The sequence below is a fragment of the Agathobaculum sp. genome, from assembly GCF_022775115.1.
In the GTDB taxonomy this organism is placed as follows: Bacteria; Bacillota; Clostridia; order Oscillospirales; family Butyricicoccaceae; genus Agathobaculum.
The window spans coordinates 1-54,522 of record NZ_JALFLA010000017.1; the positions used below are offsets into that span (position 1 = coordinate 1).

The window sequence follows — 54,522 nt, forward strand, 5'->3', positions numbered from 1 at the left end:
CCCGTCGCCCAGATAGAGGTTGCCTGTGCCGTAGGTCTCGGTAAAATCAATGGAGAACACCTCGGCAAAGGTGTTGAACACCGGCCTTCCCTTGTGGCCGGGCATGTGAAAGCGCGCCGAATCGCCCGTGGCGAGCAATTGTAGCGCGTGAAACAGCGGCGCGTTGGTAAACGGCAGCAGGCGGTTGATCTGCCGGTGGGTCAGCGGAGGACGCTGGCCGGGCAGCTTGCGGCGGGGCATGGCGCACCTCCCTTTGCGTTGCGCGCGGCGCAAAATGCCGCAGCGTTACCTTATTATAGCACGGAAAGCGGCGGAAATGCAAGGTTTCCGCCGCCGGGGAAAAGGTGCGGCTGCTGTCCAGAATGTGCAGTTGCTTGTTTTTACAGGGGAGAATTTTGTTCCCTTTTCCCGTAGTAAAGCGGTGCGGCATATATTATAATGGATATTGCGCTCCCTTTGCTGTGGCGGGGGAGCAGCTTTGCTTGAAAATTGAAAGGCAGGTAACATCACTATGGCAGACAATCGTATCTACAACTTTTCCGCCGGCCCCTCTATGCTGCCGGCGCCCGTGCTCGAGCGCGCCGCCGCCGAAATGCTCAACTACAAGGGCTCAGGCATGTCGGTCATGGAGATGAGTCACCGCTCGAAGGTATATGACGGCATCATCAAGGAAACTGAGGCCGCGCTGCGCCGCGTGCTCTCCATCCCCGACAACTACAAGGTGCTGTTTTTGCAGGGCGGCGCGACGACCCAGTTCGCCGCCATCCCGATGAACCTGATGAAGACCGGCAAGGCCGACTACGCGCTGACCGGCAACTTTGCCAACAACGCCTATAAAGAAGCGAAGAAGTTCGGCGATATCCATCTGGCCTTCTCCTCCAAGGAGAGCGGCTTCGACCGCGTGCCCACCCAGAACGAGCTGGATATCCGCCCCGACGCGGACTACTTCTACATCTGCGCCAACAACACCATCTACGGCACAGAGTACCAGTACGATCCCGAGACCCCGGCGGGCGTGCCGCTGGTGGCCGATATGTCCTCGAACATCCTGTCCAAGCCGGTCGACGTTGCCAAGTACGGCGTGATCTACGCGGGCGCGCAGAAGAACATGGGCCCCGCAGGCGTGACCGTCGTCATCGTGCGGGACGATCTGCTGGGCGGCTACCCGCTGGATAAGTACCCGGTCATGCTGGACTGGAAGACCATGGCGGATAAGGAGTCGATGTACAACACCCCGCCGACCTACGGCATCTACATCCTCGGGCTGGTGCTCGAGTGGGTCGAGGCGCAGGGCGGTGTCGAGGCCATGCAGCGCTTGGCCGAAAAGCGCGCGTCCATGCTGTATGACTATCTGGACGGGCAGGCGTTCTACCAGCCGGTCGCGGAGAAGGCCAGCCGTTCGCACATGAACGTCACCTTCCGCACGGGCAGCGAGGAGCTGGACGCCAAGTTCGCCAAGGAGTCCGCAGCGGCGGGCATGAGCAACCTCAAGGGACACCGCTCGGTCGGCGGTATGCGCGCCTCGATCTACAACGCCATGCCGGTCGAGGGCGTCGAGCACCTGATCGGCTTTATGAAGAAGTTTGCGGCGGAGAACGGCTGACAGGCCGGAATCACGCTTTCATCAGGCGGCCGGGCGGCACAGCCCGCCGCCATGCGCAAAAGGAGGACTCCCCCATGTATAACGTAAAGCTTTATAATAAAATCTCGCCCGTCGGGCTGGAAAAGCTCGACCCTGCCAAGTACGCCTGCTCAGAGGACTTTGACCAGTACGACGCGGTGCTCGTGCGCTCGGCCAAGCTGCACGAGGTGCAGTTTCCCAAGGGGCTCAAGTGCATCGCGCGCGCGGGCGCGGGCGTGAACAACATCCCGGTCGACCGCTGCGCCGAGGAGGGCATCGTGGTGTTCAACACCCCGGGCGCCAACGCCAACGCGGTCAAGGAGCTGGTCATCTGCGCGCTGCTGCTGGCCTCGCGCAAGATCGTGCAGGGCGCGAACTGGGTCAGCTCGCTCGCGGGCACGCCTGATATCGGTCCCGCGGCCGAAAAGGGCAAGGCCACCTATGCCGGGCCGGAGATCGCGGGCAAGCGCCTGGGCGTGATCGGTCTGGGCGCGATCGGCGTCAAGGTGGCCAACGCGGCCGTCGGTCTGGATATGGAGGTCTGGGGCTACGACCCCTTCCTGTCGGTGGACGGCGCGCTGTCGCTCTCCCGCGCGGTCAAGCACGTCACCGAGCTTGACGAGCTGCTGGCGGGCTGCGATTATATCACCATCCATGTGCCGCTCAACAAGGACACCCGGAACACCATCGACGCTGCCGCCATCGCCAAGATGCAGGACGGCGTGCGCGTGGTCAACCTCGCCCGCGGCGAGCTGGTAGACGAGCAGGCCATGGCCGCCGCGCTTGAAAGCGGCAAGGTCGCGGCGTATGTGTCCGATTTTGCGTCGGACTGCATCCTCGCCCAGCCGAACGCCATCACGCTGCCCCACCTTGGCGCTTCCACGCCCGAGAGCGAGGACAACTGCGCCAAAATGGCCGTGTTCGAGATCACAGAGTATCTCGAAAAGGGCACGATCCGCAATTCGGTCAACTTCCCCAACCTCAAGGTGCCGTATGAGGGCGGCCACCGCGTCTGCCTGATCCACAAGAACATCCCGAACATGATCAACGCGATCACGACCGCCGTGCGCTGCAATATCGAGAACATGGGCAACCGCTCCAAGGGCGACTATGCCTATACCATTATCGACACCGCCGAAGCCCCGACCGAGGCCAACCTCGAGGAGCTGCGCGCGATCGAGGGTATGATCTCGGTTCGCGCGATCGAGGGACTGCAATAACACAGCAAAACAGCCGCGAGCGGCGCAGGGACATCGTCCCCGCGCCGCTCGTTTTTGTTGTATACGCCCGTTTTGGTATAGTTCCCGGTTTTACAGCGCGCCCAGCGCCGGCCAGAACCGGCCAAGGAAGTAAAACACAATGGGCAGGAACATGGCCGGCAGCAGATTGCCGACCTTTACCTTTTTATCGAACATCAGGTTGAAGCCGAGCGCGAAGATCAGCACTGAGCCGATGCACGAGATTTGGCTGATGAGCGCGTCGGACAGCCACGGGCGGATCGCGCCGGCCAGCAGCGTGATGCCGCCCTGATAAACCCCGAGCGCCAGCACAGAGAGGTACACCCCCTTGCCGAGCGAGGCGGCGAACACGATGGCGGCCACGCCGTCCAAAATGGCCTTGGCCACCAGAATGGTGGGGTCGCCGTTCAGGCCGTCCTCCAGCGAGCCGACAATGGCCATCGCCCCGACGCAGAACAGCAGCGAGGCGGTGACAAAGCCCTCGACAAACCGGCTGTCCTCCCCGCCCGCAAAGCGCGCCTGACACCATGCGCCGAGACCGGCCAGCCGCCGCTCGATGTCGAGCGCCTCGCCGATAAGCGCGCCCAGCATCATGCACAGCACGAGCAGCATGGTATGCTGCGTGCCGAGCGCGCCGCCCGAAACGGTCACCAGCCCGCTGACCGCGCCGCCGATGCCGATGAAAAACGTGCACAGGCCAAGCGCCTGCGTGATCGTGCGCTCAAACCGCCCAGGCAGGCCGTTTTTGAGCAGCAGGCCGACGGTGGTACCGGCCAAAACCGTGCCGATGTTGACGATGGTCCCCAATCCGACCATGGGAAAACACTCCTTCTGTGTACTATGCTAACGTATTATAGTACAAAAGAGGGGAGAAAGTCAATCCTTGTCCTGTCGGCGGTATTCCTCGACCGCGTACACCGCGCAGACCACCACAGAGGCAGCGCCAAACACCAGCCAGCCCGTCTTCCACATACCAAGGAAAAAGCCGAGCAGCAGGTAGAGGAGCAGTGCCGCCGGGAACGCGACGCAGGCGAATAGCCGGGTCAGGCGGCCGGTTTGCTTGCTTGCCGGGCGTATGCCGAGCAGCTCCTTGTAATAGCCTGCGCGCACGCCGAACAGGGTAAGGATTGCCGCGCCGCCCGCGATCAGCAAAAAGAACAGCACAATCGCAAGGCTTTTGCCCCAAAGCTGCTCGACCAGCGGATAGAACGCGGGTGCCAGCAGGAACAGCGCGATCGCGGCAGCGGCTCCCGCGCCCATTTTGGCCTGAAAGGCGTGGTATTCCTCGGCCAGCGCGGCGGAAACCGGGGGATTCGGCGGGGGTTCGGGCGGCGCGTCCTGCGCCGGCAGGCCAAGCTCAGCGCGCAGCTCGTCCACCGAGCCGACCGAGGCCAGCACATGGCCGGTGGCTTCGGCTTCGCTCTTGCCCTCAGCCAACAGGGCGCTGAATTTGTCCTCCAGTCCGACCAGCAGCTCGCTTTTCAGCCGCAGCACCTCGTCGTTTTGCGGCAGCGTGGCAAACAGCGCTTCAACATAGTTACGGATCGTTTCCATCTGTCATTTCCTCCTTTGCAAACCGGTCGATCACGGTCTTGAGCGCCCGCCACTCACCGCATTTGGCGGCATAGGCGCGGCGGCCGTCGTCCGTGATGGTGTAATAAGTGCGCGGACGGCCTTGCGTTTCGCTGCCCTGATAGGGCGCGATATACCCCTGCTTTTCCAGCCGCCCGAAGGCCGAATACAGCGTCGTCTCCTTGATCGGATACTGGCCGCCGCTGCGGCGCTCGATCTCATGTGAGACGGCATAGCCGTAGCTGTCGCCCTCGGTCAGCAGGCACAGGATGAGCATATCGTTGTAGCCGCGCATCACGTCGCTTCCGAACATGCACTCACCTCGCTTACTCCATCTATCGTAGTAATATCATAGCAGGATTACTACGTCAAGTCAAGTAATTAACACGAAAAAAATCCGCCGCCCGCGGGGCGGCGGCGCGGCGCTACTTGACGCAGTAGGGCGTTTGCCGAAAATGCCCCCCGCCGGTGCGCCGCGCGGGCGCAGGGTAGGCAAGGGCATACAGGTCGTCGGCCAGCGCGTCCCGGCGCAGCGCGGGAGCGAGCGCGGCGGGCAGCCGCTTTTCTGTAACCGGCTTGATGATGACCGGCAGCGCGCAGCGCTGCTTCATGCGGCGCAGCACGGCGCGCCCGCGCGCGCCGACGGCCAGCACCCGCACATACGCGGCGTCGGGCGGTACGGATTGCGGCAGGTCGAGCCAAGCGCGCAGCAGCGCACGGCGCACTCGGGCGAGCGGATAGCGCCGGGTCTGCGCGGCGGCGCAGATGGCGGCAAAGGTAACATTGTCGCGGATGGCGTCCGCAAGGCGGTTTTGCAGGCCATCGCTGCCGCAGTAGCGGGTCAGCTCGTCGGCTGTCAGCCGCCGCAGATGGGCGACAAGCGCCTGATCGACTGCGCCGCGCACGACCGGCGCTGTGCCGTCCTGCATGGCGCGCGCCAGCACCGCATAGGAGGCCGCGGGCATCAGCGGGCGGCATTCCGCAGTTTGCCCGGCGGCAATCAGCCTGCGCAGATAGGAGGCCGAGGGCAGGCCGTCTGTGGGCGCGTCACTGTCGTGCGCGCTGCCCTTGCGCGCCACCGCGACCGGCTCGATGGCGCTGTCCAGCGCGTCCAGCGCGCACAGGTATTCGACCGCGAGCGTGTTGTTTGGCGCGGCCAGCAGCGCGCCGGCCGTGGGGTCGACTGCGCACACAGCCTGCTGCATGGCCGCCGCGTAGGGCAGCCCGGCGGCAAGCCCCCGCCGCAGCGCCCCGGCGGACGCGCCCGCCAGCCGGGCGGCGCGGCGCAGCAGCGGCAGGTCGGCCTGCTCCGCGCCAAAGGAAAGGTGAGTAACGCAGCCGAGCGCTTTGAGCAGCGACACCGCGCCCCGCGCAAAGCCCGCAGCCGACCACAGACAGGCCGAGAGCGGCGTTTCCAGCACAAGGTCGGCGCCGCAGCGGGCCGCAGCCTCGGCGCGGGTATATTTTTCCAGCACAGCCAGATCGCCGCGCTGGACATAATTGCCGCTCATCGCACACACGATGGCGGTGTCTTCCCCCAAAATGCGCCTTGTTTCGGCCAGATGATGCGCGTGTCCCGCGTGAAAGGGGTTGTATTCGGCAACAATGCCGCAGATGTTCATAGGCGCTCCTTAAAGAATACAAATTTACTACACAATGAATTTTTCACTTGTGCAATTAAGGGAAATCGTGTAATATAAAGATACCCATCTATTATATCGGCACTCGCGGCTTTGCGCAAGCCGCTAATATAGGCACGAGGGAGTTTTGAAAATGAAAGTTCTGGTTATCAACGCCGGCAGTTCCTCGCTGAAGTATCAGCTGCTTGATACCGCGGCGAACAACGTCATGGCAAAGGGCCTGTGCGAGCGCATCGGTATTGACGGCGTGCTCACCCACACGGGCAACAAGTCGGAGGAGAAGTATACCATTCACACGCCGATGGGGACCCACTCCGAGGCGATCAAGGCCGTTATCGACATCCTGCTCGACCCCGAAAAGGGCGTCATTTCCTCGATGAGCGAGATCGACGCGGTCGGTCACCGCGTGGTGCACGGCGGCGAGTTCTTCTCGGACAGCTGCATCATCACCGAAAAGGTCATCAAGGCGATTGAGGATTGCGTGCCGCTGGCGCCGCTGCACAACCCGCCCAACCTGATCGGCATCCGCGCCTGTCAGGAGGTCATGGGGCCGAACGTGCCGATGGTGGCTGTGTTCGACACCGCCTTCCATCAGACCATGCCGCAGGCACACTACATGTATGCCATCCCCTACGAGTATTACACCAAATATAAGATCCGCCGCTACGGCTTCCATGGCACCAGCCACAAGTACGTCTCTCAGCAGGCCGCCGAGATGCTCGGCCGTCCGCTCGAAGACCTCAAGCTGATCACCTGCCATCTGGGCAACGGCTCGTCGATCTGCGCGATCAACCGCGGCAAGAGCTACGATACCTCGATGGGCTTCACCCCGCTGGACGGCCTGCCCATGGGCACGCGCGCCGGCAACCTCGACCCCGCGATCATCGAGTTCCTTGCGGAAAACGAGAAGCTCTCGGCCGCGCAGGTCATCACCATTCTCAACAAGAAGTCCGGTATGCTGGGCATTTCGGGCGTATCCTCGGACTTCCGCGACCTGGACACCGCGATCAACGAGGGCAACGCCCGCGCCACGCTGGCCAAGGACATGTTCAACCTGTCGGTCAAGAAGATCATCGGCTCCTACATCGCTGAGATGGGCGGCGTGGACGCGATCATCTTCACCGCCGGCGTGGGCGAGAACGACCGCTCGGTTCGCTGGGACGTGTGCGAGCACATGGAGTATCTCGGCATCAAGATCGACCCGGAGAAGAACAAGTACCGCGGCAAGCAGATGGATATCTCCATCGACTATGCGCGCGTGCGTGTGCTGGTCATCCCCACCAACGAGGAGCTGATGATCGCCAAGGACACCGAGCGTCTGGTAAAGGAAATGGCAAAGTAAGCTAACGGATAACGAAAAACAGGGCGGAGCGGCAAGGCTTTGCCCTGTTTTCCGCGTGGAGGGACTATGGAAGCAATGGATATCCGGCAGGAAAGGAAATACTGCTCCCGCATCGGGTTTGCGCTGGTGCTGGTCACGCTGTGGGCGACGGCGTGGCAGTTTGGGCTGCTGTGGGTGGACGAGCTGCTGCCGTTTCGGATGCGGGACGACGTGTATTACCTGCTCGCGCTGGTCGGGCACTACGCGCTGTCGCTGCCTGTGGCGTATGCGCTGTGCCGCCGTGTGCCGCGCACCGCGTTTGACAGGCAGCCGCTCGGGCTTGGCAGGCTGTGCCGCTGGCTGATTATCGGTCTGGCAGTGCTCATTCTCGGCTCACTGCTCGGCTCGGCGGCGAGCGAGCTGGCCTACCGCCTCGTGGGGCGGCAGACGGTCAGCATGGTCGATGAGATGTTCAAGATGTTCGGGCAGTTTTCGCCGGTGCTCACGCTGCTCATTCCCTGCGTGCTCGGGCCGGTGTGTGAGGAACTGCTCTTTCGCGGCCTGGTCGCGGCGCGGCTGGCGCGGTACGGCGAAAGGCCGGCCGCACTGATCTCGGCGCTGCTCTTCGGCCTGTGGCACGGCAATCTGGAGCAGTTTTTCTATGCGTTCGGCATCGGTCTGCTGCTGGCCTACGCCTATTACCGCACCGGACGGCTGATTACGCCTATCGTGCTGCATATGCTGTATAACTTCTTCGGCTCGGGGCTGCCGTCGCTGCTGCCGCTTATCCCGTGGGTCAGCTTGCTGTATAGCCTGCTTTGGTTGATCGTCGCGGTCGTGGGCGTGACGCTGCTCATCACCGGGCGCCGGACGCGGGTGTGGCTGCACGGCGCATGTCCGCCGTCGATGGGCGTGGTGCTGGGCAACGCCGGCGTGACGCTGTTTATCATCGTCTGTTTGGTACAGCTGACGGTCAATTTTGTGCTGATTTAAGGGGGGGATGACCATGCGTGTCGATCTGCATATGCACACCGATTATTCGATGGACGCGCAAACGCCGCAGTGCACGGCGGACAAGGTACGCGCCTGCATCGCGCAGGGGCTGGATATCATCGGGCTGACCGACCATATGGATTACTTCCGCCGCCGTGAGCCGGCGGAAAACCGGGATGTCGAGGCCTGCCTGCGCGATGCGTGGGCGGCCAAGCGGCAGTTTGCGGACGAGATCGAAGTGCTGGTCGGCATCGAGATCGGCCAGATCCACGTCGATCCGGCGGCGGACGCGCTTGTCCGCACACACGAGCTGGACATGGTCATCGGCTCGCTGCACGCCATGCCCAACGACCTGGATATCTACTTCCACGAGTATGCCCGGCTGGATTGTGACGCATTCCTGCGGGAATACTTTGATGAGCTGCTGGCTATGGTGCAGCACGGCGGCTTTGACGTGCTCGCACATATCGATTATCCGCTGCGCGTCATGCGGCACGGGGACTATGTGCCCTCGTTCGACCAGTATATGGATCGCGTCGAGCAGGTGCTGCGCGCGTGCATCGCGCGCGGCTACGCGCTGGAGCTGAATGCCGCGGGCATCGCGGGGTGGCAGAAAAAGGTCGGCCCGCCGCAGAACATCCTGTATGAATACAAGCGCCTCGGCGGCGAACGTATCTCGATCGGCTCGGACTCGCACGCGCTCGATACGGTCGGCCGGGGGGTGGAGGACTGCGTGAAAAACGCCAAAGAGGCCGGGTTTTCCGCCGTCACCGTGTTCCGCAGCCGCGAACCGGCGCAGGTGCGCCTATGATGACCCGGGAGGGAAGCATATTGGAAAGCAAGCAAGCGGCGGCGCGCGCGCAGCAAACCGTGCAGGCGCATGCCAAGATCAACCTGACGCTCGACGTGACCGGCAGGCGGGAGGACGGCTACCATCTGGTCGAAATGGTCATGCAGTCGGTCGCGCTGCACGATACGGTCACAGTGACGGTGACACGCGGGGAGACGCCTGCGCGCGGCATCGTGCTCACCTGCAGCCGTCCCGACCTGCCGACAGATGCGCGCAATCTGGCCTACCGCGCGGCCGCGCTGTTCTATGAGCAGACGGGCATCGACCCGGAGACGTGCGTGATCGACATAGAAAAGCACATCCCGGTCGCGGCGGGGCTGGCCGGTGGCTCGACCGACGCGGCGGCCGTGCTGCGCGCGCTCAACGCGCTGCACCAGACCGCGCTGACCGACGACGCGCTGTGCGCGCTGGGGCTGCGGCTGGGCGCGGACGTGCCCTATTGCCTGCGCGGCGGCACGATGCTGGCCGAGGGGATCGGCGAACGGTTGTCGCCCCTGCCGCCCATGCCGCATGCATGGGTCGTGCTGTGCAAGCCGCCCTTTGCGGTGTCAACGGCCGAAATCTACCGGCAGATCGACGCGGAGGAGCTTGCGCACCGGCCGGACACGGCGGGCATGATCGCCGCGCTCGGGCAGGGTGATCTGGCGGGCGTGGCGGCGCGCCTGTCCAACGTGATGGAGCAGGTGACCGCGCGGCAGCACAGCGAGATCGGCGAGATCTGCGCCTGCCTGCGCGAAAACGGCGCGGCGGGCGCGCGGATGAGCGGCTCCGGGCCGACAGTGTACGGCCTGTTTGCCGACGAGCGCCGCGCCGCCGCGGCAGCAGAGCTGCTCCGCCGCCGCTTTGCGGACACCTTTTTGACCGAGACTGTATAACCACACCGTCTTCCGGGCATACTGGGAACACCAGATGACGGAAGGCGGTTTTTTACATGAGAAAATGGGACAGAACCTCGCTCGCCGCGCTGCTCACCGCGCTTTGCCTGCTGGTGACGGCGGCGTTTTACCCGCCCGCGCCGCAGGCGGCATGGTGGTGCACGGCGTTTTCGGTCACCTGCCGGGAGATGGCCGCGCCGCAGCAGACGCAGTCCGCAGGCGGGCAGACGGTCGAGTACCGTTGGAAGCTGGCCGAGTGGTGGCGGGCGCGCACGGCAGACTGACGGCAAGAAAGACTTGTTCGTATCCGTCCGCTGTGCTATAATTAAGACAGAATCGCAATAAGTATCAGCGGAGGATTGTGTATGAAGCTCATCAACGAAAAAGGAAAGCTGTTCGGCCTTATCAATATCGTCGATCTGCTTGTGCTCGTGGCGGCGGTCGCGGTCGTCGCCGGCGTGGGCTATAAGCTGTTCGCACCCAAGATCGCCGAGGTGGCCAGCCCGCAGGTCGGGATGACTACGGTCATCCGTGTGCGCGGCGCAACGCCGTTTCTCGTCAGCGAGGTCGAGCGCAACAGTCAGGTCGGCAAAAAGCTGGTCAGCGGCAACGCCTATGTGGACGCGACCATCGAGAGCATGACCATCGAGGACTATGTGCAGCAGGTGACGACAGCTGACGGCCGTATCGTTGACGCGCTCGACAGCACCAAGCGCGATTTAGTGTTCACCATCAAGACGACCGTGCCCAAGGATACGCCCGCGCCCAAGATCGGCACGCAGGAGGTGCGCGCGGGACGCACCTTCATTCTGAAAACCAACGATTTTGAGACGACCGGCAACATTGACTCGGTCGATATCGCGGACGAGTAAGCCGATGAGAGCGGTTTTTGCAAACAGCGCGTTCGTGCGGGCGCTGCTGCAGCTGCGCGCCTGGTATCACATGGGCGCGCTTGCAGGCTTTTTCCGGCAGGTGCGCGAGGCCTATCCCGACTCGGTCTTCAAACGCCTGTGGGACGGCTTTTGCGCCGCGCCGCTCTGCACAGCGGCCAACAGCGGTTATGCGCGCCTGCTGGCCGGGCTGCGCCGCGCGGTCGAGCGGGCGGGCGGCGTGATCGGGCAGAGCGGCGTATACCACCTTTGCCTTGCGGTGTGGCGGCCGGTGAGCGGCTTTCTCGGCGGCGGGGTGGTCGGGCGCGTCATCCGGTTTTTCGGTGTGCGCGGCCTGCTGCTGACCGCGCTGGCGCTCTATCTGCCGCTGGACTATCTGCTGCGCAGCGTGTTACAGCTCGGCTTGCTAGCCTCGGTGTGGGATGAGGGCCTGATGCTGGCCGCGTTTGCCTATGTGCTGTGGCACACGGCCATGCGCCGCGCGCCCATCCAGTCACGCGGCACCCCGGTGGACGGCTATCTGCTGCTGTTCATCGGCGTGGGATTCTTTTTGATGTGCGCGGTCTCGCCCTATCCGTCCATCGCGGTGGACGGCTACCGCGCGGTCGTGCAGTATTTGTTCTGGTTCTTCCTCGTCACAAGGCTGATCGAGGATGACCGCGACTTTGCCATCTTTTACGGCGCGCTGGTCGCCATGGCGGTCATCATCGGCCTGCACGGCATCTATCAGTATATCATCGCCGCTCCGATCCCCGCGGGCTGGGTCTCGCAGACCGAGCAGAGCGTGCGCACGCGCGTCTATTCGATCACCGGCAGCCCCAACATCATGGGCAGCTTGTTGGTATTATTCGCGCCGATGGTGGCGGGCATCGCGTATTACAGCCGCAGAATGTGGGTCAAGGTGCTGGCCGTGTGCGCGACCGGCATGATGTGCCTGTCGTGTATATTCACGTTTTCCAAGGGCGCGTGGGGCGGCTTGGCGGTGGCCGTGCTGGTGTTCGCAGCCTTTCTTGACCGCCGTCTGATCGCGCTGATGGGCGCGGCGGGCGCGGGCGCGCTGCTGGCCATTCCATCCATCGCAAACCGCATCACCTACCTGTTCACCGCGGACTATGTCGAGGCCAGCCAGCGCGCGGGCCGCATGGTGCGGTGGGAGACCGGCCTGAACCTGCTGCACGAGTCCAATCCGTGGCTGGGCTTCGGTCTTGGCCGTTTTGGCGGTGCGGTGGCCATGCAGAACAAGATCATCGAGGAGACCGACGTTTTTGAGTATTTCTATATGGACAATTATTACCTCAAAACGCTGGTCGAGATGGGATACATCGGCCTTATCTTCTTCATTATCCTGTTGCTCGGGCTGGTGCTGTGGTGCCTGCGCGCGATCGGTCGCACCCGGCTGACTGGGGACGACCGCACGCGGGTGCTCGCGGTTTCGATGTTCGCGGGGCTGATGGGCGTGCTGACGCACTGCTATTTTGAAAATATCTTTGAGGTGCCGTATATGATGGCGTACTTCTGGAGCATGGCTGCGGCCGTGCTGTATCTGGGGTATTTCCGTAAAAAACGGCAGACCTGACACGGCGTGATAGGCGCGCTGTGCGTTTGATTGGATGCGTCGCGGCATGGCTGCGGCCGGTGGCTCCGAGCGGCTTAACAGGGGCGCGGCCGCAACCTGTCCTTGGGTAATATTCTATTTTTACTCTGCGCATACTGTTTGCAGAAAGGGGGGTTCTTAATGAACGTCAAGATCGACCGGGACGGCTGCGTTTCCTGCGGACTGTGCGAAATGACCTGCCCTGCGGTATTCCGCATCGCGGATGACGGCCTTGCCGAAGTTCATCACCAGCCCGCCTCTGCCGCCGAAGAATCCGGCGCGCAGCAGGCTGCGGGCGGCTGTCCGGTATCGGTTATCCATACCGATGCGTAGTAGCCTTGTATGGCTGCAAGCAAAAACCCTGTCTCAAGGGACGGGGTTTTTGCTTGCCGTGTTTGCATCAGCGCCGCACATATTTGACCGCGCCGAGCGCGGTCTGCGCGCCGTCGGCCACCGCCTTGGCGACCTGTAGGAGGCCGCCCGTGCAGTCGCCCGCGGCAAAAATGCCGGGCACATTGGTCGCGCCGGTGGCGTCGGTCAGGATGCGCGGGCCGTCGGTCTGCGCGCCGAGCTTGCGCGCAAAGTCCGCGCTGCCCGCCGTGCCGTAGGCAATAAACACCCCATCGACGGGAAGCGCCTCGCCCTCGGTAAATTCGACGCGCTGCACCTTGTCCTCGCCGACGATGGCCGCGAGCGGCCGCCGGTCGACCGCTAGCCCCTCAGGCAGTGTGTCGGGCGCGTCTGCCCCGCCGGTCAGCAGCGTGACAGAGGCGGCCACGGGCAGCAGTGTGCGCGCCTCCTCGAGCGCGTATTCGCCCTCGCCCAGCACCGCGACGGCCTTGCCCCGGTAAAAGAAGGCGTCGCATACCGCGCAGTAGCTGACACCCCGGCCTTCCAATTCCGCCACGCCGGGCAGCAGGGGCACAGCACGCGGCGCACCGGTGGCCAGAATGACCGCGTCAGCCGCGTAAACGCCTGCCGTGGTCTTGACGGTGTAGCCCTTTTCCGCGTATTCGATGCCGGTCACCTCGGCCTGCACGAGCGACGCGCCCAGCCGCTCGGCCTGCGCGCGGCCGCGCGCAAGCAGGTCGGGGCCGGTGAGCGGCTCGGTAAATCCGAAGTAATTCTCGATTTTGTCTGTCTTTTCCAGCGCGCCGCCGTTCCGGTACAGTACGGTGGTCTGCACATTGGAGCGCGCCGCGTAAACCGCGGCGGACAGCCCGGCCGGGCCGCCGCCGATGATAACGATCGAAGGCATAATGATTTCTCCTTATTGTTGATAGATTTCGGCTTCAAATTTATCGTGATACGCCTGCTGCAGCCTGCGCAGCAGCGCGGGCGCTTTGCCGCCGATGGGCGCGCCATCCAGCGCGCAGGCGGGTACGCAGTGCGAGCCGGTGGACAGGATCAGCACCTCGTCGGCCTTTCTCAGCTCGTCCAGCGTAAAGGGCGCGATACGGGTCGGGATGCCCAGCTTTTCGCAGAGCTGCAAGCAGTGCAGGCGGGTGACGCTGGGCAGGATCAGCTCGTCCGCCGGGGGCGTGCAGAACACGCCGTCCCACAGCAGGGCAAGGCCGGAATGCGCGCCCTCGGTCACGCGGCCGTTCCGGTGGTAAACGACCTCCTCACAGCCAGCCTCAGCGGCCTGCTGGAGCGCCATGACGTTGGGGATGAGGTTGAGCGTTTTGATGTTACAGTGCAGAAAGCGCGTATCCTCGAGCGAGAGCAGGCGCATGGGCTTGTCCACCGGGTCGAGCGCCACCGGCTCGACAAAGATCAGCAGGCTGGGCGGCGCGTCCGCGGGAAAGGTGTGGCGGCGGTGGGCGTTGCCGCGCGTCGCCTGCCAATAGAGCATATGGAAGTCCGCGCCGTCCACCTTGCCGCAAAGCTCGCGCAGCAGTGCGGCCAGTGCGCCGCGCTCCATCGGCGGGCTGATGCGCAGCAGCGCCAGACTGCGGTAAAAGCGGTCAAGATGGTCGTCCAGCGCGAAGATCCTGTCGCCGCGCGCAATGGCGGCCTCGTACACACCGTCCCCAAAGTAAAAGCCGCGATCGGTGACCGGCGCGCGCACCTCGTCGATCGCGCCGACCACACCGTTGTAATATGCAATATCCCGCATGGGATGGATCCCCCTTCGATTCTTTGTCTGTGTATCCAGTATAACGGTTTCGTGCGGGGTTTGCAAGGGCGGGCGGATGTGCTATAATAAAGCATACCGCGTCCACGGGCGCGGCTTGCGGCCGAGCGGGACAAGCGCATGGCCGCCGCTTTGGCGATAAAGGAGTTGATTTTCATGAAAACCTTGCTGCACGTCTGCTGCGCGCCGTGCTCGATCGTCTGCATCGACACGCTGCGGCAGGAGGGCATAGAGCCGGTGGGGTATTGGTATAACCCGAATATCCATCCGATGAAGGAATATAAGATGCGCAAAAACACCATGGTCGAGTACGCAAAGAGCATCGGCATGAAGCTCGAGGTGAACAATGAATACGGGCTGCGCCTCTTTATCGAGGGCGTTTACCCGGATTTTGACCGCCGCTGCGGCTTTTGCTACGCGCTGCGCTTTGACGAGACTGCGCGCTACGCGGCCGAGCACGGCTATGACTGCTTCACCTCGACACTGTTTGTCAGCCCCTATCAAAATCAGGGGTTGATGCGCGAGACGGCCGAGCGCGCCGCCGCCAAATACGGTGTGCAGTACCTGCACCGTGATTTTTCGCCCCGCTTCCACGAGGGACAGGACAAGGCGCGCGAGCTGGGGCTGTATATGCAAAACTACTGCGGCTGCGTATTCTCGGAGGAGGACCGCTACCGAAAAAGACCCAAAAAGAAAAAGGCAGAGGCGGGCGCGTAGCGCGCAGACAGCCTGCGAAAAAGGATTTACAGTTAGAATGCGGGAGACCTGAGCTACGGCGGTTTCACCAATTGCCGCAGCGGGCAGAGAGATATGGTAATATGACAGAAAAGCAAATCGGAATCTGAAATAGGGAGGGAAAATAACAGATGAAACGTGTCATAAAAATAGTTACAATAGGAATTTGTGTAGGGTTTGTTCTGGTAATTTTCCAAAAGAGCTTTCGGATTGACGAGACTGCTTTTATGCGCGGTTATTGGATTGCTGCCCCGGCCATCATAATTGGGGCTGTGTTGATCAATGTATTTTATAACTTAGTCTATCTAAATAAGATGCGAAAAATCGCAAAGCTGTTGCGTGAGCAAAAGCCGCAGGAATACATCGACGGAATAGAAGCTTTACTCAAAACCGCGAAAGGGAAAAATTTACGAAATATTCTGACGTTGAATCTGGCTGCTGGATATGTCGAGATAAAACAATTTGACATGGCAATAACTATGCTGGAAGGATTATCTGCTAAGCATCTGAAAGGTTCTGCTGTAAATGCAGCTCATCGTCTCAATCTCTGCATCAGCTATTTTGAAACCGGACAGCATGAAAAGGCAATGGCGCTATACGATGGGAGTCAAACGCTTTTTAAGAAATACAGGGATGGAAACATTTATGGCGCCAATATAGCGCTGCTTGATATATTGGCAGCGATAGGGAATAAACAATACGAGCGGGCAGAAAAATTACTTGATTCGGCAAATAAAACATATGATGATGCCCGGTTTCAAAAAGCATTTCACGAAGTTGCCCATACCTTGAATGAAATTAAGGATAGCCAGCATGAGTAACAACTTCCGGTTTATTTTGCACTTGAACAGGCCTCGCCGGTTCAAGGCAAGGCCGGTTCTGTTATTTTAATGAAGGAAAATTGAAATACCCAAAACCAACACATTAAGTTAAAACGGATTTACAGAATGTTCACTTGCCAAACAGAATTTTTTTTGTTAGAATAGGAAAGGTTATTTGTCAAGATGCCGAGATTCTTTGTCACCGAGCGGCCGGAAAACGGCCGCATCACCCTGCGCGGGCAAAACGCGCACCACGCGGGGCGCGTGCTGCGGCTGCGCCCGGGCGAGCGCGTCACCCTGTGCGACGGCGCGGGGGAGGATTATGACTGTGTGGTCGAAACGGTGGAAAAGGACGCGGTCGCCTGCCGCGTGACGGCCATCCATCCGTCGGAGACCGAGCCAAAGCAGCGGCTGACGCTTTTTATGGCGCTGCCCAAGGGGGACAAGATGGAGCTGATCGTGCAAAAGGCGGTCGAGCTGGGGGTGCGCGATATCGTACCCTTTCTGTCTAAAAACTGCGTCTCCCGTCCGGATAAGACCGCGCAGAAGGTCGCGCGCTGGCAGCGTATCGCCGAGGAGGCGGCCAGCCAGTGCGGACGGGGCTGGCTGCCGCGCGTGCAGCCGGTCATACCGGCCGGGGAGGCCATCACGCGCGCGGCGCAAAGCGAGACTGCGCTGTTCTTTTATGAAAACGAAACGCAGACCGGGCTGCGGGCTGCGCTGTCGCGCGGCGTGGGCAGTACGGTCGCGCTGGTGATCGGCCCGGAGGGTGGCTTTGCCCCTGAGGAGGCCGCAGCCGCAAAGCAGGCCGGGCTGACGAGCGTGTCGCTCGGCCGACGCATCCTGCGGTGTGAAACGGCGCCGATCGCGGCGCTTGCCGCCGTTCTGTATGCGGGCGGCAATATGTAAGATAAAAAGGGAGTGGGCCAAATTGGCGAAGAGCAATGTAAGCAAAAAGCCAATCAGCGAGGAGGAATATACGACCAATAAGGTGCTGACCGTGTTCAGCGTTTGTCTGCTCGGCGTGTTGGTGCTGATGTTTGTGCAGCGGCAGCTGGATTACGCATCGACTTGGCGCACCGGCATGATGACCGTGCGCGCGCTGCTCGGCCTTGGTATTGTGGGCGTGCTTTGGGGCTTGTGGCTGCTCGTGTCCGAGCGCACGGGCAAGCGCACAGCCGCACGGCGTATCGTGTGCGGCCGCCATGTGCTGATTGTCAGCATCGTGCTGATCGCCTGCATGACGGCTGTCTATTATCTTGGCACGCAGCCGATCAAGGGGCTGTATGTGGTGCTGCCCGCGCTGGCGGTATACTATCTGGTCTACCACTCCTATGCGCCGGAGTTTTTCCTCATCGCGGTGGATGCGGGCGTGGCCGCCGGCCTGATATGGGTGGCGCACCGCGCGGCCCTGTCCGCCAGCTACGGCTCGATGGCTTACGCGGCGCTGGGTGCGGCGGTGGTGCTGGCAATCGCGCAGATCGCCTGTGTGTATGGGCTGCGCGGCAAAAAGGGCGTATTGCAGCGGAGCGGCAAGACGGTCGACCTGCACTTGAGCCGCAACGCCTATCGGATGCTGACCGTCACGCCTGTGGTGATGGCCGTGTTGGTCGCGGTGGCCGTGCTCATGCCGACGGCCGCCCTCGCGGCGATGGGCATTGCGGCGGCATATCTGTTCATCACGGCGGTGTATTACACGGTAAAGCTGATGTAAAGGCCGTTTTACCGGCATAACCAGCGGACGGCATCCCCGTCCGCTTTGCTTTTGGGGGAAAGGAGGAAGCCCTGTGCGGCGACCGGGCAAGCTGCTTGCAATGCTGCTGATCGTATGCGCCACCGTGCTCATGGCGGCCTATCCGTGGCTGACCGCCGTGCAGGTGCAAAGCCCGTTTGCGGCGGCCGCGCTGCTCGAGCGTGACCTGCGCGGGCAGAACAAGGGTGTGCTGTTCCGCAGCGCGCAGATCGACCTGCAAGCGGTGTACAGCGCGCTCGAGGCGCGCTACCCCTACGCCTTTTCGCTGCACGCTTCGTCCCGTGCGGGCGGCACGACTTTGGTGCGCGCCGAGCTGTCCCGTCCCGCGCGGCAGCGGCAGGCGCGGGAGTACGCGGCCGTGCTCGCAGCCGAGACCGTTTCCGGCGGCATGACTGACGCGCAAAAGCTGCGCGCGCTGCACGACGCGCTGGTGCGGCTGTGCGCCTATGACAGCCGAACGGCCGCCAGTGCCGCGCCCGACGGCGCGACCGCACCCTTTGCCGCGGACGGCGCGCTGCTCGACCACAGGGCCGTATGCGCGGGCTATGGCCGTGCCTTTGGTATGCTGTGCGAAGCCGTCGGACTGCGCACGGTCTACATCGCCTCGGAGGAGATGAACCACGGCTGGAATGCGGTGCGGCTGGACGGGCAGACCTATTACATCGACTGCACTTTTGACGATCCCGTGCCCGACCGGGGCGAATATGTGTCCGACCGGTATTTTCTGCTGACTGCTGAGCAATTGTCCGCCACACATCTGTGGGATAAAGCATTTTACGAACAGGCGCTTGACAGCCTATACGCGGAAAAATAACGGGGATAAAAATGAAAAAGGCGCTTGACAACCGAAGAAAATCGTATTATAATATTTATCGTCGCCAGCGAACGGGCGACAGAGGGAAAGTATATGGCGGTATAGCTTAGTTGGCTAGAGCGTCCGGTTCATACCCGGAAGGTCATTGGTTCAAGTCCAATTACCGCTACCATTTCCCCCTTGGCCCGTTGGTCAAGCGGTCAAGACACCGCCCTTTCACGGCGGTAACGGGGGTTCGATTCCCCCACGGGTCACCATACGGAAGTTTAGCTCAGCTGGGAGAGCATCTGCCTTACAAGCAGAGGGTCAGCGGTTCGAGCCCGTTAACTTCCACCAACAATTATCCCGCAGAGACAGATGTTTCTGCGGGATAATTTATTTTTCAGCGCGGCAGATGCCCTTAACGCGGCTCAGAAGGTCTGCGCCAGCGCGCGGGCGCGCGTCTCGGCCTCGGTCATCAGGGCGTCCACATCCGCGCCGGCGATGTCCAGTCCCTCGGCCACCACTGTGTCCAGCTGCGTGATGCCGAGCAGGCGCATGATCGAGCCGAGAAAGGCTGAGGCGTGATCGTCCGCGCGGGCAGGGCCGGCCGAGTAAATGCCGCCGCGCGTCGAAAAGAATACGGCGCGCCCGGCGCGGCAGTAGCCTTCGGGTCGTCCGTCAGCCGCGTAGCCAAAGGTCAGCCCGGTGACACAGATGTGCTCCAGATAGGCGTGCAGCGCAGCGGGAAAGGTCCCTTCCCAAAAGGGTGCGGCAAACACAACGAGGTCGGCCGCGCGAAACTGGCGCGCAAGCGCAAAGCAGGGCTGCTGCCAGTCACCCATGGCTGCGTCACGCGCGGCCAGCGTGTCGCCAAACAGCGGGGCCGGGCGCAGGATGTTGAGGTCGACTGTGTCAACACGCGCCTGAGGGCAGCGGGTACGCAGCGCGTCCAGAAAGGCGGTGGCAAGACGGCGGGTGCGCGAGACCGTGCCGCGTACACAGCCGTCCACAAAAAGAATCTGCATGAAAAACACTCCTTTGAATGATTTTGGAAGAAACGATGGCTTACACGAGCAATTCGATGCGCTTGATACCCGGAGGCTATTATACCACAGCGGTGAGCATTTATTGCGTCAAAGCGCTTGTCCATGTGCCGCTGGTGATATAATTATAAAATAATTGGTATAATGGCCGTCTCGCGGCTATTGTACCACAATGGAAGACGGTTGTGAAGCAAAAGCATTGGCTTGGTGCCATGGTTATAGTTTGTATCATAGCCGTCTTGTGGTTTATGATAGCAGCGAGCGCCATATCTCGCCGCGCAATCGCACGAGGGACTTCGGATACTATGTTCTGCTATCCTTCATCTTTTTTATTCACTTGTCCAATATATGTTGCAATCCTGCACAAAAAAGAAAAAGTCAGACGTAGAATCGCTTTACAAACCGCGACAACTGTGTTATACTATAAACCGTACCCGCGCCCGTAGCTCAGTTGGATAGAGCGTCAGACTCCGACTCTGAAGGCCGCCGGTTCGAATCCAGTCGGGCGTACCAAGCCGGAGCAAGTGATAGTACACTTGCTTCGGCTTTTTTGCATAAAAAAGCGCCTGTTTCATAATGGATAAAATGCGCAACAGAATAATTGCGCAAATCAAAAGCTGAAAAGCTTTTTTCCGCATTCGCCCCACCTCCCTCCGCGCGAGACGAACGGGAGACAAGTGAGCTTGACCGCCAATATGTAACAGCGTCCACAGGTATTATACCATCGCGCGACGCAGTGCGTCAAATTTTGCCGCCCTTCGGGGCGGCTTCTGCTTTGTCCAGCCTGCCGTGCACCGGCCGTCGTTTTCACCCGATACCCGGCCGCCGCATAGCATGGATTGACCGCGCATCTACCCGGTGCGCGCCGTCAAATCCATAAGTGAGGGCTGAGACCATGGAGGATACAAAATTTTTCGCGCTGACCGACCTGCCCGAAGGCGGACAGGCGCGTGTACACGCGCTGCACCTCTCCGGCGGGATGCGGCGGCGCCTGCAAGACCTCGGGCTGGTGACCGGCACGCGCGTGACCTGCTTGCAGCGCGCCGCTGCGGGTGACCCGACCGCCTACCTGATTCGGGGCGCGGTGATCGCGCTGCGCGCGGATGACGCGGCACAGGTCGAGCTGGGGGTGCTTGCATGACGCGCACGACCCGCACGCCGGTAGCCGCGCTGGCGGGCAATCCCAACGTGGGCAAATCGACCGTGTTTAACGCGCTGACCGGCAGCCGCCAGCACACAGGCAACTGGGCGGGCAAGACTGTCGCGGATGCCCACGGCACGCTGCGGTGCGGTGACCGGCAGCTGACGCTGGTTGACCTGCCGGGTACTTATTCACTGCGCGCCCGCTCACAGGAGGAGGCCGCCGCGCGCGATTTTCTGCAATCGGGCGAAGCCGATGTGACTGTGCTTGTCGCGGACGCGACCTGCCTTGAGCGCAACCTGATTCTTGTGCTGCAGGTGCTTGAGGTGACGCCCAACGTCGTTCTATGTCTGAATCTGATGGACGAAGCGCGCAAAAAGCACATCCAGATCGACGTAAATGCGCTCAAAGCCGAGCTTGGCATCCCGGTCATTCCCTGCGCCGCGCGCCGGGGGGATGGCCTGCCGCAGCTGACCCGTGCGGTGTGCCGCGCCGCCGACACAGGCGCGCCGACACAGGTCGCGTCCATCCGCTATCCCGCCGTGCTGGAGCAGGCCGCTGCGCAAAGCCCGCTGCCCCGTGCTGCCGCGTTGGACGCGCTGCGCCGTACCCCGCCCGAGGGCATGACCGCCGAGCAGGTGGACGATATGCTGACCGCCTCCGCCGCGCTGCGCGCCGAGGAGATCGCGATGACCTGTGTGCGCACGGGCGAGGATGCGTGCCGCCGCGATCGCCTGCTTGACCGTGTGCTGCTCAGCCGCCGTTTCGGCCTGCCGCTCATGCTTTTGCTGCTCGCGCTGGTGTTTTACATCACGCTCTTTGGCGCAAACGTGCCAAGCCAGTGGCTCAGTGGGCATTTGCTCGGCCTGACCGCGCCGCTTGCCGCGCGGCTGAGTGCGCTCGGCCTGCCGCAGCCGCTCGTTTCGCTTGTGGCCGACGGCATATGGCGCGTGACGGCCACGGTCGTTTCGGTCATGCTGCCGCCGATGGCCATTTTCTTCCCGCTGTTTACGCTGCTCGAGGACGCGGGCTACCTGCCGCGTGTGGCGTTTCAGCTAGACCACGCCTTCCACCGTGCGCACGCCTGCGGTAAACAAAGCCTTTCGATGTGTATGGGATTTGGGTGTAACGCCTGCGGTGTGACCGGCTGCCGCATCATTGACTCGCCGCGTGAGCGGTTGATCGCTATGCTGACCAACTCGTTTGCGCCGTGCAATGGCCGGTTTCCGCTGCTGATTTTTCTGTGCGCGGTGTTTTTCGCGGGCAGCGCGGCGGGCGGTGCGCTGCTGCTGACCGCCGTGATCGCGGGCAGCGTGGCGCTGACGCTTGCGGCCTCGCGGCTGCTGTCGGCCACGGTGCTGCGGGGTGTGCCGTCCTCGTTCACGCTGGAGCTGCCGCCCTACCGTGCGCCGCAGGTCGGCCGGGTGATCGTGCGCAGCGTGTTCGACCGGACGTTGTTCGTGCTCGGCCGCGCGGTCGCGGTGGCCGCACCCGCGGGTGCGTTGATTTGGCTGCTGGCCAATGTCAGCGTGGGCGGTACGCCGGTCTTTCAGCATTTGACCGCGCTGCTCGACCCTTTTGGTCGGCTGATCGGGCTGGACGGTGTCATCCTGCTGGCGTTTGTGCTCGGCTTTCCGGCAAACGAGCTGGTCATGCCGCTTATCGTCATGGGTTATCTGTCTACAGGCACGTTGGCCGAGGTGAGCGACCTCTTTTCCTTTCGCGCGCTGCTGGTGCAGAACGGCTGGACGGGGGTGACCGCGCTGTGCACCCTGCTGTTCACGGTGGCGCACTGGCCATGCTCGACCACCTGCCTGACCATCTGGAAGGAGAGCCGCAGCGTCAAATGGACACTTGCGGCGGTGGCGCTGCCGGCGGCCTTTGGGCTTGCGCTGTGCTTTGCGGTGAGCACGGTGTGCCGGCTTGTGGGCATAGCATGAAGAAAGCCCGTCTGCGTAAGCAGGCGGGCTTTTGGCTTTGTCTCAGTCCCGAAATTCAAGCAGCTTGTACGGCTCGACCTCGAGCGCGTCGGCGATAGAAAACAGCATGTCAAGCGTTGCACCAACTGTTGCATTTTCAATTTTTGCAATCGTTGAGCGGTCAGCATCAATTGCTTCCGCCAGACTTTCTTGCGTAAATCGCCTATCCTTGCGATAGTACGCCACATTCAGTCCGAATTTCCTATATTTATCCGAATATTTGAAATCCACTTCGACCACCTCACGAATAGTGTATCCGTGAAGTTTGCATATCAGAATGTATTCATAATATCTATTTGTGTATTGACAGCATATGATTCAAGATTTACAATTTACATATGGTAATTTTCAATATATAAAAGAGGAGTGACATTCACAATGAACCGCAAACTGGACGAGTTGGGACGAATCGTTATCCCCGCCGATATCCGCGACGCGCTCGGCCTTGTACCCGGGCAGGCACTGACTGTTGGCCTTGACCTTGCACACAAATGCATTACCCTGATTCCGCAGGGCGCGTACTGCCGGCTGTGCGGCTCCGGCGAAGGGCTGCGGCATGTCAACGGCAAGGCCATCTGCGAAAAATGCCTGCAAATCGCGCTGGCGGACATCTGACAGCTTCCGCTTTTTTGTACTGTCCGCGCAAAACAGAACAGGCGAGAAACCCCGTGCCATTTGGGTTGTCTCGCCTGTTTTTCTGTTTATGCGTGCGATGATGCGGCCGGTCTTTTTGCCGCATATTCTGACTATACATGCGAAATAACCGCCCCATCGACTAAAATGAAGCGGTTATTTCTTTCAATCGTTATTGAGTTCAGTTATCTGACGGCGGCCCCCGCCTACATTTGACCGGGCTGTCATCTGATTTCCGCTCTTTTCTCCCGGCGCACCGGCCTATATTACTTGGTGGCCTGCTCCAAAGATTTTGCTACAGCGGACTTGATTCCTTCGGATGTAATCGTCGCACCGGAAACGGCGTCCACCTCATAGGACTGCGCCTCTACGATTTTGTCCGGAAGCTGCGCGATGGCAACGCCGCCCTTATCCATGTCTTCCTGATTGTCTCCGACGGTGACGCTGGCGATATTGCCGTCCTGAATAACGACCGTTACCTCAAAATCGCCATTCTTGCCCGTTGCTGTTTCCGTATAGGTGCCGTCAGTCCAGCCCGTGGCTTCGCCGGCTGCGGAATCGGTTTTACCGTCCGCACCGGAAGCGCCGCATCCGGCCAGAGCCAACAGGCAGCAAGCTGCACATGTAGACGCAAAAATTCGTTTCTTCATTTTTCTCTCCTCCGTTTGACCCGGTTCAGCCGCCCCTGTTGGATCGTCCCAGCTGTTCAAGCCACATATGGATTGCAGCTCTGAGGGGATATCCACGCGGATGCAGCTTTCACATAGTTTTTTCGTTCGCGCTTGGGGGTGGACACGCCGTCAGCATCCGCCATGGCGATTGATGCACACCTTCCCGATCTTTGCGCTTTTTTGCGATTTTACAGAAGTATTATAAACCGCGGCACATCGGCTGTCAAGAACTACCTTTTTGGTCTGATATACGGCGCTGTGGATGACAGTACCGATTGGACAAGCGAAAAGGATGCCGGGTACAGTCTCGTTGGTCAAAGCACAGCGGTGGGGCGGCGGCTGTGGGCGACAAAGGCGCTCCAATCGCCCCCGCGCAGGTGCGCCTGCACGGAAAAGCCGTTTTGCTCGAGCGCGGCACGCACCTCGTCCGCGCGTTCGTTGAGAATGCCCGAGCAGATCAGCGTGCCGCCCGGCACGAGCTTTTCGGCAAACAGCGCGGCCATGCCGATGATGACATCGGCCACAATGTTGGCCACGATGACGTCATACCCGCCGCCGATCTCGCGGGCGAGCGCCGGGCTGCGCTGCGCATCGCCGCACAGGCTGCGGCCGATCACAACGCCGTTTTTCGCCGCGTTTTCCTGCGCGGTTTGCAGGCAGTTTTGGTCGATATCGACCACCGCCTCGACCTGCGCGCCCAGCATGGCCGCCGCGATCGCCAGAATGCCCGAGCCGGTGCCCATGTCAAGCAGGCGCTCGCCGCCGCGCACGGTATCCTCAAGCGCGGCGATGCAAAGCTGGGTGGTGTCGTGGCTGCCTGTGCCAAAGCTTGAGGCCGGGTCGATTTCGAGTATCCGCCGCCCCTGTGCGTCCTCAACCGTCTCCCACGAGGGCTTGATGAGAAACGTCCGCCCGACCGGAAAGGGCTTGAAGTACTGCTTCCAGCCCCACTCCCAGTCCTGCTGGCGGGTGGTCGCGGTGTCGGTCGCAAGGCGGCCCCAGCGTCCATCCGTGTCCTGCGCGCGCAGCTCGTCCAGCGCCGCGCGGATGGCCGCAAGCTGCGCCGCGCCCGCCTCGTCGTCGGACAGGTAGATCTTCAGGCAGGTTTCCTGCGCGCGCTTTTCGCGCACCAGATCTTCATCCACATAGTCCCAGTATATCTCGGTATCCTTGAGAAATTCCTCAAAATCCGCAGCGTCCTCCAGCACATAGCCCTCTACGCCGTTCTCCTCCAGCGCCGCCGCGACCGGCTCGATGCCCGCGGTGGTCGTGTAGATCGTGATCTCTTTCCAGTCCAAAATGGTGCTCCTTCCTTGCGCCGCAGGATGCGGCTTTTCATGCATCAAAGGCGGATAAGGCCGTACTTCTGTTCCAGATAGTGCAGCACGTCCTCGGGCTGCTCCCATGTGCCGTCATACAGCGCAAGGCCGGGATAAATCCTCAGCCCCTGCTCGAGCAGCTCGGCCGATTCGGCGCACAGGCAGAGCGGACGCGAGAGCATATAGCGGTGCTCCTCAAGCGCGATCACGTCGTCCTCGGTCTCCAGCACCAGCTTGAGCGCGCCCGCCTCGTCCTCCGCGTCGATCAGTGCCTCGCCCAGCCGGGGGCCGCACTCGATCTCGTCGGACATGTCGATGGTCGGGTCGATGAAGTGCGCGTGCCGCCCATCGGGCGCGAGGATGAAATCGTCGTGGTCGCGCGGCACAGTGCGCGAAGCGCTGTGCGCGTCGACCGCTTCGAGCAGGCGTGCCTCATCGTCATGCTCGACCGGCAGGAAGAATTCGGTGTTGTACAGCGTCGTCTGCGCGCGCAGCCAAGCTGAATGCACCGACACGCCCAGCGAAATGCGCGCGTAAGGCGCGGCCAGATCGAGCGCCGCGGTCAGCGCGGCGGGGTCGTGCGCGGTCAGGATGACAGTGGACACGCCGATGCGCTGCAATACGCCCACAGCCGCGCGCACCTCGGTGCCGTCGGCCAGATGCCCCTCGTCGTCCTCTATGCCCAGCTCGGCGATCACCGTGCGGCCGGACAGGTCTCCCAGCGCGAGCGCGGCGGCGCGCAGCGCGGCAAAGGTCTGCGCGCCGCGCAGGCAGTAAAACGCGGCGGCATCGTGCAGCAGGCTGCGAAACGCGGCCTTGCAAAGGCCGATATAGTGCACGGTCGCGGGGCGGGGGCAGCTTTCTTCGTCAGGCAGGGGCGGGCAGGTCAGCGTCAGGCCGACCGGCAGCGGCTCGAGCTGCGCTGCCCATGCTGCGCAGGCTGCGCCGTCAGGCGCGATGGCCGCCGCGAAGCGCGCAGGCCGCGCAAAGCAGAGCGGCAGCGCGGCCGCGTCGGTCAGGATGATCTGCGGTTTGCCGTCCGGGTCGGCCGGCGGATATAACGGTAGCTCCAAGGTACGTTCCTCCCAGAAAAGATCGGTATGGGGCGGTCGTCATTTGGCTCGCCAGCTGCCGTCGGGCAGGCTGACATACTGCTGCGGCTTTGCCGCGGCCAGACGGCAGATCTCGTGCGCGGTGTAAAGCTGCTCGTCGAGCAGCAGGGTCTGGCCGTCGAGCGTGCGCATGGCCCCGTCCAGCGCCGACAGCATGGCGGGCGAGGCGTACAGATCGGCGGGCAGGGCATAGCTGGCGCGGAAGGCGCTGACCGCGTCGAGCACCTGTCCGTCAAACACCTCGGTCGCGCCCGGCAGCAGGCCGAGCAGCGCAAGGCGCTCGGTCATGGCGTAAACCGCGTCCGACCGGTCGCCGAAGCGCAGCGCTTTGCCGGTGTCCAGCGGCGTGAGCGCCGCGCGGTCGATCGTCACCTGCCGATTTTCAAGCAGGATGTCGGGCGTTAGTCCCGCGCCCTCATACGCACCGGTGCGGGGCAGCTCCATCTCCAGCGTGGTGATGATGAGCTTGTCGCCGTTTATCAGCTCAAGGTGGAACTGACCCTGTCCCTTGCCGTAGGTCTGTGTGCCGAGCAGCGTGGCCGAGCCGGTGTCCCGCAGGCTGCCGGCGAGCAGCTCGGCGGCCGAGGCCGTCCCGCCGTCCACCAGCACGACCACCTTGTTCAGCGGCAGGCCGCCGCCCGATGAGTAGGTGGTCTGCGCGCCGCCCATATCCGCTCGGTAGCGGATCGAGGCGAGGGGCGTATCCTTCGCCTGCACGATGGCGTCGGCCATCTGGAAGGCCACGTCGATCAGGCCGCCGCCGTTGCCGCGCAGATCGAGCACGAGCGCGCGGGTGTTCTTCTCATCCAGCCCTTCCCAGAGCTCGGAAAAGGCCTTCCAGTCGTTTTCCGAGCCCATGGCGGCGACCTTGATGTACTCCACGCCGTCCGACAGTGTCCGCCCGGACACATACACCTGGTTGATCTGGCGGCGCACACAGCTGACCTCGATATCGCGCCCCTGCCGGCGCAGGGTGAGCGTCACCCGCGTCCCCTCCTTGCCGCGCAGCAGCTCGGCGATCTGCGCGATGTTCATAGCGGTCGTGTCCTTGCCGTTCACGGCGATGATCAGGTCGCCGGTGCGGATGCCGGCCTCGTCCGCCGCGGAGTAGCGGACAACGTCTCCCACCCGCGCGCCCGCGGCGGTCTGCTCCAGCGCAACGCCGATGCCGACGTAGCCCTCCAGCTGGGAAAAGCCCTGCGAGTATTCCTCGGCCGACAGGTACATCGAATGCGTGTCCAGCAGCGAAAGGATATCGTTTACGACCTCGTACAGCTCCTCCGGGTGCTTTTGCAGGTATTTGTTGATGTAGTTTTGCAGCACATAGGGGTCGTCCTCGGCCTTTAGGCCGAACATGTCGATCAGCGCCCACACGCTGTCAAACCACGTCTCGCTCTCGCCGTCCTTAGTGACCGCGCCCGCGGGCGTGACCAGCAGCGCGGCGGAGAGCGCCAGCGCAGCCAGCCTTCTTGCTAGTTTTTTCATGCTATTCTCCATTTATCAGCGGTAAAACATGTTTTGTGCGCGGGATGCGGCGTTTACATGGTCTCCGGCGCGTCCACGCCGATCAGTCCCAGCGTGTTGGCGATGGTCTGCCGCGCGGCAATGCACAGCGCAAGGCGCGCCGCGCACAGCGCCGGGTCGTCGCACTTGATGCGGCAGGCGTTGTAGAAGTGGTGGAACTGCTGCGCGAGCGCGACGGCGTACTTGTTCAGGCGCGAGGGGTCGCGGCCTGCGGCGGCCTGCGCGATCTCCTCGGGCAGCAGCGCGAGCTGCTTGATGAGCCTGCGCTCGTCCGCGCCGGTCAGCACGGACAGGTCGACGGTTAACAGGTCAGGCATGGCCACGCCGTCCTGCACACAGTTTTTGATGACCGAGCAGATGCGTGCATGGGCATACTGCACATAATACAGCGGGTTGTCCGAATCCTGCCGGATGGCAAGGTCGAGGTCGAACTCCATCTGGGTCTCGGCCGCGCGGGAGTTGAAGAAGAAGCGCGCCGCGTCGACCGGGATCTCGTCGAGCAGGTCGGTCAGCGTCAGGCTCTTGCCGGTGCGCTTGGACATGCGCACGACCTCGCCGCCCTGCATCATGCGCACCAGCTGCATCAGCACGATCTCCAGCCGGTGCGAGCCGTCCAGTCCGAGCGCGTCGAGCGCGCATTGCAGGCGCTTGACATGGCCGTGGTGGTCGGCGCCCCAGATGTTGATGACGCGGTCGAAGCCGCGCTCGGCAAATTTGTTGCGGTGATAGGCGATGTCGGCCGCGAAGTAGGTGTAAAATCCGTTGGCGCGGCGCAGCACATCGTCCTTGTCGCAGCCGAAGGCCGTGCTGCGCAGCCAGAGCGCGCCGTCCTCGGTCTCGTAGGTCGCACCCTTTTCGGTCAGCAGGTCGATGGTTTCCTTGACATAGCCGGAATCGTGCAGCGTGCTCTCGCGGAACCACACGTCGTAGTCGATCTTGTAGCGCTTCAGGTCGCGCTCCATGCGCGCAATGTTGGCCGGCAGGCCGTAGCCCGCGATGACGGCAAAGCGCTCCTCGGGGGTCTTGTCCAGCAGGCTGTCGCCGTATTGCTCGACCAGCTCGTGCGCGAGCGCGCGGATATCGTCGCCCTGGTACCAAGAGGGGTCGAAGTCGATCGCGTCCTCACCGCGCACCTGCTGGATATACCGTCCCTCTACCGAGTGGGCAAATTTATCCACCTGATTGCCCGCGTCGTTGATATAAAACTCGCGCGTCACATCGTTGCCCGCCCACGCGAGCACCTCGGCCAGACAGTCGCCCAGCACACCGCCGCGCGCGTTGCCCATGTGCATCGGCCCGGTGGGGTTGGCCGAGACGAATTCGACCATGACCTTTTCCGGCTTGGCCGTCTGGGTGCGGCCATAGTCCGCGCCCAGCTGGCCGATAGCGCGCACGGCTTTTTCGTACCAGCTCTGCCCGAGCGTGAAATTCAGAAAGCCCGGCCCCGCGATCTCGACCGTGTCAAAGCAGCTGCCCGACAGGTCAAGGCTGTCCACAAGCACCTCAGCGATGCGGCGGGGCGCCATGCGCAGCGGTTTGGCGCACTGCATGGCGAAGGTGCAGGCCCAGTCGCCGTTGGCGGCGTCCTTGGGCGTTTCCACGGTAACGGGCGGGATGTCGCCCGCGGGCAGCGCGCCCGCGGCGGACGCCTTGCGGTAAGCTGCCTCGACGACCCGGGTCGCCTCGGCGCGCGCGAATTCATATGCGTTCATTGTTTGTCAAAACCTCCGGTTTATTTTGCGCGGCGGGCGGATAACGTCCCGTCCGCATCTCTGTTTTACTGCGGCAGTGCGGCCACACACATCTCAAAATGGTGCTGTCCCATAAGCGAGCCTTCGACCTCGACCGTGTAGTCGATCACGAGGTTGCCGCCCATCTCGCCGATCGTGTTGCGAATGTGCGAGGTATGTGTGGCGATGGTCATTTCGGTGCCGACTGCGGTCTGATACAGGCCGACGTGCCGCTCATCCTCGGCAAACAGCATATGCGAGGGGTAAGCGCCCGTGCGGATGAGCGTGACCCGCTTGCCGTCAAGCTTGACAGTCGTGCGTGTGCCCTCCAGCCCGGTCAGCTCGGTTTCATCGTAAGCGATGTAGTATTTTCCGGCGCGCTCATACAGCGTGGCCGCCGTGACCAGGTCGATCTGCTCCTCCTCGCAGCCTGAGAAGTGCTGCGTCGAGGTGATCGCCAGCCAAACGTCTTTTTTCATATCCATACTCCGATTTTATCTATATTATATAGAAAAAGGGCGCTCAATAGGCCGAAATGTCGATCAGGCCGGCTTCGCCGTGCACATCCTCCTGCAAAAACAGGCCGGCAAGCTGGGCGAAGCCCTGCGGATCGTCCGAGACGAAGTACTGTGTCCCGCCCGCGCCGACCTGCGCCGGCTCGACCGCGCGGCGCACCGCGTTGGCGGCCTCCGCGCCCGAGTCGACCAGCGTCACGCCCGCGCCCATAAAGTCCGCGATCACGTCGTGCAGCAGCGGATAGTGCGTGCAGCCGAGGATGAGCGTGTCCACCCCGGCGTCCCGCATGGGCTGCAAATACTCGCGCACGACCGTTTCGATCACGATATCGCCCCGGTGTACGCGCCCGTTCTCGACCAGCGGCACGAACAGCGGGCAGGCCGCGGTGTACACGGTCAGCGCCGGGTCGGCCGCGCGCAGCCGGTGCTCGTAGATGCCGCTGCGCACGGTCGCGGCCGTGCCGATCACGCCGATGCGTCCCTCCCGCGTCACGCAGCGCGCCTTGTCGCACGAGGGCTCGACCGTGCCGAAGATGGGCAGGTCGAACTCGTGGCGCACGGTGTCCAGCGCGGCGGCCGAGGCCGTGTTGCACGCGACCACAATGGCCTTGAGGTCATAGCCGAGCAGAAAGCGGATGTCCTGCCGGGCGTATTTGATGATCGTGTCCCGTCCCCGGGTGCCGTAGGGCACGCGGCCGGTGTCCCCGAAATAGATGATGCTCTCCTGCGGCATGGTCTCATGCAGGCGGCGCACGCAGGTCAGCCCGCCAAGGCCGGAGTCGAACACGCCGATCGCGCGGTTATCCATTGTGCGCCTCCAGCGCCAGTTCGATCAGGCGGTCGAGCAGCGCCGGATAGTGCATACCCGCGTGGTCGAACAGCTTGGGATACATGCTGATCGAGGTAAAGCCCGGTATCGAATTGAGCTCGTTGAACACGACCGCGCCGTCCGCGCGGCGCACGAAAAAGTCCACGCGGGACAGGCCGCGGCAGCCGAGCGCGGCATAAACGCGCAGCGCGTTTTGCCGCACGGTCTCGCGCTGCTCGTCAGTGATGCGGGCGGGGATGTACAGCTTGGAGCTTGCGTCGTGATACTTGGCGTCAAAGGTGTAGAACGCCTGCGTCGGCGCGATCTCACCGACCGGTGAGGCGACCGGCGCTTGGTTGCCGAGCACGGCACACTCGACCTCCTGCCCGTCGACATACTCCTCAACCAGCACCTTGTAGTCATACCGGAAGGCGGCGGACAGTCCCTCGGCCAGCGCCGCGCGGTCGCCCGCCTTGGCAACGCCTACCGACGAGCCCTGCGAGCAGGGCTTGACGAACACCGGATACGAACCGATCGCGTCAGCCGCCGCGCGCACCACCCCTTCGGGGTCACGCGCAAAATCGTGCCGCAGAGCGAGGTAATAGCGCGCCTGCCGCACGCCCGCCTGCTCTACCAGCACCTTGGTGATGGATTTGTCCATCGAGTTGGCGCTGGCCGCCACGCCGCAGCCGACATAAGGGATGCCCGCCAGCTCGAGCAGGCCCTGCACCGCGCCGTCCTCGCCGCCCTCGCCGTGCAGCACAGGGAAAACGCAGTCCAGCCGGACAGCCTCACCCGCGCCGCCGTGCAGCACCATGCCGTGCGTCGCACGGTCGGGCGAGAGGATGGCCGGTATCAGCGAGGGCTGGCTCGCCCACGAGCCGTCCTCGACCCGGTCGGGGTCGTGGTGCGGGTAATACCGCCACGCGCCCTCCTTGGTGATGCCGACCGCGTGGATATCATATTTGTCCGAATCGAGATTGCGCAGAATGGACGCCGCGGACAGGCACGAGACCTCGTGCTCGCTCGACACGCCGCCAAACAATACCGCTAACTTCATGCCTTGGGATACGCTCCTTCTCTCTGCTGTCAGATTGACATTGATATACAGTCTATATTATACGCCCTTTGCGCTGTGAATACAATGCGAAAACGCGGTTTTCCGCGCGCCGTTTTCACAAAATTTACAGCGGGCAACACCGCATCCTTGCATAAGCGGCGCTTCGCGCGGGCGCGGCTGTCTGCTGAAAAATTTCTTGAAATAGCAGTTGACAGATTATATTATATATAATATAATATTGACACACAAACAAAATGCTTGCCCGGCCGTGTCCGGGCGCAACTGTACGGAGGTGGTTTCATGTCATACCCGATTGCCTCCTCCCTGCTTGACGGCGTTGTGCTGGCCGTGGTCGAGCGGGAGAGCACTTACGGCTACCGCATCACACAGGATGTGCAGCAGGTGCTGGATATATCCGAATCGACCCTGTATCCCGTTTTGCGCCGCTTGCAAAAGGACGGCTGCCTGACGACCTACGATGAAAACTTTGCCGGGCGCAACCGCCGCTATTACCGCATCACCGAGCATGGACGCGCGCGGCTGCGCCAGCACCGGATCGACTGGCAAAACTACCGCAACGGCATCGACACGATCTTTTTTGGAGGATGAAGCGATGAGCAGAAACGAATACATGGCCGCGCTGCGCGCCGCGTTGGCCGTGCTGCCGGAGGAGGAGCGCGCGGGCGCCCTGCGCTATTATGAGGAGTATTTCGACGACGCGGGGCCGGAAAACGAGCAGCGGGTCATCGACGAGCTGGGCGACCCCGCGCGGGTGGCCGCGCAGATACTGGCCGACTATCGCGAGCTGACCGCCGTGCCGCCGCCGCAGCAGCAGGATGTACCCGGTAAGCGCGGCGGCAAGGGCATGAGTCCGTGGGCGCTGCTGGCCATCGTGCTGCTGGCGCTCGTGTTCGGTGCGCCGCTCATCGTGACGCTGGTGGGCGTGCTCCTCGCCGTGGTTGCGATTGCGGCGGCGCTGCTGATCGTTGCCGCTGTGCTGCCGCTCAGCCTGCTGCTCGGCGGCGGGGCGCTGGTGGTTTTCTCCTGCTTTCTGTGGCTGCACCCGGCAAATGCGCTGGTCACGCTGGGCACGGGGCTGATGTGTATGGCGGCCGGCGCGCTGCTGGGGCTGCTGTTTATCAAGCTGTGCGTGCTGTTTGTGCCGCCGGTGTTCCGCGGCTTGGTGGCCGCGCTGCGCTGGCCGTTTGACAAGCTGAGAGGAAGGAGCGTGACGCAATGAAGAAACTGGTGATTGCTTGCCTGCTCGTCGGGCTGGTGGGCTGCGCGCTGAAGATTGGCGGCGCGGCTATGGGCGGCGAGCTGTACAGCGTATACTACGACGGCAGGCTGCACTCGGCGCGCGAGGCCGCGAAAGACGCGGCGGATTATCTGCGCGGCGCGGCGCGCGAGCTGCCTGACCGGACGGAGGACTTTTTCGACGGATGGGCGGACGATTACACCGTGCGCCGCCGCGATGCGGTCGACGACGCGCTTTACCGCACCGCAAACAACCTCCCCTCGGTATCGGTCGACTGGATCGATGGGCTGGATCTCCGCCTGACCGGCGGCACGTTCCGAATCGAAGGCGGCGGCGATTTTGATGTCTCCGACCCGTCCGCGATCACGCGGAGCGAGTATGCGGACGGCGAATGGCGGCTTCGCCTGTCTTCCGCTGGGGACGAGCCGGTCGTTATCACGCTGCCGGTCAAGGATGTGCGCTATGATGAGATATTCATCTCCGCGCATGACTGCGGTTTGACGGTCGACGCGGCGCTCGAAGCCGAAGAATTCGCGCTGGCGCTGGTCGGCGCCACGGCCGACATCAGCAGCGTCGGCTCGCCGGATATCGACCTGAATGTCAGCGACGGGACGCTGCTCGCCTCGCTTACCGGCCGCGCCGAGGATTTTCATGTGGAAGCAAAGACGAGCGGCGGCGCGATTCTGTTCAACGGCGAGGTGCTCGCGGGCGGCACATCGGGCATTCTGCACGCCGAGCGCGGCACCGGTGAGCTGCCGTATGAGCTGGACTTGAAGGCCGAGTCGGCTTCCATCACGATCACCGCCAACTGAAACACCACTTGACGCGGCGCGCAAAACAACGTATGATAAAGAAAAAGGAGACTTTACTATGAATGGCAAAAAGCTCTACCGCAGCGAGTCCAACCGGATGCTGTGCGGCGTTTGCGCCGGCATCGCGGACTATTTCAATATCGACCCGACGCTCGTGCGTCTCGCTTGGGTCTTTCTGTGCTGCCTTGGCTTTTCCGGCGTGGTTGCCTATATCATCGCCGCGATCATCATTCCGACGCAGAGCGCCGTCCAGTAAATCCCGTAAATGAGAGGATGTGCCCCACATGGCTGAAAACGAGCGGATTGACGATGCCTCCCTCCCGGCGGAGGAGGACGCCGCCCTGCCCGCCGCGCAGGATGAACCCGTCGGGGAGGAGGATATCGACCCGGCCGACGTGCAGATCTTCGGCCTGCCGCGCCGGTGCTTTCATGGCGCGGCGATCGGCTTTGCCGGCGGCTATATTCTCAACGGCTTGATCGGTCTGGCCGGTCTGCCCGTGCCCAGCGCGACTGTGTGCGGCTTGGCGTGCGCCCTTGTGGGCTATGGCATCGCCCGGCATTTTGATAAAAAGCGCATTGCCGCAAAGCAGCAGACGAACGAAGACAGCTGAAACCGAAACGCCGGCCGGGAAAACGCTCCGGTCGGCTGTTTTGTTGTCTGCCAAACCGCTTAGGGGGATCGAATGACTGCCTATACCTATCTGCTGCGCTGCGCGGACGGCACGCTTTACTGCGGCTGGACCAATGACCTTGCCGCGCGCCTTGCCGCGCACAACAGCGGTAAGGGAGCGAAATATACGCGCGCCCGCCGTCCGGTGCGGCTGGTGTACAGCGAGCCGCACCCAACGCGGGGCGAGGCCATGCGCCGTGAGGCTGCGATCAAGCGCCTGTCGCGCGCGGAAAAGGAAGCGCTGCTGGCCGCGCAGGAGGCGCGCTGCCCGGTTCCATGACCGCGCAAAAGAGGATTGAGTATCTTTTGATAAAAAATTTCAAAAAAATTTTTTGAGCGGCTTTGCCCGGCGGTGTGCGTTCGGCGTGCGCCGCCGCGCAAGGCCGCGTTTGTATTAACGCCGCAATGCGCATGGCTTAGACTGATATCGAACAAAACACCATGTAATTGTCGTGAAAAAATAATGACATATTTACATCAATATGCACAAAATTGACGGCTGACAGCCAGTTCGGTACTTATGCCGCTGCGGGCGCGCGACGCCTCGCGCAAGTCGCCAAGGGACTTGACAGATATTGTATTTCAGAATAAAATAAGGAAAAAGCATAAAAGCGTTCCGCTTTTACATTGCTTGGGACATTTATAGAAGCGCGTTTCATTCTCTGCTGCGGCACGGGTGAACTGTGCTTTTATATTTTTCACCGGGTATACCGGTGGGCAAGGGGCAAAATAACAGGCGAAGGAGGTAATATATGGATAACTATCAATGGAATGATGCATATTCCTTGGGTGTGGAAGTGATCGACGCAGGACATAAAAGGCTGCTTTCGGTCTGTCAGAGGGTGATAAAGATGCTGGAAGGCGGTGACTATGAGATGCACCGCTACGCCTGCATCGAGGCCGTCAAGTTTTTCAAAAGCCACCTGATCACGCACTGCGCCGAGGAAGAAGAATATATGCGCTCGATCGACTACGAGCACTACGAGTGGCATAAGGAGCTGCACGATCGGGCGACCCATAAGCTCATACCCTCAGTGGAGAAGGATCTGATCGAGTCCGACTATGATGAGGAGTCCATCCGGCGGTTCGTCGGCATCGGGCTGGGCTGGTTTACCGCACACCTTGGCGATGATCTGGCGATCGTGGGCAGAGGCGTGGACAGAAGCCGGGTGCTCAGCGAGCGGGGCGTGGTCGCAAAGCTGGCTGAGGGCGTCAGCGAAGTGATGAAGGGTGTTTTCCAGATGCCGGCCGAGCTGGTCAACGACCAGTATGAGGGCGAGGATTTCGGGGACGCGCTTTACTATGACATCGGCTACAAATCAATCATGGACGAGGGATATGTCCGCCTGATCGTTTCGCTGGAAAAACGGCTGGTGCTGCAAGGCACGGGTGTGCTGCTGTCCACCAGCTTTCAGGAGATAGATACCATGGTGCTTTCGGCGACCAAGGAGCTGTCCAACATGATGTTCCAGCATATGCGCGGGTATTTTCCCAGCGAAAGCGCGCGGTATCAATTTGCCGGCGACCAGCTGCTCACAGCGGAGCAGGTACGCTTGCGGCTGGCCAAAAAGGCACCGGACTACGGCCTGCTGTTCAAAACGCCAATGGGCTTTTTTGCCATCTGTTTGGATATGGGAGAGGCCAAAATAAAATAAGCCGCCGGGGGAACAAACTGCGCGTTTGGCATCCCCCGCGGCTTTTTGCCGTTCTGTGGGCGGTTTTTGTATCATAAAAGGGGGAGAGGGAATGAGAGTTTTAGTGGTGGAGGACGCGCGGGACATGAACCGCCTGATCGTCAAAACGCTGACCCGCGCCGGGTACAGCGTCGACGGCTGCTATAACGGTGAAGAGGCGCTCGACTGCCTCTTGGGCGCGGCGTATGACGCGATCATACTCGATGTGATGATGCCGAGGATGGACGGCTATGAGCTGCTGCGCCGCCTGCGCGAGCAGGGGGTGGATACGCCGGTGCTGTTCCTGACCGCGCGCGACACGGTGGCCGACCGCGTCAAGGGGCTTGACCTCGGCGCGGACGACTACCTGATAAAGCCGTTCGATTTTGACGAGCTGCTCGCCCGCATCCGCGCCATGACGCGCAAGCACACCGGCCTGCGGAGCAACCTGCTGACGCTGGGCGACCTGACGGTTGACACGCAGCGGCACACGGCCGCGCGCGCCGGGCAGGAGATCGCGCTTCTGCCCAAGGAGTTTGCCATTTTGGAGTATATGATGCGCAATCAGGGCATCGTACTTTCACGCGAGCAGCTGGAAAACCAGATATGGAACTATGAATACGCGGGCAGCTCGAATAATATCGATGTGTACATCAGCAAGCTGCGCAAAAAGATAGACGGCGGCCACGACACACGGCTGCTGCACACCATTCGCGGCGTGGGCTGGGTGCTCCGCGCCGAGGACGAAAAGGGGACGACATGAGAAAATGCTCGGTCAAGACTAAGATCACCATATGGATCACGCTGCTGATGTTCATTCTGTCTGCGCTGCTGATCGCGTTTACGCTGGCCATCGGCAACGCGGTCATCCTGCGCACGTCCAGAGAGCAGCTTATCCGCACGCTGCGCTCGTCCGCCGCGCAGGTGCGCTTGCAGGACGGCCGGGTGAACACCGACGAGGGCTTTCAGTTTTACCGCAGCGGCGTTTCCACGCTCGTGTACAGCAGCAAGGAATCGCTGCTGGCCGGGCAGCTGCCGGTCTCCTTTGCCGGGGTGGAGGGCTTTGAAAAAGGCGTTATCCGCACGGCAAAGGGCGAGCAGGCCGAGTATCTGGTGCTCGACCTCTGGGTGGCCAGCGGCTGGGAGGATGGCGTGTGGCTGCGCGGCCTGCTCGAAGTGCCGGACAGCCGCCAGATCGCGTACAGCTTTTTGCAGGTGGCGGCGGTCGCGCTGCCGGTCTTTCTCCTACTGGCCGCGCTCGGCGGCTACCGGATCGTCCGGCGGGCGTTCCGGCCGCTGGACGCGATCAACGCTACGGCCTCAGCCATCAGCGAGGCCAAGGACCTGTCGCGGCGCATCGGCCTGCCGCCGGGACGGGATGAATTTTCCTCTCTGGCGCAGGTGTTTGACCAGCTGTTCGCCCGGCTCGAGCATTCGTTCGAGGCCGAAAAGCAGTTCACGGCCGACGCTTCGCACGAGCTGCGCACGCCGGTATCCATTATCAAGGGCGCCTGCGAATACGCGGAAAAATACGATGAAACGCCTGAGGAGCGGCAGGAGACCATTGCGATGATCGCGCGGCAGGCGGACAAGATGTCCAGCCTGATCGACCAGCTTTTGCGCATGACCCGGCTCGATCAGGGCACCGAATCGGCGCGGATGGAGACGGTCGACCTCAGCGCGCTGGTCGAGGAGCTGCTGCGCGAGCAGCGCCGTCCGCCCGAGCGGCTGAGCGCCGCGGTGCAGCCCGGGGTGACGGTGTGCGGTGACGCCGCGCTGCTCGCCCGGCTGGCCGGCAATCTGGTGGACAACGCCTTCAAATACGGTAAGCCCGACGGACATGTATGGGTTTCGGTTGCGGCAGACGGCGAGGAGGCGCAGCTTTGCGTGCGGGATGACGGGATCGGCATCTCGCGCGAGCAGCAGGACAAGATCTGGCAGCGGTTTTATCAGGTCGACCCCGCCCGCAGCGGCGAAACGCAGGGCGCGGGACTGGGCCTTTCCATGGTGCGGCAGATCGCGCAGCTGCACGGCGGCCATATGACGCTCGAGAGCGTGCCGGGCATCGGCAGCTCGTTTGTGCTGCACCTGCCGCTGGCGGAAAAGGGCGGCGCGGACGCGGCAGCAGTGGGCGAATGACCGCGCCGGAAGGCCAAAAATTTTTTTTGGCAATTTCATGTAAATTTCATATTTGGCCGGTATAGTATTCTCAGAAAGCAAAAGACCAATGGCAAGAGAGGAGTGCATACCAATGAAAAAACATTCCGTGATTGGCGCGCTCGCGCTGACCGCCCTGCTGCTCAGCGGCTGCGCGCAGGGGGATGCGAAGATGGAGTATATTGGCGCGGATGCCGCAAAGCTGCTGGCGGCCTCGAGCGCGGGGCTGTCCACCGGGCAGATCACCTTTACCAATACCGATCTGGATACGCGCAACGGCGTGGAGTATTACCGGGTGGCCTTTACGGCGGACGGCGAAAGCTACGAATATGACATCGACGCGACCACCGGCGTCATCATCGACAGTAAGCTACCGGCCGTCACGGCCAAAAGCGCCCAGCCCGCGCAGGACAGTCTGGTGACTGACGCGGACAGCTTCGGCGCCACCCAGCCCGCGCAGAACAACGCCGCGCAGCCTGCACAGAACAACGCCGCGCAGTCCCCCAACGCGGTGACCGGCGCGACTGTGCCCGCGAATGCGGCTGCTGCGGCGCAGAACAGCGGGCAGGCGGTGATAAGCGAGGCCGACGCCAAGGCCAAGGCGCTGGCGCACGCCGGGCTGAGCACCTCGCAGGTCACCTTCGTCAAGAGCTATCTGGACTGGGACGACGGCCGTCAGGTTTACGAGGTCGAGTTCTACACCGCCGATTACAAGGAGTATGACTACGAGATCGACGCGTACAGCGGCAAGGTGCTGAGCTACGATTATGATGCCGAGTATTACACCCCGCCGGCTAAGACCGGCAGCAGCACAGGCTCAATCACGGCGGATGCCGCCAAGGATCTGGCGTTGGCGCAGGTGCCCGGCGCGACCCGCGCGAATATCCGCGAGTTCAAGACCGACTACGACGACGGACGGCTCGAGTATGAGGGCAAGATCTACTACGGTAATATGGAATATGAGTTCACGATCGACGGATACAGCGGCTCGATACGCGAGTGGGATGTCGAGTCGATCTATGATTAAAAGGATTAAAAGGGAGGAAATGTAGTCATGAAAACCAAAACACTGAAAGCAAAGTCACGTCTGGGCGTTCTGCTGCTCGCCTTCGTGCTGATCGCCGGCCTGTTCATGGTCGGCGCGGCGGCGGCGGACGTCACCACCTTCACCGCGCAGCTGCGGCCGAACGTCACCATTCTGGTGGACGGCACGGCGCGCACCTTCTACAACGCACAGGGGCAGGAGGCGCACGCCATCTATGCCGACGGCACCCATTATCTGCCGCTGCGCGCCATCGGTGAGCTGATGGGCAAAAATGTCAACTGGGATCAGACCACGCTGACCGTCTCGCTCTCCGGCACGAGAACGACGGGCGCGGTGCAGGGCACGCCCGACACCACCACGCAGACGCAGTCCGTCTCGGTGCAGAGCCGCCCGGACTTCACGATCATGGTTGACGGCGTTAAGAAGACCTTTGCCGACGCGCAGGGCAGAACGGTCTATCCGCTGCTGTATAACGGCACCACCTACCTGCCCGTGCGCGCGGTGGGCGAGCTGATGGGCAAGACGGTCAGCTGGAACGAGCAGACGGCCACGATCACGCTGGCGGCTTCGACCGGCAATCTGGTGACCGACGCGGACAGCTTCGGCCAGAACACCAACACGACCGCACCCACCACGCCCGTCACCCCGCCGCAGGCGATCACCGGCGCGACGCAGCAGGCCGGCACGCAGACCGGTGCGAAGATCAGCGTGGAGACTGCCAAGAGCAAGGCGCTGGCTCATGCCGGGCTTGCGGCCGATCAGGTCACCTTTGTGCAGCAGAAGCTCGATTGGGACGATGGCCGTCTGGTGTATGAGATCGAGTTCTACACCGCCGATTACAAGGAGTACGACTACGAGATCGACGCGACGACCGGCGCGGTGATCAGCTATGACTACGACGCCGAGTACTATGCGCGTCCCACGACCCCGACGAACACCAACGGCAGCTATATCGGCGTGGAAAAGGCCAAGAGCATCGCGCTTGGCAACGCGGGCCTGACCGCGAACAAGGTATCCCGCCTGCGCTGCTGGCTCGAGCGCGACGATGGCCGCTGGCAGTACAACGTCGAGTTCTACTACAACACGATGGAGTACGAGTATGAGATCGACGCCTATACCGGCACGATCCTGTCCCGCGATGTGGATTCCATTTACGACTAAATGCAAAAGCGGGAGCGGACAAACACCGCTCCCCTTTTTATCCATGATGAGGTGAGAAGCGAATGAAAAAAGAGGTTACGGTACAGGTCGATGTGCTCGCCCTGCTCGCCGGGGTGCTGCGCACGCTGTCCTTCGTGCTGCTGGCCGGCGCGGTGCTGGTGACGGTGGCGCTGGCCGCGTTTGCGCTGCGTATGCCCGGCCCCGGCGGCCTGTTCTATCTGCTGGACGAGATGGACGATGAGCTGCTGGGCGCGTTCCTGCTCTGGGGCGGCTTTGCGCTCAGCGGCACGGCCGCGCGGGTGCTGCGCGGGCAGGTCGCGCGGGCGTGGCAGGCGGCTGAGCAGACGGGCGGGCAAACGCCCCGGCTGCCCGGCTGAGACGCATGATATCTGTCAAACGAAGACCGGCGGGAGGGTTGTCCTCCCGCCGGTTTTGCCATGTGCGCCGGTGTTTTTCGGTTGACAAGGCGCGCGCCCCGCGCGTACAATGGGTGATATACCGCAAACGGAGAAAGGGGGCGGCGAAATGGCAAGGTCGCACGCGCACGGCGCATATGCGATCGACCGGTTGACGCACGACTCGGGCATGGGCGGCTGGAACCCGGCGTTCAAGGCCGTGCTGGCGCTCGGTACGCTGGTCATCTGCCTTGCGGCCGACTGCATGGCTGTGTCGCTGGCCGTGATCGTGTCGCTGGCCGCGCTACAGCGGGTCAAGGGCGGCTTGCCGCTGGGGACATATCTCGGCCTGCTGCGCGTGCCGCTGGTGTTTCTGCTGCTCGGCTGTCTGGCGGTCGCGTTTGACCTGTCGCGCGCGCCCGCGGGCGACTGGTATGTGGGTCTGCGCTGGTTTTATGTGTGTACGACGGCGGGGCAGCTGGCCGCAGCGGCCGCGCTGCTGCTCAAGGCGCTCGGCGCGGTCAGCGCCATGTATCTGCTCGCGCTGACGACCACAGCCAGCGAGCTGACCGGCGTGCTGCGGCGCGCTCACCTGCCGCCGCTGCTGTGTGAGCTGATGTATCTGATCTACCGTTTTATCTTCGTGCTGCTCGATACGCACGAGCGGATGCACACGGCGGCGGACGCGCGTTTGGGCTGGCGCGATTTCCGCACTGCCTGCCGCTCGTTCGGCGGGGTGGCGGGCAATCTGCTGGTTTTGGCGCTGCGCAAATCGCGCGTGTATGACGACGCGATGGACGCGCGCGGCTACGACGGCACACTGTGTTTTTTGGAGGAGGACAAGCCGCTGCGGCGCGTGCAGCTTGTGTGGACGGCAGTGTTCTGGGCGGCGCTCCTCCTGCTGCGGCTGGTCGCGAGACAGAAGGGAGCGTGATGGCGGTGGACACACCGGTTTTGCAGGCGCGCGGCCTGTGTTTTTCTTATGACGGGCGAACGAACGCGCTCGACAGCGTGTCGCTCGATATCCGCGCAGGCGAGCGGCTGGCCGTGCTGGGACAGAACGGGGCGGGCAAATCGACGCTGTTTTTGTGTCTCAACGGTGTGCTCGCGCCCACGGCGGGCGAGGTGCTGCTGCACGGCCAGCCGATGCGCGGCAAGCGGCGGCGGGCGCTGTGCGCGCAGGTCGGCATCGTGTTCCAGCAGGCGGACGATCAGATCATCGCCTCGACGGTCGCGGGCGAGGTATCCTTCGGGCCGATGAACCTGCGCCTGCCGCGGGATGAGGTGGTGCGCCGGGTCGACCGGGCGCTGGACTGCATGGAGCTGCAGCCGCTGCGGAGCAGGCCGCCGCACGAGCTGTCGGGCGGGGAAAAAAAGCGCGTGACCATCGCGGACATCCTTGCGATGGAGAGCGAGGTCATTTTGTTCGATGAGCCGGGCGCGTCTCTCGATCCGGCGGGCGAGGCGCGGCTGGAGGGCGTGCTGGAGCGCCTGTCCGGCGCGGGCAAGACGCTGGTCATCGCAACGCATGATATGGGTTTTGCCTTCCGCTGGGCGACGCGCGCGGTCGTCTTCAGCGGCGGCCGCCTGATCGCCGACGGCACCCCCGAGGAGGTGTTCCGAAACGAGGCGGCGCTTGCGGCGGCGCACCTGAAAAAGCCCGCCATGCTCGAGGTGTTCGAGCTGCTGCGCGCGCGCGGCCTTGTGCCGGCGGACGCGCCCTGCCCGAAAACGCCGGCGGCGCTCGAACGGCTATTAAAGTGAGCGAAAAAACGCGGCACATGCTTGACAGCACCTGCCGCCATGCTATAATGGAATTACTTCTTCCGGCCAAACAGCCGGATACGATGGGGTGCCTGCCAATTCTCCGGCAGGATAATAGGGAAAGAGGTGCAAGTCCTCTGCGGTCCCGCCGCTGTAAGGGAAGAGTCCGCCGCCAGACGATGGTCACTGGAGCGAAAGCCTCCGGGAAGATCGGCAAACGGATGATGATGCCCAAGCCAGAATACCTGCCCCCTCGGATGGAAGTGCAACCGGCTACGAGTGATGGCCGGCGTGTGTCGCGCGGCTTTCCGCCCGAAAAGGGGGGAGGCGGCGGTGTACGCCGGGTTCGGTGCGTGGGTAAGCACTGGGACAGGGCGTTTTTTTATGCCCCTTGGCGGGCATGATGGAAAGGAGAAAACAATATGACAGGCAAACAAAAAAGACTGGTGCGTCTGACCGCGTGTGCGGCGCTTTGCTGCGGTATGCTGCCGATGGCGGGCGCGATGCACATCATGGAGGGTTATTTGCCGCCCGCAATGTGCATTGCTTGGGGCGCGGTCGCGCTGCCCTTTCTTGCGGCGGGCTATTTTTCGCTGAAAAAGCGGGTCGCAGCCGACCGCCGCGCGCTCACACTTGCCGCGATGGCGGGCGCGTTTATATTCGTGATATCATCGCTCAAGATACCGTCGGTGACCGGCTCGTGCTCGCACATGACCGGCACGGGGCTGGGCGCCATCCTGTTTGGGCCGAGCGCGGTGTCCGTTCTCGGCATCATCGTGCTGCTGTTTCAGGCCATCCTGCTGGCGCACGGCGGCCTGACCAGCCTTGGCGCGAACACCTTTTCGATGGCGGTGGCCGGGCCTTTCGTCAGCTACGGGATATACAAGCTGTGCGGCAGGCTGCGGATCAATAAAATGGTGGCGGTGTTCCTCGCCGCGTCGCTGGGCGACCTGTTTACCTATGGCGTGACCAGCCTGCAGCTGGCGCTGGCCTATCCGTCGGCCACGGGCGGCGTGGCCGGCTCGGTGGTCGAGTTTCTCGGCGTGTTCGCGCCGACCCAGCTGCCGCTGGCCGTGCTGGAGGGTATTCTGACCGTTATCACGATGATCGCATTGGAATCCTATGCGCGGCCGGAGCTGCGCGCCGTTGGCTTTGGGGAGGCGTGAGACATGACCAAAAAGAACAAAAAAACGATTGCGCTGCTGGTCGTGCTGTGTGTCGTGCTGATTGCCGCGCCGGTGCTCGCGCTGCGCGGCGCGGAGTTTGGCGGCTCGGACGACGCGGGCAGCGACAAGGTGGCCGAGATCACCGGCACGGCATATGAGCCGTGGTTTACGCCTGTGTTCGAGCAGTTGCTCGGCGGCGAGCTGCCGGGTGAGCTGGAAAGCTTGATTTTCTGCGTGCAGACCGGCATCGGCGTGGGTGTGCTCGCGTTTTTCCTTGGCCGCTTTGTCGAGCGCGCAAAGTGGACAGGCGATAAGGCAAAGACGGAATAACCGGGCGAAGCGGGGCGGGGCTGGCGGCTCGCCCTGCTTTGTTTGCGAAAGGGGGCAAAACGGTGGAACAGAGGGTGTACGCGGGCGCGCTGCGGCGCGGCTGGACGACAGGCTCGTGCGCGGCGGCGGCCGCGCAGGCGGCGGCGCAGCTGCTGCTCACCGGCAAAGCGCCCGAGGCCGTGCGCCTGCACACGCCGGGTGGGGTGACCTTCACGCTGCCGGTTGAGCGGGCGCGGCTGGGGGACGGCGCAGCCATCTGTGCTGTGCGCAAGGACGCAGGCGACGACCCCGATGTGACAAACGGCGTGTGCATCCTCGCCCATGTGAAAAAGGCGGCGGCAGGCGTCGCCATCGAGGGCGGGCGCGGCGTCGGCCGCGTCACCCGTCCCGGGCTGTCCGTGCCGGTGGGGCAGGCGGCGATCAACCCCGCGCCGCGCGCGCAGATCACCGAGGCCGTGCGCCGCGCCGCCGCGCAGGCGAGGTATGCGGGCGGCTTTGCCGTCACGATCGAGGCCGAAAACGGCGCAGAGCTTGCAAAACAGACGTATAATGCGCATCTGGGCGTGATGGGCGGCATTTCGATCCTCGGCACGAGCGGCATCGTCGAGCCGATGAGCGAAAAGGCGCTGATCGACACCGTCCGGCTCGAGCTGGACAGCCTGTATGCGCAGGGGCAGCGCGCGCTGCTGCTCTGTCCGGGCAATTACGGCGCGGATTTTGCGCGGGATACGCTCGGGCTTGCGCTCGAGCGCGCGGTCAAATGCTCGAATTTTATCGGAGAAGCGCTCGACCACGCGGTATGGCGCGGCTTTGCGCGCATTTTGCTGGTTGGCCACGCGGGCAAGCTGGTCAAGCTCGCGGCGGGCGTGATGAACACGCACTCGTCCGCGGCGGACGGGCGGCAGGAGATATTCACCGCGCATGCGGCGCTCTGCGGCGCGCGGCGGCAGGCGCTGGAAGCGCTGATGGAAGCCGTCTCGGTTGACGCGATGGTCGAAATTTTAGAGCACGAAAACCTGCGCGGGCCGGTCTGCGCGCGTATCGGCGCGGCGGTCGAAAAGCGCCTCGCGCGGCGCATGAGTGGCCGGACGCGGGCCGAGTTTATCATGTTTACCAACCAATACGGCGTGCTCGCGCAGTCGGCCGGAGCGGCCGCGCTGTGCAGTGAACTGGGGGAGAGAAAATGACAAAAGGGATACTGTATGGTGTGGGCGTCGGTCCAGGGGACGCCGAGCTGATGACGGTCAAGGCGCGGCGCGTTATCCGCGAGAGCGATGTGATCGCTGTGCCGCGGGCGGACATGGGCGAGCAGACCGCGCTTGCCATTGCGGCGGACTGTGTGGGAGACAAGCCGGTGCTCCGGTGCGATATGCCGATGACGCGCGATAAGGCCGCGCGCGACACGGCGCATGACCGCGCGGCGGATGAGATCTGCGCACTGCTGGACGCGGGAAAGCGCGTGGCCTTCTTGACGCTGGGCGACCCGACCATCTACGCGACCTACTGGTATGTGCACAAGCGCGTGGCCGCGCGCGGCTACCCGACCGAGATCGTGCCCGGTGTGCCGTCTTTTTGCGCGGCGGCGGCCAGAACAGGCCGCGCGCTGTGCATGGACGGCGAGCCGTTGCATATTATCCCGGCCTCGCACGGCGCGGCCGCGCGCGGGCTGGCCCTGCCGGGCGGCAAGGTGCTGATGAAGGCGGGCAAGGGCATTCTGGACGTGCGCGACGCGCTGGCCGCGCAGGGGCAGCTGGCAAACGCCGTGCTGGTCGAGCGCTGCGGCATGGAGGGTGAGCGGATCGTGACCGATTTGGCGCAGCTGGGCGACCCGACGGGGTATTTTTCCATCATCCTCGTGCGGGCGGAAGGCAATACCGATTAAAGCGCGCCCGCAGCGGGGCGGGCGTTCAGGCTACTTGTGAACAAGGAGGCAGGCTATGATCTATTTTGTCGGCGCGGGCTCGGGCGCGCCCGATCTCATCACCGTGCGCGGGGCGCGGCTGCTCGGGCAGGCGGACGTGATCGTCTACGCAGGCTCGCTGGTCAATCCCGCGCTGCTGGACTATAAAAAAGAGGGCTGCGCTGTGTATGACAGCGCGAAAATGACGCTTGAGCAGGTCATCGCTGTCATGGCGCCTGCGGCAAAGGCGGGCAAAACGGTCGTGCGCCTGCACACGGGCGACCCGTGTGTATACGGCGCGCACCGCGAGCAGATGGACGAGCTGGACAGGCTGGGGTTGGCGTATGAGGTCTGTCCGGGCGTGTCCTCGTTTTGCGGCGCGGCGGCCGCGCTGCGCGCGGAATACACGCTGCCGGGCGTCAGTCAGACGGTCATCCTGACCCGTATGGAGGGCAGAACGCCTGTGCCTGAGCGGGAGCAAATCGAAGCGCTGGCCGCGCACGGCGCGACCATGGTGCTGTTCCTGTCCGCCGGTATGCTGGATAAGCTGGCCGCGCGGCTGATCGCGGGCGGCTACGCGCCCGACACGCCCGCCGCCATCGTCTACAAGGCGACATGGCCGGATGAAAAGGTCGTCCGCACGACGGTCGCGGAGTTGGCCGAGGCCGCCGCGCGCGAGGGTATCACTAAAACCGCGCTCATCACGGTCGGCGGCTTTTTGGGGGATGCATATGAGCGCAGCCGGTTGTATGACCCGTCGTTTTCCACGGGCTTGCGTGAGGCCAGCCGATGATACACGCCAAAATCGTCTCCTTTACCGATAGGGGCGCGAACACCGCCGCGCGCGCGGCGGCGGTGCTGGCGGACGCGCATGTAGAGCGCTACGCCCGCACGGTCGACCTGTCGCTCCGGTATACGTCGCTCTCGCGCTTTGCGCAGCAGGCCATGGTCGACTGCGACCTCATCGTGTTCGTCGGCGCGGCGGGCATCGCGGTGCGCGCGGTCGCGCCCTATCTTGCGGGCAAGGCGTTTGACCCGGCGGTCGTCGTGATAGACGAGGCGGGCAGATTTGTCATCTCGCTGCTGTCCGGCCATCTGGGCGGCGCGAATGCGCTCACGCAGCGGCTGGCGGACGGCCTTGGCGCCGAGGCCGTCATCACGACCGCGACCGACGGGCGCGGCGTGTTCGCAGCCGATACATGGGCGGCGGCGCACGGTTGCACGGTCGCCGATCCGGACAAGATAAAGCACGTGTCGGGCGCGCTGCTGCGCGGGGAGATGGTCGGTCTGCGTTCGGCCTTTCCGGTGGACGGGCGCTTGCCCGCGCGGCTCGATCTTAACGCCCCGGCGGAGAGCGGCATCTGCATCGGCTACGACACGGCGGCGCAGCCCTTTGCACACACACTGCATCTGGTGCCGCGTATCGTGCATCTCGGCCTTGGCTGCCGTAAGGGTACGCCGGTCGAGCGCATAGAAGCGGCGGTGCGCGCCGTGCTGCGGCAGGCGGGGGTGCCGGTGCAGGCGCTGTGCGCGGCTGCGTCGATCGACGTAAAGCGGGACGAGCCGGGATTGCTGCTGTTCTGCGCGCGGCACGGGCTGCCGTTTGACACCTTTTCGGCCGCGCGGCTGGCTGAGGCGGGCGAGGGCTTTACGTCCTCCGGCTTTGTGCAGCAAACGGTCGGCGTGGACAATGTGTGCGAGCGGGCGGCGGTCGTGTCCGCAGGCGGCGGACGGTTGCTCTGCCGCAAAACGGCCATGGACGGCGTGACCGCCGCGCTGGCCGAAGCGCCTTGGCGCGTGCGGTTTGACGAATAGCCGCGCAAAAACGATTTTGGGAGGAGCATGATGGTGGAGCTGTGGATGGCGGGCGTGGATTTCGTGCACGCGCCGCTCGATATGCGCGAGCGGGTGTCCTTTGTGCGCGGACAGGTGCAGGCGCTGCTGCCGCGCATCGCGGGTGCGCCCGGGGTGCTGGCCTGTGTGCTGCTGGCGACCTGCAACCGCACCGAGCTGTATGTGCACGGCGCGCCGGATGCGGAAATAGACGCGCTCGGCCTGCTGGCGCGGGCGGCGGGCTTTGACGCGGACACCTACCGCCCGCTGAGCGTGACGCGCGGCGGCGAGCAGGCGGTACGCCATCTGATGGCCGTGTCCGCCGGGCTGCAATCGCAGATCTTCGGGGACGAGCAGATCGTCACACAGGTGCGCGACGCGCTCTGCCTTGCGCGGGCGGCGGGCACGACCGACGCTGTGCTGGACACACTGTTTCGCCGCGCGGTGACGGCGGGCAAGCGGGTGCGCGCGGAAACGCGGCTGGTGGGCGTGCCGTCCTCGGCGGCTGCGGTCGCTGCGCGCCGGGCGGAGGCGTTTTTCGGCTCGCTCGAGGGCAGGCGCGCGGCCGTCATCGGCAACGGAGAGATGGGGCGGCTGGCCGCGGCCGCGCTGCGGGCCCGGGGTGCGGCGGTGACCGTCACCCTGCGTACCTACCGCCACGGTGAGACGGTTGTGCCCGCGGGCTGTGCGACCTGGCCGTATGAAAAGCGCTACGGGCTGCTCGACGGCGCCGACCTTGCTGTTTCGGCCACGACCAGCCCGCACTGTACGGTGACGGCGGCGGGGGTGTCCGCGCTTTTGCGTCCGCCCGCGCTGCTGATTGACCTTGCCATGCCGCGCGATATCGAGCAGGCAGTCGCAGACGATGGCCGTGTGACCGTGTGGAATCTGGACGATCTGGGCGACCTTGGCGAGCCGGGGGCGGACGAGCGCGCGGCTGCGCTGCGCATCCTTGACGAGGAGCAGGCCGCCTTTGCCGCGTGGTACGCCTACCGGCAGTCGCTGCCGGTGATCGGGCAGCTCAAGGACACGGCGCTCGACCGGCTGCGCTTTGACCACGCCTACGGTGGGCTGTATGAGGACGGCGATCTGGACGGCATGGCCGCGCTCGCGGTCAACAAAACGGTCGACCTGCTGCTGGGCGGCATGAAGGAGGTGGTCAGCCCGGCGCGGCTGGCGGCCTGTTTGGAGCATATAAAAAGGGGGAGCGGAAAATGAAGCTGTACTGTATCGGCATCGGGCCGGGCGGCGCGGAGGAGATGACGCAGCGGGCGGTGCGCGCACTCGCGCAATGCGACTGCGTCGCGGGCTACGGCCTGTATCTCACGCTCATCGACGAGCTGCTGGCGGGCAAGGAGCGCATCTGCACCGGCATGACGCGCGAGGTCGAGCGCTGCACGGCGGCGCGGGACGCGGCGCTTGCGGGCAAGCGGGTGGCGGTCGTTTCCTCGGGCGACGCGGGCGTGTACGGCATGGCCGGGCTGCTGCTCGAGCTGTGCGCGGACTATCCTGAACTGGAAGTCGAGGTCGTTCCGGGCGTGACGGCGGCCTGCGCGGGCGGCGCGGCGCTCGGCTCGCCGCTGACGTGTGACTTTGCCTGCGTGTCGCTCTCCGACCTGCTCACACCGTGGGCGGTGATCGAAAAGCGCCTGCGCGCAGCGGCGGCAGGCGGCTTCTGCATCGCGCTGTACAACCCGGCGAGCAAAAAGCGCACTGACCACCTGCGGCGGGCGTGTGACATCGTGCTCGAGACCCGCGCATCCGAAACCGTGTGCGGGCTGGTGCGCAGCGTTGGCCGGGCGGGCGAGGAGAGCACGCTGACCACGCTCGCCGCGCTGCGGGACACCCCGGTCGATATGCTGACGACCGTGTTCATCGGCAACGAGGACACCCGCGTCATCGGCGGGCGCATGGTCACGCCGCGGGGGTACCGGGGCGTATGAGGCTTGTCATCTTCTCCGGCACGAGCGAGGGACACGCGCTCTGCCGTTTTCTGTCTGCGCGCGGCGCGCGGGCGGCGGTGTATGTGGCGACTGCGTATGGACAGCAGGTGCTTGAGCCGATGGAAGGCATCAGCGTGCACACCGGGCGGCTGGACACCGGCGAGATGGCCGCCGCACTGGACGCGGATACATTGGTGATTGACGCAACGCATCCCTACGCCGCCGTGGTGAGCGGAAACCTGCGCGCGGCCTGCGGGCAGACAGGCGCAGCCTATGAGCGGCTCATCCGCCCCGCGCTGGACGCGGACGGCGTGCAGACCGTGCCGGACACGGCGGCGGCCGTCGCATGGCTGAACGCAAATGGGCAAAGCGCGCTGCTGACCACGGGCAGCAAGGAGCTTGCCGCCTACACGGCGGTCGAGCGCTATCAGGAGCGGCTGTTCCCGCGCGTGCTGCCGTCGGCTGAGGTGCTGCGCACCTGCGAGCAGCTCGGCTTTCCGGGCGCGCACATCATCGCCATGCAGGGGCCGTTTTCGCACGAGCTGAACGCCGCGCTGCTGCGGCAGACCGGTGCGCGGGTGCTGGTAACAAAGGACACCGGCGCATCGGGCGGCTTTGCCGAAAAGCTGTCCGCCGCGCGCGAAGTGGGCGTGGCGGTGCTGTGCATCGCTCGGCCGCGCGCCGAGCAGGGCAAAACGCTGGGCGAAATGCAGGACTATCTGACCGACACGCTCGGCTTGCACGAGCCTGCGCGCGCGCCGCTGCGGTTTCCGCTGTTTGTCTCGCTTGTGGGCAAGCGGTGCGTGGTGTTCGGCGCGGGCAAGATCGCGGCGCGGCGCGCCGGGGTGCTGCGGCGCTTTGGCGCGGCGGTGCGCGTGATCGCACCGGAGAGCCGGTCGGATCTTTCACCGGACGAGTGCCGCGGCTACGAGAAAAGCGATCTGACCGGGGCTTTTCTGGCGGTCGCGGCGACCGACGACCACGCGGTCAACCGCCGCATCAGCGAGGACTGCGCGGCGCAGGGCATCCCCTGCTCGGTGGCCGACTGCGCGGCGCGCTCGAGCTTCTTTTTCCCCGCCGTGTGCGAGGGAAGGGGGCTTGTCGCGGGCGTGGTGTCGGACGGCAGGGAACACACGGCCGCGGCAGCGGCGGCAAAGCGCATCCGCGCGGCATTGGAGGAATTGGATGGAGCCGATTAGAATAGGCAGCAGGGACAGCCGCCTTGCGGTCGCACAGGCCGAGGAGGTCATGCGTGCGCTGGGCAGCTGCGCGCTCATCACGATGAAAACGACGGGCGACAAGGTGCTCGACCGGACGCTCGACCGCGCGGGCGGCAAAGGTTTGTTCGTCAAGGAGCTTGACCGGGCGCTGGCTGAGCGCCGCGTCGACCTGACCGTGCACAGCTTAAAGGATGTACCGGTCGAGCAGCCGGACGGCCTGCCGCTCATCGCCTACACCCGGCGGGCGGACGCGCGCGACGCGCTCGTGCTGCCCGAAAGCGGCGTGTGGGATAAAACAAAGCCGATCGGCAGCGCCTCCGCCAGACGGCGGGTGCAGCTGGCGGCGCTGTTTCCGGAAGTCGCGGTAAAGCCGGTGCGCGGCAACGTGCAGACGCGGCTGGCAAAGCTCGAAGCGGGCGAGTACGGCGCGCTCGTGCTGGCGGCGGCGGGGCTGCACCGGCTCGGGCTGCAAGACCGCATCAGCCGGTATTTTTCACCGGATGAACTGCTCCCGGCGGCGGGACAGGGCATTTTGGCTGTGCAGGGGCGCGCGGGTGAGCTGGAGGACGCTGCAAAGCTGCTTGATGATGCGGACGCGCGCGACTGCGCGCTGGCCGAGCGCGGCTTTGTGCGGGCGCTGGGCGGCGGCTGCTTTGCGCCGGTCGCGGCCTATGCCGAGGTGCAGGGCGCGTATCTGCATCTGCGCGGCCTGTACGCGACCGAGGACGAGCAGACGGTGGTGCGCGGCGCGCTGACCGGCGCGCGGCGCGACGCGGCGGCGCTGGGACATACCTTGGCGCTGACGCTGCGGCGGCAAGCGGAGGGCGAGGCATGATAGGCACGGTAACATTGGTCGGCGCGGGGCCGGGGGGACGCGAACTGCTGACGCTTGCGGGCGCCGCGGCCATTCGGCAGGCTGACGCGGTCGTGTACGACCGGCTGGTGGATGGGGATATCCTGTGCCTGCTCCCGCCGGGGGCGGTGCGTGTCGACGCGGGCAAGCAGGCGGGCAATCACCCCATGCCGCAGGACGAGATCAACGCGACACTGGTGCGGCTGGCTAAGCAGGGCAAGAACACCGTGCGGCTCAAGGGCGGGGACTGCTACCTCTTTGGCCGGGGCGGGGAGGAATGCGAGCATCTGCGGGCAAACGGCGTACCGTTCCGCGTGATTCCGGGCGTGACGAGCGCGCTGGCCGCGCCCGCCTTCGCGGGCATCCCGGTCACCCACCGGGACTATTGCTCGTCCGTGCATTTCATCACGGCGCATGCGCGGGCGGGACAGACACCGTCTATCGACTACGCCGCGCTGGTGCGGCTGGACGGAACGTTGGTCTTTCTGATGGGGCTGGGGGCGCTCGAACAGGTGACGCAGGGCCTGCTGGACGCGGGCATCGACCCCGCAATGCCCGCCGCCGTGATCGAAAACGGCGCGCGCGGCAGCCAGCGCAAGGTGGTGGACACGGTGCGCGGACTCGCGGCGCAGGTGCGCGCGGCCGGGCTTGGCAGTCCCGCGCTGATCGTGGTCGGTCGGGTGTGCGGCCTGAGCGACGCGCTCGATTGGTTCACCCCGCTGCCGCTGCACGGCAAAACGGTGGTTGTAACGCGCCCGCGCGAGCGGGCGGGTACGCTCAGCGCGCGGCTGCGGACGCTTGGTGCGAACGTGGTCGAAGCGCCGTGCATCGAGACCGTCGAAAATGAGGATACCGCGCTGCTGCGCGCGGCGCTCGGTCATTCTTATGACTGGGCGGTGTTCACCAGCCCGGCGGGCGTACACGCGGCAGTACACGCGCTCGGCCGCTTGGGGCGTGACCTGCGCGCGCTCTACGGCATGAAGCTTGCCGCCATCGGGCGGGGCACAGCTGATGCACTCGCGGCCTACGGCCTGACCGCCGACCTCGTGCCCGCACAGTATGACGGGGCACATCTGGCCGACGCGCTTGTTGAGCAACTGCCGCCCGACGGTGCGGTGCTGCTGCTGCGCGCGCGGCAGGGTACAAGGGTTTTGCCCGAAAAGCTGCTGGCGGCCGGAATGGTCGTGGCCGACGTGCCGCTGTACGACACGGTGTACCGCTGCGACCGGGCGGATGAGCTGCGCGCTCTGCTTGCGCGGCGCGCGGTCGACTGCGTCACCTTTACCAGTGCGTCGACGGTCGAGGGCTTTGTCCGCGCGGCCGGGGACGCGCCCTTGGACGGCTTTACTGCTCTGTGTATCGGTGCGCAGACCGAAAAAGCCGCGAAAGATCATCTCATGCACACCATTACCGCGAAAAACGCGACCATAGACGCGATGCTCGCGCGATTATTGGAGGAATACGGCAATGTTTAACGATACCATCCGTCCGCGCAGGCTGCGCACCTCGCCCGTGCTGCGCCAAATGGTGCGCGAGACACGCCTTTCGCCCGAAAGCTTGATTTGGCCGGTCTTTGTGGCTGAGGGCGAGGGCATTTACCAGGAGATCCCCTCGCTGCCCGGCCAGTATCACTATTCGCCCGACCAGCTTTACCGCATGGTCGAGCGCGCGCGGGCGCACGGTGTGTCCCGCGTGCTGCTGTTCGGCCTGCCGAAAGACAAGGACGAGCTCGGCTCGGGCGCGTGGGCGGCGGACGGTATCGTCCAGCAGGGCATCCGCAAGATAAAAGCGCTAGCCCCCACGATGTATGTGATAACCGACGTGTGCATGTGCGAATACACGGCGCACGGCCACTGCGGCATCCTGTGCGGCCACGCGGTGGACAACGACCAGACGGTCGCGCGGCTGGCGCAGATCGCGGTATCGCACGCGCGGGCTGGCGCGGATATGGTTGCCCCGTCCGATATGATG

General features: G+C 63.6%; 60 protein-coding genes, 4 tRNA genes, 1 pseudogene and 1 riboswitch (1 of these 66 only partly in view). Of the genes and pseudogenes, 48 read left to right on the plus strand and 17 right to left on the minus strand.

Annotation, left to right across the window (positions count from 1 at the left end; translation table 11 throughout):
- Positions 1-240, minus strand: a pseudogene (locus MR935_RS02195) (hypothetical protein); the annotation flags it as partial.
- Between the two features lie 271 nt (positions 241-511).
- Between MR935_RS02195 and serC the strand changes: the two are divergent.
- Positions 512-1,603 carry a 3-phosphoserine/phosphohydroxythreonine transaminase gene (gene serC / locus MR935_RS02200; protein ID WP_290570647.1) on the plus strand — a complete coding sequence of 364 codons (1,092 nt, stop codon included), beginning with the start codon at positions 512-514 and terminating at the stop codon, positions 1,601-1,603.
- Positions 1,604-1,677: 74 nt separating this feature from the next.
- A complete protein-coding gene (locus MR935_RS02205; RefSeq protein WP_290570649.1) occupies positions 1,678-2,841 on the plus strand; it encodes a phosphoglycerate dehydrogenase in 1,164 nt (387 codons plus the stop codon).
- A gap of 90 nt (positions 2,842-2,931) precedes the next feature.
- Here MR935_RS02205 and MR935_RS02210 read toward each other — a convergent pair whose 3' ends face one another.
- From MR935_RS02210 to MR935_RS02225, 4 genes are all read right to left on the minus strand, one after another.
- Positions 2,932-3,675 carry a DUF554 domain-containing protein gene (locus MR935_RS02210; RefSeq protein WP_290570651.1) on the minus strand — a complete coding sequence of 248 codons (744 nt, stop codon included), beginning with the start codon at positions 3,673-3,675 and terminating at the stop codon, positions 2,932-2,934.
- Positions 3,676-3,735: 60 nt separating this feature from the next.
- Positions 3,736-4,413 (minus strand): permease prefix domain 1-containing protein, encoded by a 678-nt coding sequence (locus MR935_RS02215; protein ID WP_290570652.1) that lies wholly within the window; start codon positions 4,411-4,413, stop codon positions 3,736-3,738.
- Positions 4,397-4,744 carry a PadR family transcriptional regulator gene (locus tag MR935_RS02220; protein ID WP_290570654.1) on the minus strand — a complete coding sequence of 116 codons (348 nt, stop codon included), beginning with the start codon at positions 4,742-4,744 and terminating at the stop codon, positions 4,397-4,399. The genes MR935_RS02215 and MR935_RS02220 overlap by 17 nt, the downstream gene beginning before the upstream one ends.
- Positions 4,745-4,856: 112 nt before the next feature.
- Complete coding sequence (locus MR935_RS02225) at positions 4,857-6,053, minus strand: tRNA(Met) cytidine acetate ligase (RefSeq protein ID WP_290570655.1); 1,197 nt, start codon at positions 6,051-6,053, stop codon at positions 4,857-4,859.
- A gap of 151 nt (positions 6,054-6,204) precedes the next feature.
- Here MR935_RS02225 and MR935_RS02230 point away from each other — a divergent pair, with 151 nt between their 5' ends.
- From MR935_RS02230 to MR935_RS02265, 8 genes are all read left to right on the plus strand, one after another.
- The gene (locus MR935_RS02230; protein ID WP_290570657.1) at positions 6,205-7,413 is read left to right on the plus strand and encodes an acetate/propionate family kinase; all 1,209 of its coding nucleotides are present in this window, start codon (positions 6,205-6,207) and stop codon (positions 7,411-7,413) included.
- A 66-nt stretch (positions 7,414-7,479) separates the two neighbouring features.
- Positions 7,480-8,385, plus strand: coding sequence for a CPBP family intramembrane glutamic endopeptidase (locus MR935_RS02235; protein ID WP_290570658.1), 906 nt, complete (start codon positions 7,480-7,482; stop codon positions 8,383-8,385).
- Positions 8,386-8,398: 13 nt separating this feature from the next.
- Complete coding sequence (locus MR935_RS02240; protein WP_290570660.1) at positions 8,399-9,196, plus strand: histidinol-phosphatase HisJ family protein; 798 nt, start codon at positions 8,399-8,401, stop codon at positions 9,194-9,196.
- A gap of 20 nt (positions 9,197-9,216) precedes the next feature.
- Positions 9,217-10,110 carry a 4-(cytidine 5'-diphospho)-2-C-methyl-D-erythritol kinase gene (gene ispE, locus MR935_RS02245; RefSeq protein ID WP_290570661.1) on the plus strand — a complete coding sequence of 298 codons (894 nt, stop codon included), beginning with the start codon at positions 9,217-9,219 and terminating at the stop codon, positions 10,108-10,110.
- 56 nt (positions 10,111-10,166) lie between these two features.
- Complete coding sequence (locus MR935_RS02250; RefSeq protein ID WP_290570662.1) at positions 10,167-10,394, plus strand: hypothetical protein; 228 nt, start codon at positions 10,167-10,169, stop codon at positions 10,392-10,394.
- An 81-nt stretch (positions 10,395-10,475) separates the two neighbouring features.
- On the plus strand, positions 10,476-10,982 hold the full coding sequence (locus MR935_RS02255; RefSeq protein WP_290570663.1) for a DUF4330 domain-containing protein: 507 nt from the start codon (positions 10,476-10,478) through the stop codon (positions 10,980-10,982).
- 4 nt (positions 10,983-10,986) lie between these two features.
- Positions 10,987-12,576, plus strand: coding sequence for an O-antigen ligase family protein (locus tag MR935_RS02260; RefSeq protein ID WP_290570665.1), 1,590 nt, complete (start codon positions 10,987-10,989; stop codon positions 12,574-12,576).
- A 159-nt stretch (positions 12,577-12,735) separates the two neighbouring features.
- Entirely contained in the window at positions 12,736-12,927 is a 192-nt protein-coding gene (locus MR935_RS02265; RefSeq protein ID WP_290570666.1) for a ferredoxin, read from the plus strand.
- A 67-nt stretch (positions 12,928-12,994) separates the two neighbouring features.
- Here MR935_RS02265 and MR935_RS02270 read toward each other — a convergent pair whose 3' ends face one another.
- Positions 12,995-13,852 carry an NAD(P)/FAD-dependent oxidoreductase gene (locus MR935_RS02270; RefSeq protein ID WP_290570667.1) on the minus strand — a complete coding sequence of 286 codons (858 nt, stop codon included), beginning with the start codon at positions 13,850-13,852 and terminating at the stop codon, positions 12,995-12,997.
- Between the two features lie 12 nt (positions 13,853-13,864).
- Positions 13,865-14,713, minus strand: a complete 849-nt coding sequence (locus MR935_RS02275) for an aminotransferase class IV (protein WP_290570669.1) — start codon at positions 14,711-14,713, stop codon at positions 13,865-13,867.
- Between the two features lie 174 nt (positions 14,714-14,887).
- Here MR935_RS02275 and MR935_RS02280 point away from each other — a divergent pair, with 174 nt between their 5' ends.
- The 8 genes from MR935_RS02280 to MR935_RS02315 all read left to right on the plus strand — a co-directional run bounded on the left by MR935_RS02280 (position 14,888) and on the right by MR935_RS02315 (position 19,190).
- On the plus strand, positions 14,888-15,448 hold the full coding sequence (locus tag MR935_RS02280) for an epoxyqueuosine reductase QueH (protein ID WP_290570670.1): 561 nt from the start codon (positions 14,888-14,890) through the stop codon (positions 15,446-15,448).
- A gap of 149 nt (positions 15,449-15,597) precedes the next feature.
- Positions 15,598-16,287: a tetratricopeptide repeat protein gene (locus MR935_RS02285; RefSeq protein WP_290570672.1), complete on the plus strand. Its 690-nt coding sequence runs from the start codon at positions 15,598-15,600 to the stop codon at positions 16,285-16,287.
- Between the two features lie 183 nt (positions 16,288-16,470).
- On the plus strand, positions 16,471-17,196 hold the full coding sequence (locus MR935_RS02290) for a 16S rRNA (uracil(1498)-N(3))-methyltransferase (RefSeq protein ID WP_290570674.1): 726 nt from the start codon (positions 16,471-16,473) through the stop codon (positions 17,194-17,196).
- Positions 17,197-17,218: 22 nt separating this feature from the next.
- Complete coding sequence (locus MR935_RS02295) at positions 17,219-18,001, plus strand: hypothetical protein (RefSeq protein ID WP_290570675.1); 783 nt, start codon at positions 17,219-17,221, stop codon at positions 17,999-18,001.
- Positions 18,002-18,074: 73 nt separating this feature from the next.
- The gene (locus tag MR935_RS02300; RefSeq protein ID WP_290570677.1) at positions 18,075-18,854 is read left to right on the plus strand and encodes a transglutaminase domain-containing protein; all 780 of its coding nucleotides are present in this window, start codon (positions 18,075-18,077) and stop codon (positions 18,852-18,854) included.
- Between the two features lie 95 nt (positions 18,855-18,949).
- Positions 18,950-19,026 (plus strand) — tRNA-Met (locus tag MR935_RS02305).
- A gap of 10 nt (positions 19,027-19,036) precedes the next feature.
- Positions 19,037-19,111: transfer RNA gene (locus MR935_RS02310), tRNA-Glu, on the plus strand.
- Between the two features lie 3 nt (positions 19,112-19,114).
- Positions 19,115-19,190, plus strand: a tRNA-Val gene (locus MR935_RS02315).
- A 74-nt stretch (positions 19,191-19,264) separates the two neighbouring features.
- Here MR935_RS02315 and MR935_RS02320 read toward each other — a convergent pair.
- Entirely contained in the window at positions 19,265-19,861 is a 597-nt protein-coding gene (locus MR935_RS02320) for an FMN-dependent NADH-azoreductase (RefSeq protein ID WP_290570679.1), read from the minus strand.
- A gap of 454 nt (positions 19,862-20,315) precedes the next feature.
- On the opposite strand from MR935_RS02320, the gene MR935_RS02325 reads away from it, so the two are divergent.
- The 3 genes from MR935_RS02325 (at position 20,316) to feoB (ending at position 22,960) form a co-directional block, all read left to right on the plus strand.
- A tRNA-Arg gene (locus MR935_RS02325) sits at positions 20,316-20,392 on the plus strand.
- A gap of 382 nt (positions 20,393-20,774) precedes the next feature.
- Positions 20,775-21,020 (plus strand): FeoA family protein, encoded by a 246-nt coding sequence (locus MR935_RS02330; protein ID WP_290570681.1) that lies wholly within the window; start codon positions 20,775-20,777, stop codon positions 21,018-21,020.
- Complete coding sequence (feoB, locus tag MR935_RS02335) at positions 21,017-22,960, plus strand: ferrous iron transport protein B (protein ID WP_290570683.1); 1,944 nt, start codon at positions 21,017-21,019, stop codon at positions 22,958-22,960. The genes MR935_RS02330 and feoB overlap by 4 nt, the downstream gene beginning before the upstream one ends.
- 42 nt (positions 22,961-23,002) lie before the next feature.
- On the opposite strand, the gene MR935_RS02340 is transcribed toward feoB, so the two are convergent.
- Positions 23,003-23,230: a helix-turn-helix domain-containing protein gene (locus MR935_RS02340; RefSeq protein ID WP_290570685.1), complete on the minus strand. Its 228-nt coding sequence runs from the start codon at positions 23,228-23,230 to the stop codon at positions 23,003-23,005.
- A gap of 147 nt (positions 23,231-23,377) precedes the next feature.
- On the opposite strand from MR935_RS02340, the gene MR935_RS02345 reads away from it, so the two are divergent.
- A complete protein-coding gene (locus MR935_RS02345) occupies positions 23,378-23,614 on the plus strand; it encodes an AbrB/MazE/SpoVT family DNA-binding domain-containing protein (protein WP_290570687.1) in 237 nt (78 codons plus the stop codon).
- A gap of 284 nt (positions 23,615-23,898) precedes the next feature.
- Here MR935_RS02345 and MR935_RS02350 read toward each other — a convergent pair whose 3' ends face one another.
- The 8 genes from MR935_RS02350 to MR935_RS02385 all read right to left on the minus strand — a co-directional run bounded on the left by MR935_RS02350 (position 23,899) and on the right by MR935_RS02385 (position 32,371).
- Complete coding sequence (locus MR935_RS02350; RefSeq protein ID WP_290570689.1) at positions 23,899-24,282, minus strand: FMN-binding protein; 384 nt, start codon at positions 24,280-24,282, stop codon at positions 23,899-23,901.
- A 335-nt stretch (positions 24,283-24,617) separates the two neighbouring features.
- Complete coding sequence (prmA, locus tag MR935_RS02355) at positions 24,618-25,601, minus strand: 50S ribosomal protein L11 methyltransferase (RefSeq protein ID WP_290570691.1); 984 nt, start codon at positions 25,599-25,601, stop codon at positions 24,618-24,620.
- 44 nt (positions 25,602-25,645) lie between these two features.
- Positions 25,646-26,695 carry a hypothetical protein gene (locus MR935_RS02360; protein WP_290570693.1) on the minus strand — a complete coding sequence of 350 codons (1,050 nt, stop codon included), beginning with the start codon at positions 26,693-26,695 and terminating at the stop codon, positions 25,646-25,648.
- Positions 26,696-26,734: 39 nt separating this feature from the next.
- Positions 26,735-28,219: a S41 family peptidase gene (locus MR935_RS02365; RefSeq protein ID WP_290570695.1), complete on the minus strand. Its 1,485-nt coding sequence runs from the start codon at positions 28,217-28,219 to the stop codon at positions 26,735-26,737.
- 53 nt (positions 28,220-28,272) lie between these two features.
- A complete protein-coding gene (gene argS / locus MR935_RS02370; RefSeq protein ID WP_290570697.1) occupies positions 28,273-29,970 on the minus strand; it encodes an arginine--tRNA ligase in 1,698 nt (565 codons plus the stop codon).
- A gap of 65 nt (positions 29,971-30,035) precedes the next feature.
- The gene (locus MR935_RS02375; RefSeq protein ID WP_290570699.1) at positions 30,036-30,467 is read right to left on the minus strand and encodes a DUF1934 domain-containing protein; all 432 of its coding nucleotides are present in this window, start codon (positions 30,465-30,467) and stop codon (positions 30,036-30,038) included.
- A gap of 43 nt (positions 30,468-30,510) precedes the next feature.
- The gene (gene murI, locus MR935_RS02380) at positions 30,511-31,311 is read right to left on the minus strand and encodes a glutamate racemase (RefSeq protein WP_290570701.1); all 801 of its coding nucleotides are present in this window, start codon (positions 31,309-31,311) and stop codon (positions 30,511-30,513) included.
- On the minus strand, positions 31,304-32,371 hold the full coding sequence (locus MR935_RS02385; protein ID WP_290570703.1) for a D-alanine--D-alanine ligase family protein: 1,068 nt from the start codon (positions 32,369-32,371) through the stop codon (positions 31,304-31,306). The genes murI and MR935_RS02385 overlap by 8 nt, the downstream gene beginning before the upstream one ends.
- Before the next feature lie 300 nt (positions 32,372-32,671).
- Here MR935_RS02385 and MR935_RS02390 point away from each other — a divergent pair, with 300 nt between their 5' ends.
- The 26 genes from MR935_RS02390 to hemB form a co-directional block, all read left to right on the plus strand.
- Positions 32,672-32,980, plus strand: coding sequence for a PadR family transcriptional regulator (locus tag MR935_RS02390; protein WP_290570705.1), 309 nt, complete (start codon positions 32,672-32,674; stop codon positions 32,978-32,980).
- A gap of 4 nt (positions 32,981-32,984) precedes the next feature.
- Positions 32,985-33,611 carry a DUF1700 domain-containing protein gene (locus MR935_RS02395; protein ID WP_290570707.1) on the plus strand — a complete coding sequence of 209 codons (627 nt, stop codon included), beginning with the start codon at positions 32,985-32,987 and terminating at the stop codon, positions 33,609-33,611.
- Positions 33,608-34,441 carry a hypothetical protein gene (locus tag MR935_RS02400; protein WP_290570709.1) on the plus strand — a complete coding sequence of 278 codons (834 nt, stop codon included), beginning with the start codon at positions 33,608-33,610 and terminating at the stop codon, positions 34,439-34,441. Before MR935_RS02395 ends, MR935_RS02400 begins: the two co-directional genes overlap by 4 nt.
- A 58-nt stretch (positions 34,442-34,499) precedes the next feature.
- On the plus strand, positions 34,500-34,697 hold the full coding sequence (locus MR935_RS02405) for a PspC domain-containing protein (protein WP_290570711.1): 198 nt from the start codon (positions 34,500-34,502) through the stop codon (positions 34,695-34,697).
- Between the two features lie 28 nt (positions 34,698-34,725).
- Positions 34,726-35,052 (plus strand): hypothetical protein, encoded by a 327-nt coding sequence (locus MR935_RS02410; RefSeq protein WP_290570712.1) that lies wholly within the window; start codon positions 34,726-34,728, stop codon positions 35,050-35,052.
- 72 nt (positions 35,053-35,124) lie between these two features.
- The gene (locus tag MR935_RS02415) at positions 35,125-35,391 is read left to right on the plus strand and encodes a GIY-YIG nuclease family protein (protein ID WP_290570714.1); all 267 of its coding nucleotides are present in this window, start codon (positions 35,125-35,127) and stop codon (positions 35,389-35,391) included.
- 472 nt (positions 35,392-35,863) lie between these two features.
- Positions 35,864-36,766, plus strand: a complete 903-nt coding sequence (locus MR935_RS02420; protein WP_290570716.1) for a hemerythrin domain-containing protein — start codon at positions 35,864-35,866, stop codon at positions 36,764-36,766.
- A 91-nt stretch (positions 36,767-36,857) separates the two neighbouring features.
- Complete coding sequence (locus tag MR935_RS02425) at positions 36,858-37,547, plus strand: response regulator transcription factor (protein WP_290570718.1); 690 nt, start codon at positions 36,858-36,860, stop codon at positions 37,545-37,547.
- Positions 37,544-38,923 (plus strand): sensor histidine kinase, encoded by a 1,380-nt coding sequence (locus MR935_RS02430; RefSeq protein ID WP_290570720.1) that lies wholly within the window; start codon positions 37,544-37,546, stop codon positions 38,921-38,923. The genes MR935_RS02425 and MR935_RS02430 overlap by 4 nt, the downstream gene beginning before the upstream one ends.
- A gap of 112 nt (positions 38,924-39,035) precedes the next feature.
- Positions 39,036-39,968, plus strand: a complete 933-nt coding sequence (locus MR935_RS02435; RefSeq protein ID WP_290570722.1) for a PepSY domain-containing protein — start codon at positions 39,036-39,038, stop codon at positions 39,966-39,968.
- 27 nt (positions 39,969-39,995) lie between these two features.
- Positions 39,996-41,147, plus strand: coding sequence for a PepSY domain-containing protein (locus MR935_RS02440; RefSeq protein ID WP_290570724.1), 1,152 nt, complete (start codon positions 39,996-39,998; stop codon positions 41,145-41,147).
- Positions 41,148-41,209: 62 nt separating this feature from the next.
- Complete coding sequence (locus MR935_RS02445) at positions 41,210-41,524, plus strand: hypothetical protein (protein WP_290570725.1); 315 nt, start codon at positions 41,210-41,212, stop codon at positions 41,522-41,524.
- A gap of 148 nt (positions 41,525-41,672) precedes the next feature.
- The gene (gene cbiQ / locus MR935_RS02450; RefSeq protein WP_290570727.1) at positions 41,673-42,476 is read left to right on the plus strand and encodes a cobalt ECF transporter T component CbiQ; all 804 of its coding nucleotides are present in this window, start codon (positions 41,673-41,675) and stop codon (positions 42,474-42,476) included.
- Positions 42,476-43,306 (plus strand): energy-coupling factor ABC transporter ATP-binding protein, encoded by an 831-nt coding sequence (locus tag MR935_RS02455; RefSeq protein ID WP_290570729.1) that lies wholly within the window; start codon positions 42,476-42,478, stop codon positions 43,304-43,306. The genes cbiQ and MR935_RS02455 overlap by 1 nt, the downstream gene beginning before the upstream one ends.
- A gap of 69 nt (positions 43,307-43,375) precedes the next feature.
- Positions 43,376-43,573: riboswitch (cobalamin riboswitch) on the plus strand.
- A 155-nt stretch (positions 43,574-43,728) separates the two neighbouring features.
- The gene (locus MR935_RS02460) at positions 43,729-44,472 is read left to right on the plus strand and encodes an energy-coupling factor ABC transporter permease (RefSeq protein ID WP_290570731.1); all 744 of its coding nucleotides are present in this window, start codon (positions 43,729-43,731) and stop codon (positions 44,470-44,472) included.
- 3 nt (positions 44,473-44,475) lie between these two features.
- Positions 44,476-44,802 carry an energy-coupling factor ABC transporter substrate-binding protein gene (locus MR935_RS02465; protein ID WP_290570733.1) on the plus strand — a complete coding sequence of 109 codons (327 nt, stop codon included), beginning with the start codon at positions 44,476-44,478 and terminating at the stop codon, positions 44,800-44,802.
- A gap of 62 nt (positions 44,803-44,864) precedes the next feature.
- Complete coding sequence (gene cbiD / locus MR935_RS02470; RefSeq protein ID WP_290570735.1) at positions 44,865-45,989, plus strand: cobalt-precorrin-5B (C(1))-methyltransferase CbiD; 1,125 nt, start codon at positions 44,865-44,867, stop codon at positions 45,987-45,989.
- Complete coding sequence (gene cobI, locus MR935_RS02475; RefSeq protein ID WP_290570736.1) at positions 45,986-46,684, plus strand: precorrin-2 C(20)-methyltransferase; 699 nt, start codon at positions 45,986-45,988, stop codon at positions 46,682-46,684. The genes cbiD and cobI overlap by 4 nt, the downstream gene beginning before the upstream one ends.
- 55 nt (positions 46,685-46,739) lie before the next feature.
- Entirely contained in the window at positions 46,740-47,495 is a 756-nt protein-coding gene (cobM, locus tag MR935_RS02480) for a precorrin-4 C(11)-methyltransferase (protein ID WP_290570737.1), read from the plus strand.
- A complete protein-coding gene (locus MR935_RS02485) occupies positions 47,492-48,517 on the plus strand; it encodes a cobalt-precorrin 5A hydrolase (RefSeq protein ID WP_290570739.1) in 1,026 nt (341 codons plus the stop codon). Before cobM ends, MR935_RS02485 begins: the two co-directional genes overlap by 4 nt.
- A 30-nt stretch (positions 48,518-48,547) precedes the next feature.
- Entirely contained in the window at positions 48,548-49,753 is a 1,206-nt protein-coding gene (gene hemA / locus MR935_RS02490; protein ID WP_290570741.1) for a glutamyl-tRNA reductase, read from the plus strand.
- On the plus strand, positions 49,750-50,478 hold the full coding sequence (gene cobJ, locus MR935_RS02495; protein WP_290570742.1) for a precorrin-3B C(17)-methyltransferase: 729 nt from the start codon (positions 49,750-49,752) through the stop codon (positions 50,476-50,478). The genes hemA and cobJ overlap by 4 nt, the downstream gene beginning before the upstream one ends.
- Positions 50,475-51,677 carry a precorrin-6A reductase gene (cobK, locus tag MR935_RS02500; protein ID WP_290570744.1) on the plus strand — a complete coding sequence of 401 codons (1,203 nt, stop codon included), beginning with the start codon at positions 50,475-50,477 and terminating at the stop codon, positions 51,675-51,677. The genes cobJ and cobK overlap by 4 nt, the downstream gene beginning before the upstream one ends.
- Complete coding sequence (gene hemC / locus MR935_RS02505; protein ID WP_290570746.1) at positions 51,664-52,533, plus strand: hydroxymethylbilane synthase; 870 nt, start codon at positions 51,664-51,666, stop codon at positions 52,531-52,533. Before cobK ends, hemC begins: the two co-directional genes overlap by 14 nt.
- The gene (gene cobA, locus MR935_RS02510) at positions 52,530-54,026 is read left to right on the plus strand and encodes a uroporphyrinogen-III C-methyltransferase (protein ID WP_290570747.1); all 1,497 of its coding nucleotides are present in this window, start codon (positions 52,530-52,532) and stop codon (positions 54,024-54,026) included. The genes hemC and cobA overlap by 4 nt, the downstream gene beginning before the upstream one ends.
- Positions 54,019-54,522, plus strand: partial view of a porphobilinogen synthase gene (hemB, locus tag MR935_RS02515; protein WP_290570748.1) — the 5' portion only. The gene runs 483 nt beyond the window's last position; 504 of the gene's 987 nt are visible here — the first part of the coding sequence; the start codon lies at positions 54,019-54,021; the stop codon falls past the right edge of the window. Before cobA ends, hemB begins: the two co-directional genes overlap by 8 nt.

Coding starts and splice junctions, on each gene's coding strand:
- MR935_RS02400 (WP_290570709.1), top strand. CDS start 33,608: ATGAAGAAACTGGTGATTGCTTGCCTGCTCGTCGGGCTGGTGGGCTGC.
- MR935_RS02350 (WP_290570689.1), bottom strand. CDS start 24,282: ATGAAGAAACGAATTTTTGCGTCTACATGTGCAGCTTGCTGCCTGTTG.
- MR935_RS02440 (WP_290570724.1), top strand. CDS start 39,996: ATGAAAACCAAAACACTGAAAGCAAAGTCACGTCTGGGCGTTCTGCTG.
- MR935_RS02235 (WP_290570658.1), top strand. CDS start 7,480: ATGGAAGCAATGGATATCCGGCAGGAAAGGAAATACTGCTCCCGCATC.
- serC (WP_290570647.1), top strand. CDS start 512: ATGGCAGACAATCGTATCTACAACTTTTCCGCCGGCCCCTCTATGCTG.
- MR935_RS02330 (WP_290570681.1), top strand. CDS start 20,775: ATGGAGGATACAAAATTTTTCGCGCTGACCGACCTGCCCGAAGGCGGA.
- MR935_RS02405 (WP_290570711.1), top strand. CDS start 34,500: ATGAATGGCAAAAAGCTCTACCGCAGCGAGTCCAACCGGATGCTGTGC.
- MR935_RS02375 (WP_290570699.1), bottom strand. CDS start 30,467: ATGAAAAAAGACGTTTGGCTGGCGATCACCTCGACGCAGCACTTCTCA.
- MR935_RS02240 (WP_290570660.1), top strand. CDS start 8,399: ATGCGTGTCGATCTGCATATGCACACCGATTATTCGATGGACGCGCAA.
- MR935_RS02270 (WP_290570667.1), bottom strand. CDS start 13,852: ATGCCTTCGATCGTTATCATCGGCGGCGGCCCGGCCGGGCTGTCCGCC.
- MR935_RS02320 (WP_290570679.1), bottom strand. CDS start 19,861: ATGCAGATTCTTTTTGTGGACGGCTGTGTACGCGGCACGGTCTCGCGC.
- MR935_RS02410 (WP_290570712.1), top strand. CDS start 34,726: ATGGCTGAAAACGAGCGGATTGACGATGCCTCCCTCCCGGCGGAGGAG.
- cobA (WP_290570747.1), top strand. CDS start 52,530: ATGATAGGCACGGTAACATTGGTCGGCGCGGGGCCGGGGGGACGCGAA.
- MR935_RS02210 (WP_290570651.1), bottom strand. CDS start 3,675: ATGGTCGGATTGGGGACCATCGTCAACATCGGCACGGTTTTGGCCGGT.
- MR935_RS02285 (WP_290570672.1), top strand. CDS start 15,598: ATGAAACGTGTCATAAAAATAGTTACAATAGGAATTTGTGTAGGGTTT.
- hemC (WP_290570746.1), top strand. CDS start 51,664: ATGGAGCCGATTAGAATAGGCAGCAGGGACAGCCGCCTTGCGGTCGCA.
- MR935_RS02255 (WP_290570663.1), top strand. CDS start 10,476: ATGAAGCTCATCAACGAAAAAGGAAAGCTGTTCGGCCTTATCAATATC.
- MR935_RS02290 (WP_290570674.1), top strand. CDS start 16,471: ATGCCGAGATTCTTTGTCACCGAGCGGCCGGAAAACGGCCGCATCACC.
- MR935_RS02365 (WP_290570695.1), bottom strand. CDS start 28,219: ATGAAAAAACTAGCAAGAAGGCTGGCTGCGCTGGCGCTCTCCGCCGCG.
- hemA (WP_290570741.1), top strand. CDS start 48,548: ATGGTGGAGCTGTGGATGGCGGGCGTGGATTTCGTGCACGCGCCGCTC.
- MR935_RS02435 (WP_290570722.1), top strand. CDS start 39,036: ATGAAAAAACATTCCGTGATTGGCGCGCTCGCGCTGACCGCCCTGCTG.
- MR935_RS02280 (WP_290570670.1), top strand. CDS start 14,888: ATGAAAACCTTGCTGCACGTCTGCTGCGCGCCGTGCTCGATCGTCTGC.
- MR935_RS02250 (WP_290570662.1), top strand. CDS start 10,167: ATGAGAAAATGGGACAGAACCTCGCTCGCCGCGCTGCTCACCGCGCTT.
- cobI (WP_290570736.1), top strand. CDS start 45,986: ATGACAAAAGGGATACTGTATGGTGTGGGCGTCGGTCCAGGGGACGCC.
- MR935_RS02385 (WP_290570703.1), bottom strand. CDS start 32,371: ATGAAGTTAGCGGTATTGTTTGGCGGCGTGTCGAGCGAGCACGAGGTC.
- MR935_RS02225 (WP_290570655.1), bottom strand. CDS start 6,053: ATGAACATCTGCGGCATTGTTGCCGAATACAACCCCTTTCACGCGGGA.
- MR935_RS02260 (WP_290570665.1), top strand. CDS start 10,987: ATGAGAGCGGTTTTTGCAAACAGCGCGTTCGTGCGGGCGCTGCTGCAG.
- MR935_RS02460 (WP_290570731.1), top strand. CDS start 43,729: ATGACAGGCAAACAAAAAAGACTGGTGCGTCTGACCGCGTGTGCGGCG.
- cbiQ (WP_290570727.1), top strand. CDS start 41,673: ATGGCAAGGTCGCACGCGCACGGCGCATATGCGATCGACCGGTTGACG.
- MR935_RS02485 (WP_290570739.1), top strand. CDS start 47,492: ATGATACACGCCAAAATCGTCTCCTTTACCGATAGGGGCGCGAACACC.
- MR935_RS02345 (WP_290570687.1), top strand. CDS start 23,378: ATGAACCGCAAACTGGACGAGTTGGGACGAATCGTTATCCCCGCCGAT.
- cobM (WP_290570737.1), top strand. CDS start 46,740: ATGATCTATTTTGTCGGCGCGGGCTCGGGCGCGCCCGATCTCATCACC.
- cobK (WP_290570744.1), top strand. CDS start 50,475: ATGAGGCTTGTCATCTTCTCCGGCACGAGCGAGGGACACGCGCTCTGC.
- feoB (WP_290570683.1), top strand. CDS start 21,017: ATGACGCGCACGACCCGCACGCCGGTAGCCGCGCTGGCGGGCAATCCC.
- MR935_RS02390 (WP_290570705.1), top strand. CDS start 32,672: ATGTCATACCCGATTGCCTCCTCCCTGCTTGACGGCGTTGTGCTGGCC.
- MR935_RS02395 (WP_290570707.1), top strand. CDS start 32,985: ATGAGCAGAAACGAATACATGGCCGCGCTGCGCGCCGCGTTGGCCGTG.
- MR935_RS02425 (WP_290570718.1), top strand. CDS start 36,858: ATGAGAGTTTTAGTGGTGGAGGACGCGCGGGACATGAACCGCCTGATC.
- MR935_RS02455 (WP_290570729.1), top strand. CDS start 42,476: ATGGCGGTGGACACACCGGTTTTGCAGGCGCGCGGCCTGTGTTTTTCT.
- MR935_RS02420 (WP_290570716.1), top strand. CDS start 35,864: ATGGATAACTATCAATGGAATGATGCATATTCCTTGGGTGTGGAAGTG.
- murI (WP_290570701.1), bottom strand. CDS start 31,311: ATGGATAACCGCGCGATCGGCGTGTTCGACTCCGGCCTTGGCGGGCTG.
- MR935_RS02230 (WP_290570657.1), top strand. CDS start 6,205: ATGAAAGTTCTGGTTATCAACGCCGGCAGTTCCTCGCTGAAGTATCAG.
- MR935_RS02275 (WP_290570669.1), bottom strand. CDS start 14,713: ATGCGGGATATTGCATATTACAACGGTGTGGTCGGCGCGATCGACGAG.
- MR935_RS02465 (WP_290570733.1), top strand. CDS start 44,476: ATGACCAAAAAGAACAAAAAAACGATTGCGCTGCTGGTCGTGCTGTGT.
- argS (WP_290570697.1), bottom strand. CDS start 29,970: ATGAACGCATATGAATTCGCGCGCGCCGAGGCGACCCGGGTCGTCGAG.
- MR935_RS02265 (WP_290570666.1), top strand. CDS start 12,736: ATGAACGTCAAGATCGACCGGGACGGCTGCGTTTCCTGCGGACTGTGC.
- MR935_RS02220 (WP_290570654.1), bottom strand. CDS start 4,744: ATGTTCGGAAGCGACGTGATGCGCGGCTACAACGATATGCTCATCCTG.
- MR935_RS02445 (WP_290570725.1), top strand. CDS start 41,210: ATGAAAAAAGAGGTTACGGTACAGGTCGATGTGCTCGCCCTGCTCGCC.
- MR935_RS02215 (WP_290570652.1), bottom strand. CDS start 4,413: ATGGAAACGATCCGTAACTATGTTGAAGCGCTGTTTGCCACGCTGCCG.
- MR935_RS02205 (WP_290570649.1), top strand. CDS start 1,678: ATGTATAACGTAAAGCTTTATAATAAAATCTCGCCCGTCGGGCTGGAA.
- cobJ (WP_290570742.1), top strand. CDS start 49,750: ATGAAGCTGTACTGTATCGGCATCGGGCCGGGCGGCGCGGAGGAGATG.
- MR935_RS02430 (WP_290570720.1), top strand. CDS start 37,544: ATGAGAAAATGCTCGGTCAAGACTAAGATCACCATATGGATCACGCTG.
- MR935_RS02415 (WP_290570714.1), top strand. CDS start 35,125: ATGACTGCCTATACCTATCTGCTGCGCTGCGCGGACGGCACGCTTTAC.